Here is a 56534-nt window from a genome sequence, read left to right as displayed (position 1 = left end):
AGCCATCAGGATCGGGAAGTTCCACGGAATGATCTGCCCGACCACTCCGAGCGGTTCGTGGAAGTGATAGGCGACGGTATCGGCGTCGATCTGCGACAGCGATCCCTCTTGGGCGCGAAGCACTCCCGCGAAATAGCGGAAGTGATCGATGGCCAGGGGGAGGTCGGCGGCGAGGGTCTCGCGAACCGGTTTGCCGTTGTCCCAGGTTTCGGCCACCGCCAGCGGTTCGAGACTGTTCTCGATCCGGTCGGCGATCTTGAGCAGGATGTCGGAGCGCTCGGTGACCGAGATCGCGGCCCAGCGCTCGGTGGCGCGGTGCGCGGCCTCGAGCGCCATGTCGATATCGGCGGCGGTGGAGCGGGCCACCGCGCAGAAGGTCTCACCGTCGACCGGTGAGGTGTTGTCGAAATAGCGCCCTTCGACAGGGGGAGACCAATCACCTCCGATGAAGTTGTCGTATCGGGCGGCATAGCTGACTATGCCGGTGTCCGATCCGGGTTTGCCGTAGATCATGCGCCTCGCTCCTCGCGACCTCTGCGTGGTGCCCCACACTATGGTCGGCGAAGGTTGGTACGAGGTTGGTGACGGTATTCGCGCAGGTCAGCCTTGGCGTGCGGTGAAAAGTCGGGCCGTAACCACGGCGCGGCGGACGTCGTCTCGCGGCAGTAGCCGCAGGGCATGCTCGTGCACGGCGACATCGCCGGGGCACCGCTGCCCGAACGCGACCGCGTGCTCGGGACGGTCGCTGCCCAGCACGGCATTGCGGATACCGACGTCGAGGTGAGCGCGCCACTGTTCGACGCCGGGCAGATCCGAACCGGGCAGCAGCGGCCCGCGATACAGCCACAGCGCCGAGGTGAGGTCGCCGCCCTCGATGGCCGCCAGCAGATCCACCGCGTCGCAGGACACCGCGCCGGTGAGCATGTAGCGCCGGTTCGCGATCTCGCCGCGGGTGGCGCGGCGCAGGTGCGACACATCGGCTTTGAGCGTGTTCAGCGACACCGCCCGCTCACCGTAGACCGCGGCGTGGAGCTGTTCGGGGGTGTAGCCGTCGGGTTCGAGCGCCAGCAGAGCCAGGATCTCGAGTTGGCGTGGCGGCAGCGGTACCGGGCGGCCGTCGCGCAAAAGCCTTGCCGCGCCCAGGCATTCGAGCCGCACACCCGGCGCGGGCGTCGGTGCTTCCGCACGTAGCATCGTCTCCACGGCGGTGACGAGCGCGCGGACCGAGGTCATCACCATCGGATGCGAGCGTTCCCAGGTCGAGGACAGATCGAGCACACCCACCGTTCGACCGTCGGGGCCGTGGATCGGCGCGGAGTAGCAGACCCAGCCGTGCAACGCTGCGACGAGATGCTCCGCGGAGAACACGGTGACAGCCCGGTCGTCGTGCAGGGCAAGCGATAACCCGTTGGTGCCCATATGGCTTTCGTCCCAGACCCCGCCCGGCGCGAAGTTCACCGCTTCCCCTTGGCGGCGCAGCGTACGGTCGCCCGCGGTCCACAAGATGGTGCCCGATTCGTCACTGACGACGGCGAGATAGCCCGATTCCTCGGCCATTCCGCGCAGCTGGCCCGCGAGTTCGGTGACGGGCCTGCGCAGCGGGGATTCCGACCAGCGGTCGCTGATGTCGTTGAATCCGGGCGCGACTTCGGTGGCGGGGTCTACGGTGTGCAGTGAGCGCTGCCAGGATTTGGCGACATCGTTGCGCACGGCGCCGGTGTCGCGGGGCAGGGTCAGTGGGCGTGAGGGTGCCGCCAGACGGCTCCACTGTTTCTCGAGCTCGACGCGGTAGTCCGAGAGCCGTTCGGGCCGGTGTGGGCCGGCGATCGGATTGTCGCGGGCGTCTGGTCGGGCTCGTCCCAGGTCTTCGCCCACGTTCACTCCCTGCTCGTCGGTGACGCACCGTTCCAGCGACGAGAACGGGTGTGGCGCTTACTGTCTATCAGCTGTGCCGCCGCCGTGGGAACGTTTGTGCCGAGGACGGCCAGGTCACCTGCCACTGACCTGTCGTGTCGGCTTGACGGGCGACTACTTGTTCAGAAAGATCCCGGCGATGTCGGCGTTCTTGATCGGAGTGTCGACATTGCGCTGGGTCGCGCACAGCAGGTCGACCTGCACGATCATCGAATCGACCACGGTGCCCGCTGGCTCGTTGTCGTTGCCGGTCTGCTGCTTGATCGCCTTGGTGATGGTGATCCGCTTGGTGTTCGCGTCCTGGTTGACGTAGTCGCGGCAGCTGGTTTCGCCACCCTGGTTGAGCGCCCGCTCGACCTCGGTGCAGCCGGTGGCCAGGGCCGCCAGCACCGCGACGCCCACCGCGACGGCGCCGGTTCGGGTGTTGGCAGCCATGTTTCCTCCTGGAATGGTTCACAGCGCGCGCCTGCGCGTCGGGGACAGCTTAGGTGGTGGTACTCAGGCGCGGTGGATCCGCAGGGGAACCCGCAGTTCGGCGGCGGTGAGTGAGCCGTGGTGGCCGACCATGATCGATTGCAGCGGTTCGGCGCCGGACCGCACGACACCGCCGTCGCCGCAGGCGACCACGACGAGATCGCCGATGCGTGCGGCGGCGTCGCGGGTGAGGATCGGGCCGAACCAGCCCGCGTCGATCGCTTCCTCGCGGGTGCGGACCAGGAACCCGGCGCCGAGCACGCCTCGCCAGGTGTCGGCGACCGCGGCGCGGTCGTCGGTGTAGACGTGGCGGGCGCGCGGTTCACCGCCCAGTGCCAGCACGTTGTTCGACAGATGCGGGTGGGTGTCGAAGTCGATGCGTTCGACGAGTTCGACCATGCCGTGATCGGCGGTGACGACGAGCGCCGAGCGCGCGGGCAGACGGGAGGCGATCTCGGCGGCGATCCGGTCGACATTGGCGAGCTCGAACCGCCACGCGCGGCTGGCGGGTCCGCGGGCGTGACCGGTGGTGTCGAGTTCCGAGTGATAGGTGTAGACAAGGGTTTTCGGTGCGGAGATGAGGGCCGTCAGAACGCCGTCGACGAGATCGCCGACCGAGAAGGCCGTGCGGAATCCGCCGCCGCGCCACCCGGCCAGGGTCAGGCCGGAGCCGTCCTGATAGCTCGGCGCTACCTGTACGGCGGCGATGCCCGCGTCGGTGGCCCGCTCGAAGATGGTGCGGTGCGGTTGAATTCGGTCAGGTGGGAAGGCGGTGAGCGCCTCCACCTTGGCGCCGGCGCCGATGAGTTGCCAGCGCAACGAATTGAACAGGCGCTCCTCGCCGGGCAGCCGCATGCTGTAGCCGACGATGCCGTGCTCGCCCGACGGCAGTCCGGTGCCGAGGGTGGTCAAGCTCGTTGCCGTGGTGCTGGGGAAACCGGCGTCGAGGGTGACCTCGGGCAGGCCCGTCAGGAACGGCGCGGCAGCGGATTCGGCGGCCAGGGCTTGCGCGCCGAGTCCGTCGACGAGCAGGACGCAGACCCGGTCGACATCGAGCTCGAGGCCGAGCCGGTCGGTGTCGCCGGGCGCGCCGAGGCAGGTCAGTACCGAAGGGAGTAGATCGGAGAGTGCGGCTGTGCCGTAACGCGGTGTCAGCAGGAGATCGTCGCTCACGCCTGTCCTGTTTCGAATCGGCTGATCAGCCCGTCGCGCAGGACGAACTGCCAGGTGGTTCGCATCGAACCCCCCCGGCTGTTGGTGTAGTCGGCGGTGAGTGCGAGGCCGTCTTCGGAGTCGACTGTGTCCACGACGAGATGTCCGTTGCTGCTGAAGATCTCGGCCTCGGTCCACTGCGCGAGATTGCGTTCGACGCCGTCATCGGACATCGTGGCGTCCTCGGTGAGCACGCCGTAGAACTGGTCGGTGTCCTGCGCGTTGAGCGCGTCGACGAACGCCTCGATCACGGGATCGAGTTTCGCGGTGCCAGACATCGGGCCTCCTGCTCGAATCGGCTACGCATCGACAAACACGGTCGTAACCACTCTAGGGCAGCGCGCGCGCCGGTTCGGCGGAATATCGTCGGTGCGTCAGGCGCGTGGCGGGCCCGGGGTGATCAGCGCGGTGAATGTGTGCATGATCGTGTCGACGAGCTCGGGCGCGTGGGTGCCCATTTGTTCGCTGCGCTTTTCGAGATGACCGTCGAGCCACAGCGACGCCAATCCGTGGGCCAGCCCCCACCAGGCGACGGCGAGGGTTTCGGCGCGGTCGGCGGGGACGGCGCCGACCGCGACGCATTCGGCGACGGTGTCGACCAGGACGTTGAAGGCGGCGTCACCGGCCACGTGGGCGTCGGGGTGCTTTTCCGGTTGGGACAGTTCGGGGCGGAACATCAGCCGGAACTGGGCGGGGTGATCGCGGGAGAACCGCACGTAGGCCGCACCGAGTTCGGTGATGGCCGCCAGCGGGTCGGGCGTCGTCGCCCTGGCGGTTCTCATGTAGGAGGCCAACTGCTGGAAGCCGTCGATCGACAGCGCCGAGAGCAGCGCGGCGCGGTCGGCGAAATGGTGATAGGGCGCGCCGCTGCTGACCCCGGCCTCCCTGGCGACGCGGCGCAGGCTCACCGCGGCCAAGCCCTCGCTCTCGATCAGGCTCAGGGAGGCGTCCATCAGCGTGGCGCGCAGGTCGCCGTGGTGGTAACTGGTGCGCTTCACCCTCACGAGGGTAGGCGAGACTCGGGCCGGAATTGGCACTGGACAGGAAATCTATGCAGTGTTTAGATTAATTGAGCATCGCTTAGATGCACTCTCCACCGAATCGACGGAATGGATGACCACCATGACCACTCGGGTACTCGTCACCGGCGCGACAGGTTTCGTCGCCGGCCACTGCATCGCCGAACTCCTCGACCACGGCTACGCCGTCCGCGCCACCGTGCGCGATCTCGCCGCGCACGCCACCCGCGCCCACCTCACCGAGCTCGCGCGCCGCACCGGTGGTGACCTGGAATTCGTCGCGGCCTCCCTCGGCGACGACGCGGGCTGGGCCGCGGCGGTCGCGGGTTGCGACACCGTGCTCCACGTCGCGTCACCGTTCCCCGCCACCCCGCCCGACAACGAGCAGGACCTGATCGAACCCGCGGTACAGGGCACCCTGCGCGTGCTGCGCGCCGCGGCGGCCGCCGGTGTTCGACGCGTCGTGCTCACGTCCTCGGTCGCCGCCGTCGCCTACGGCCACGACGTGGACAAGGTACGCACCGAGGACGACTGGTCGGTGGTCGACCGCATCCCCGCCTACCAGAAGAGCAAGACCCTCGCCGAGCGGGCGGCCTGGGAGTTCGTCGAATCCCTGCCCGCCGCAACCGGTCTAGAACTGGTGGTGGTCAACCCCGGCATGATCCTCGGCCCGCTGCTCGAAGCCAGGACCAGCACCTCCCACGAGCCGGTCCGCCGCCTGCTGGCTCGCGATGTGCCGGGTTCGGTGAAAACCGGCTGGACCCCCGTCGATGTCCGCGATCTCGCCGTCGCACACCGGCTGGCGATGGAAGTGCCCGAGGCCGCGGGCAATCGATACATCTGTGCGACCGATCCCCTGTGGATGGGGGAGTTGGCTCGCCTGCTGGCCCGCGACTACGCCGCCGAGGGCTTCCGTGTTCCGACGCGCGTGCTGCCGAACTGGGTGATCCGCCTCGTCGCCGTGTTCGACAAGGGTGTCCGCTTGACGGTGCCGGTCCTCGGTCGCACCGAACACGTCAGCGCGGACAAGGCCCGCCGCGAACTCGGCTGGACCATGCGCCCGATCGAGGACACCGTCCGCGATACCGCCGACAGCCTGATCGCCTTCGGCATCGTCACCGCTCCCGGCCGGCCCGCGAAGTCATCGCGTGCCGCAGTCGGAACTCGTTGAGCGGGAAGGGAACGCGATGTTGATCGCCGCACTGCTGCTCACTCTCGTCGGCGTCGTTCGCCGGAAACTGCGCGGTGGTACGGGCACGGAGGCCACGGGAGGTTCGGCACTCGGGGTCCGGCTCGAGCGGGTCGGCGACGCGGTACGGCGCGGCGCGACCCGGCTGGTTCGCGAACCGGCCCCGGCCCTCTCGGTGGCCGTCGCGGTCCTCGGACTCGCCGTAGTGGGCACGCACCTGGCCTGTTCGGGTCAGGTCTGAGGTCGACGCCATTCTTGGCGTTGCAGATCCGGGATCACCGGGCGAAAAAGTTCGCCGCCATGGCCGCCGCGCGCGTCGTGACCGGCCGACTCAGCGCGGCCGTTGCCACCGCAGGGTGTAGCGCCACATCAGGCGGCGGTGGATCTCGGCGCCGGGAAGGTGTTCGGCGGCGGCGGACCGGATTTCGGCGAGGGTTTCCCGTGGAGCGGCCAAGGTGACATCGGGCCCGCCGTGCGAACGGTGTCGCCAACGATCGAGGCCCCAGATGGCAGGTAAGAGGGGCATGTAGTGGAAGTCGCTGACCGGGTGCATCTTCCACAGACCCACCACCGCGAGGGTGCCGCCCGGAGCGACCAGGTGACGCAGCGCGGTGATGCCGTCGCGCACGGGGACGTGGTGCAGCGTGGCGACGGCGGTGACCACGTCGAAGGTCTGGTCGAGGTCGCGGAAGTCGGCGTGTTCGAGGTGGACGTTGGGTGCGGCGGGGGCGTTGGCGATCACCTGGTCGTCGATGTCGACCCCGAGCACCGCATCGCAGCGGGTCGCGAGTTTGCGGGCGAGTAACCCGTCACCGCAGCCGATATCCAATGCCGTGCGGGCGTTTTCGGGCACCTGCTCTAGGACCCAGGGGTGGTATTGCGTGTTGTGGTTCCAGTAGGGGTCGGTCGGCATGACCGGTCAACGCGCCGGGTCTCGGATGGGTTCCGGAACACTACTGGTCGAGCGCCGAGTGGGCGGACAACCACCCGGCGAACTGGGTGAGGTCGTCGAGCACCACATCGGCGCCCGCGGCCCACAAGCCCTCGGCGTCGTAGGGTCCGGTCGTGACGCCGACGGCCACCACACCGGCGGCCTCGGCGCCGCGCATGTCACCCGCGTGATCGCCGACGAAAACATGGGCGGCCTCTGCCCGCAAGACTTCGGCCTTCCCGGTCGACCACAGATCACCGGCGAGGCGATCGACCTGCCAGCCGAGGTGATCGACGTGCAGTCGCGCGTGTGGCTCGAACTTGCCGGTGACGACCAAGGTTCGCCCACCGGCGGTGCGCACGGCGGCCAGGGCGTCGTCGGCCCCGGGCAGCGCGGCGATGTGGCCGATGACGTCCGGGTACAGCTCGCGGTAGCGGGTGACCAGATGGGGGATCAGATCGTCGGGCGCGCCTGCCTCACCCAGCAGCGTGGCCAGCGGCGGACCGAGGTGCTCCGCGAAGTGCGAGCCGTCCATCGGCAGATCGAACTCGCGCGCGAGGGTGTCGATCGCCAGGGCGACGCCCGGACGTGAGTCGATGAGAGTCATGTCCAGGTCGAAGCCGACGGTGAGAGTCACGGTGCCGAGCCTATCGCCGACCGTCCCCAACCCTGCCGATCGATGTCCGCACCTGCTCCGAACTGCACTGATTCACGTGGAACCCCGGCTGCACTCGATGCCGAAAACAGTTGGGGGAGTGCGGTGCAGCGAAGCATGATGTGCGCCACGGCATTTCGGACCTACCAGTTGGTAACCGGAAAATCGGCAGGTCACGCCCGCATCGAGAGGCGCCGAAAGGGGTTGAGCCAGCCCGTCGCTCAGTCGATGGCAGATAACGCAACGGTGCAGCGACTGCCGATCGGCACGGTGAACTACCTGCGCGGCGCGACCTGATCCGGGCCGCGCCCCGAGGCATCAGCTACTGGCGGCCGCGGTGAACGGGGCGATCGTGGGCACCGACACCGGCCGCGACGGATGCGTCCACACACCCTTGCGCTCCAGAATCGGCAGCACACCCTCGCCGAACCAGTACGCCTCCTCCAGGTGCGGATACCCGGACAGGATGAACTGGTCGATCCCGATCGCGGCGTATTCGAGCAGGCGATCGGCCACCTCGGTGTGCGATCCGACCAGCGCGGTACCCGCGCCGCCGCGCACCAGGCCGACGCCCGCCCAGAGATTCGGGGCGATCTCGAGTCCGTCGGTGCGACCGTTGTGCAGCTGCGCCATGCGTCGCTGCCCCTCGGAATCGCTCTTGGCCAGGTTCGCCTGCACCCGTTCGATCTCGCCGGGGGAGATGCCGTCGAGCAGGCGGTCGGCCTCGGCCCACGCCTCGGCGGCGGTATCGCGGCTGATCACGTGGATGCGCAGGCCGAAGTCGACCGTGCGGCCTTCGATCGCGGCCAGGCCGCGAATCCAGTCCAGCTTCTCGGCGACGGCGGCGACCGGCTCGCCCCAGGTGAGGTAGGTGTCGGAGTAGCGAGCGGCGATCGGTCCGGCCGGACCCGACGAGCCGCCGAAGAACACCGGCGGAATCGGGTCGGGACGAGTGCTCAGGATCGCGTCCTTCACCTGCAGGTGCTCGCCGGTGAAGCTGAACGGCTCGGTCCGCGACCACAGCTCTCGCACGATGTGCAGGAACTCGCCGGTGCGCGCGTAGCGCTGGGTCTTGTCCAGGAAGTCGCCGTAGGCCTCCTGTTCGCGCTGCTCACCGCCGGTGACGACATTGAGTAGCAGGCGCCCGGCCGAATGACGCTGGAACGTCGCCGCCATCTGCGCGGCCAGGGTGGGGCTGGTCAGTCCGGGGCGCAGCGCCACCAGGAACTTCAGCGTCTCGCTGGTCTGCACCAGCATGGCGGTGGTCAGCCACGCGTCCTCGCACCACGCGCCGGTGGGCGTGAGCACGCCCTCGAAGCCGTTGTCCTCGGCGGCGGCGGTGAGCTGGTTGAGATAGCGCAGCGTCGCGGGACGATCACCGGACATGAAGCTGCCGTGTCCGCCCGCCATCAGGCCGCGCGAGTCGCCGTAGGTGGGAAGGAACCAGTGGAACGACAGTCCGCGTTCGGTCATGTCCGCCTTTTTCGTTGCAGTGATGGGGCCCATCGATGCTGACCGGTGCGCGAGCCCCCGTCACGGATTCCGATCACCGTGCGCGCAACCCACGACACGCCGCGCCGCCACCACGCCGAACTAGACGTAACTATGCGAAACACGTAACCTCGACACAGGCTCGGGCGACTTTGCACGGGTCGGCGACCCTACGAAACGAGTTTCCTCAATGACGCGGCATGTCGACGTACTGATCATCGGCGCTGGCCTGTCCGGAATCGGCACGGCCTGTCACCTCACTCGCGAGCAGACCGGACGCACCTACGCGATCCTCGAGCGCCGCGAGAACATCGGCGGCACCTGGGACCTGTTCAAGTACCCCGGCATCCGCTCGGACTCGGACATGCTCACCTTCGGTTTCGGATTCCGTCCCTGGATCGGCACCAAGGTGCTCGCCGACGGCGCCAGCATCCGTGACTACGTCGAGGACACCGCCAAGGAATACGGCGTCACCGACCACATCAGCTTCGGCCGCAAGGTCGTCACCGCCGACTTCGACCGCGGCACCGCCCTGTGGACCGTGCAGGCTGTGATCGAGGCCACCGGCGAGACCGAGACCTGGACCGCCAACTTCGTCGTCGGCGCCAGCGGCTACTACAACTACGACAAGGGCTACCAGCCCGACTTCCCCGGTCAGGACGACTTCAAGGGTCAGATCGTGCACCCGCAGCACTGGCCGGAGGACCTGGACTACGCGGGCAAGAAGGTCGTCGTCATCGGTTCCGGTGCGACCGCGATCACGCTGATCCCGTCGATGGCCGACACCGCCGCCCACGTCACCATGCTGCAGCGTTCGCCCACCTGGATCCAGGCTCTGCCTTCCGACGACCCGGTCGCCATCGGTTTCAAGAAGTCGCGCGTGCCCGACGCCGTCGCCTACAAGATCGGCCGCGCCCGCAACATCGCCCTGCAGCGCGCCAGCTTCCAGCTCTCGCGCACCAACCCCGAGCTGGCCAAGAAGCTGATGCTGGCCCAGGTGCGCCTGCAGCTCGGCAAGAAGGTGGACCTGCGCCACTTCACCCCCAGCTACAACCCGTGGGATCAGCGCCTGTGCGTGGTCCCCAACGGCGACCTGTTCAAGGTGCTCAAGAGCGGCAAGGCCGACATCGTCACCGACCGCATCGCGAAGTTCACCGAGAAGGGCATCCTGACCGAGTCGGGTCAGGAGCTCGAGGCCGACATCATCGTCACCGCCACCGGCCTGAACGTGCAGATGCTCGGCGGCATCACCCTGACCATCGACGGCACCCCGGTGAAGTTCAACGAGACGGTCGCCTACAAGAGCGTCCTGTACTCCGATATCCCGAACTTCCTGATGATCATCGGCTACACCAACGCCTCCTGGACGTTGAAGGCCGACCTCGCCGCCGCCTACCTGTGCCGCGTGCTCAACATCATGCGCGACCGCGGCTACACCACCTTCGAGGTGCACGCGAACCCGGAGGACATCGCCGACGAGTCGCTCATGGGCGGCGCCCTCACCTCGGGCTACATCCAGCGTGGCAACGACGCCATGCCCCGCCAGGGTGCCCGCGGCGCCTGGAAACTGATCAACAACTACTACCGGGACCGCACGCTGATGCACAAGGCGCCGATCGAAGACGGCGTGCTGCAGTTCACCAAGACCGGCACCACCGTCAAGCCCGGTGAGAAGGTCGCCGGAGCGTAGACACCGAACCCGAAAGGCCCGCCACAACGAACCGTGGCGGGCCTTTTCTTTGCCCGCGATCGGCCGGTTTCCTTCACCCGGGCGAACTTTCAGCCGCTCCCGTACTATCGCGATCGAAGACACCGCCCGGGGAGATGAAGGAGGACGGTGTGGGATCTCGCCTACCGGCGACCATCCGTGACGCGGGGACGTGGCTGCGGCGATTCGCCGCGACGACACCAGGTGTGATCGGGGTGGTCCTCGTCGTGACCACGGTGGCCTGTCTGGTCGCCGGATCGACTGTGGGCCAACAGCTCGACGCGAAGATCGTACGTACCGAACAGGTGCTGGATCGGACCGAGCCATTGGCCTTCGCCGCGCAGAGTCTGTATGTGTCGCTCTCGGCCGCCGACGCGGGCGCGGCGACGGCCTTCCTGTCCGGTGGCATCGAATCACCGCAGGTACGAGACACTTACGAGCAGGCACTCGCCGACGCCGCCGCCGCACTGGCGGAAGCGACAGCCGGCGCCGCCGACGCGCAGACCAGGGCGATCGTGGCCCGCATCGCCGCCGACCTGCCGACCTACACCGGCCTGGTCGAGACCGCGCGCGCCAATAATCGTCAGGGCTTTCCGGTGGGGTCGGCGTATCTGCGCCAGGCCTCGGATCTGATGCAGACCTCGCTGCTGCCCAATGCCGAACAACTCAGCAAGGCCCGCTTCGCCGCCGTGCGGGAGGACCAACAGCGCATCGGTGCGCTGCCGTGGACGAGCATCGTGCTCCTGGTGCTCGTACTCGCGGTATGTGCGATCGGGTCGATCGTGTTGCTGCGCAGGACCAACCGTCTGGTGAACACCGGTATGGCCATGGCGGGGCTGGCCGCCCTGGTGGCGTTGCTGTGGACCGCGGGCGCCACCCTGACAGCCGCGCAACTGCTCGACAACGGTAATTCCGGCGCCGGTGCGCGCGTGGAGAACCTGGCGGGCGCCCGCATCCTGGCCCAACAGGCCCGCACCGACGAAACCCTGGCCCTGATCACCCGCGGCGACATCACCGCCACGGAGAAGGCCTTCCAGACCCACAGCGGAGACCTGCGCGGGCGTCTGACCGCGGCCGGTGGCGGCGACTCCGATGCCGAACGCGCGCTGACGAATTGGAGCGCGGGACACAACGCCCAGCGCACCGCCTACGAGAAGGCCGACTATCCCGGTGCGGTCACCCAGGCGATCGGCACCGGCCCCGACAGCTCGGCCACCAGCTTCGCCCGCCTCGACAAGGAACTGCGCGACGACCTCGCCCAGGCGCGCGACGACCTACGCGACGGCGTCGCGGCCGCGGCAACGTCGTTGACCCTGAGCCCCTTCGGCACCCTGTTCCTGCTCCTGGCCGGGGCAGGCGCGGTGATCTCCGGACTCTGGCCACGACTGAAGGAATTCCTGTGAGCCGCCCCCTGCTGGTCGTGCTCGCCGCGGCCCTCGCGCTGGTCGCGGGCTGCGCCGACGCACCCGAACCGACGACCATCGCCGCCACCGCCGTCGCCCCACCGCTACCCGGCGCCGAAGCCATCACCTCGGCCCCGGCCGCCGAAGGCACCGGAACCTGCGATACCGAAGCGACGCTGGCGCCGACGACCCAGCCGCGACCGGGTGCGATGCCGATGGGATCGGCGATGGCCGCGATCGTGGCCAACGGCAGGCTGCGCGTGGGTGTCGATCAGAACACCTACATGTTCGGGTTCCGCAATCCGTCGACCGGCAGGCTCGAAGGTTTCGATATCGACCTCGCCAGGGAGATCGCGCGCGATCTGTTCGGTGACCCGGACAAGATCGAACTGCGCTCCGTCACCGCGGCCGACCGGATCCCGCTGCTGCAGGAGAAGAAGGTCGACATGATCGTGCGCACTTTCTCTGCGACCTGTGAACGCCGCCGCGAGGTCGACTTCTCCAGCGTGTATTACCGTGCGGCGCAACGCATCGCGGCCCCGCACGGCGCGGGCATCACCAACGGCGCCGGGCTCGCGGGCAAGCGGGTGTGCGTGGCGAAGGGCACGACCGCGGCCGCACCGCTGTTCACCTTGCCGACGCCCCCGAACGTGCTCGGCGTGACCAACTGGACCGACTGTCTGGTCGCCCTGCAGCAGGGCACCGTCGATGCGATCAGCGGTGACGAGCCCATCCTGGCGGGTCTGGTGGCCCAGGACCGCAATCTCGAGGTCGTCGGCGACCCGATCGGTGCGGGCGCGTACGCGGTCGGCGTGCCGCGCGGCAGTGACGAACTGGTGCGCTTCGTCAACGGCGTGCTCGACCGCACCCGCAACGACGGCACCTGGCAGCGGATCTATGCCCAGCACCTGTCGACCCTCGGCGCCTCGCAGGGCCCGCCGGTGCCCCGGTACGTCGGATGACCTGGCCGATGCTCGGCGTGCTCGAGATCGAACGTGAACTCACCGGGCGCACAGCGGAACTGGCGAAGGTGACCACGACCTTGCTCGAGCTGGACCGCCATCCCGGCCTGGCACTGGTGCGCCGCTATCCGCCGACGGGGGAGACCGCCCGCCGTTGGGTGCCGGTGGAGAAGGCGCTGGGCGAACTCTGGGAGGACCTGGGGCGGGTGCGGGCCATCCTCACCGAAGCCGAGGCGGTGCGTGCCGGGCGCGGCAAGGTCGACGAGCGCGCACGCGGGCGGCTCACGGAGCTGCTGCGTGGCCGCCCACACGAAGTGGCGAGGATCCCGATTCCCCTGGCGCAGCGCGGTCTCACCGGCCCCAGCGAGACCATCGTGACGGTCGGTATCGCCGATTGCCTCGACCGGATGCGCGCCGCGTTCGCCTTCGTTGCCCCCTTCGCCGACGAGATCGCAGCGGTCGACGAGAAAGTGCTAGGCGCGCTCGCCCCCCTGCAACAACGCGTTGAACAGGCGCGCGGCGCACTGGACGCGGCCGGCGAACCACTGGCCACCCTCCTGCGCCGCGCGGGCACCGACCCACTCGGCTTCGGGCCTGGCGAGATCGACACCGCCCTGGCCTCACTCACCGCCCTGATCGACACCGAATCCGCCCGTCACAGTGACTATCTCGCTGTGGCCGCCGACCTGCCAGGCGCGGTCGCCGCCCTGCGTGCGCGACTGGCCGATCTCGGCGAACTCCAACATCGCGCCGACGACACCGCGACCCAGGCCGAGCACAAGGTCGCGACCGGCGAGCTGCCCGACAGCGGCGAACCGGCCACCAGGCTGGGCGCCGAACTCGACGCTCTCGGCGATGCGCCCGACCGTCCGACGGTCCAACACCTCCTCGCGCTGCGCGTGCGGGCTGCCGCCGCTGCCGAAAAGGCCACGCAGCGAGACGAATTGGCGCGCGGACTGCTCGACCGGCGCGCCGAACTACGCGGCAGACTCACGGCCTACCGCGCCAAGGCCGCTCGGCTCGGCGTGAGCGAGGACCGTGATGTGCTCGCGGCCGACCGGATCGCGGCCGGTCTACTCACCCGAACGCCGTGCGATCTGGCCGCGGTCACCCGGGCAGTCGCGGACTATCGTTCGATCATCGGGGAGAAAGCGGGGCGGACAGCATGACGTGTAGTGAACCGGGGTGCGGCGGCGCGATCGAGGACGGCTACTGCGCACTGTGCGGTACCGCGCCCGTCGCGAGCCCGCCACCGGTGCATCAGCCCAGATCCGTCGCCAACGGACGGTCGGGGCGCACCACGGCGCAACCACGCGGCGGGAACCGTCAGGCGCCACCTCCGCCCGTGCCGGTCCCGGGTGCCTGTGGCGAAACCGATTGTGACGGAACAATCGTCGACGGCTACTGCGGCACCTGCGGTACCGCTCCGGCCACGGTGACAGGCCCGCTGCACAGCCCGTCCGCGTCGACGGTCAGCGCGAGCGGGCGCACCTCGAGTCGCTCGGTGCGAACCCGGTCGGGCTCGGCCCGTTCGGCCGCGCGTGGCAGGCTCGGCGCCGGACTCGTCGAAGTACCGCCGGTCCCGCGCGTCGACCCGGCCACGGCCGTGCTCGCCGACCCTCAGGTGCCCGAATCCGACCGCTTCTGCGGCAAATGCGACAAGCCCGTCGGCCGCGGTCAGGCGGGCGTTCCCGGCCGGACCTCCGGGTTCTGCCCGCACTGTGGCACCCGCTACTCGTTCGTGCCCCGGTTGCGGGCAGGCGATCTCGTCGGCGGCCAGTACGAGGTGGCGGGCGCGCTGGCCCACGGCGGTCTCGGCTGGATCTATCTGGCCACCGACCGCGCCGTCAACAAGCGCTGGGTGGTCCTCAAGGGCCTCATCGACACCGGCGACCCCGACGCGCTGGCCGCCGCGCTGGCCGAGCGCCGCTTCCTCGCCGAGGTCGACCACCCCAACATCGTCAAGATCCACAACTTCACCGAACACGCCGACGCCGACGGCGAGCCCGTCGGCTACATCGTCATGGCCTATGTCGGCGGTACGTCGCTCAAACAGATCCTGCGCGCCTATCGCGCCGAGACCCAGCGCTATCTGCCGCCCGCCCAGGCGATCGCCTATGTGCTGGAGATGTTGCCCGCCCTCGGCTATCTGCACGCTCGCGGCTGGGCCTACTGCGATTTCAAGCCCGACAATGTGATGCAGACCGAGGAACGTCTCGAGCTGATCGACCTCGGCGCGGTCATCGCGATGGACGACCGGACCAGCCCCATCTACGGCACCCTCGGCTACCAGGCGCCCGAGATCGCCGAAACCGGGCCGACGGTGGCCACCGAGATCTACACCGCGGGCCGCACGCTGGCCGTGCTGATGATGCGGGTGCCCTCCGTCGACGGCAAACTCGGCCCGATACCCGGTCCCGACACCGAACCGCTCCTGGCCGAACATGATTCGCTGTACCGCTTCTTGCAGCGGTCCACCGACCCCGACCCGCTCGCGCGCTTCGCCTCGATGAGCGAGATGGCCGACCAGCTCACCGGTGTCCTGCGGGAAGTGCTGTCGACCGGCGACGGCATCCCACGTCCGGGCATGTCGAGCCAGTTCGGTCCCGCCCGTGCCGTCTTCGGCATCGACAGCGTCACACCCGAACCGGCCGCCCTCATCACCGGTCTGCCCGCTCCGCTGGTCGACCCCGGCGACAGCGGCGCCGCCCTGCTGGCGACCACCGATGCCGCGACCCCGGCCGAACTCGAGCAGGCGCTCACCGCCGGACTGCGCGCGGTGGTCACCGGAGCTGGCGAGTCGGTCGAGATCCCGCTGCGACTGGTTCGCGCCGAGCTCGAAGCAGGCGACGCGGCGGAGGCACTGAACCGTCTCGCCGCCTTGGACGCCGAGCTCGAATTCGACTGGCGCCCGGTCTGGTATCGAGCCCAGGCAGCCCTGCTCACCGGCGACTACTCCGCCGCCGCAGCGGATTTCGAGTCCGTCTACGCCGCGCTGCCCGGTGAACCCGCCCCGAAACTCGCCTTGGCGGCCGCACTGGAACTCGGCGCCGAGGCCGACGGCAGCGAGAACGCCTTCGCGCTCAGCCGTGCGTCGGCGCTCTACGACGTGGTCTGGCGGACCGACCACACCTTCCTGTCCGCCGCCTTCGGCGCCGCGCGACTGCGTCGTATCAGCGGCGACCGCGCGGGCGCGGTAGCGGTCCTGGACCAAGTGGACCGCACCTCCTCGATGTTCACCGAGGCCCGGGTCTCCGCCGTCGAAACCCTACTGACGCACCGTGATCCGGCCGACCTCGACGAAGCGCTGCTCCGCCGCACCGGCGAGCGCGTCGACCAACTGCGCCTCGACTCGCGCAAACGCACCGCGCAGGTGCGCATGTTCGTCCTCGAGGCGGCACTGAACTGGATCCGGTCGGGACAGCGGCCGAGTACACCAGGCAAGCTGTTGGACGTGGAATTCACCGAGCAGGGCGTGCGGACGGGATTGGAACGATGCTTGCGGACACTGGCGCGCGAGGCCGACGACATGTGGACCCGATTCGTCCTGGTGGACCAGGCGAACTCGGTGCGCCCGAGGACCACCCTGTGACGGCGCCGGGTTGTGCCGATTGCGTGGGCTCGGCACGGGCGGGTCACCGCTTCTGCGAAGGCTGCGGTCGCGAACTCGGCGTGCGCAAAGTCGCACTGCCCGTGCATGATCCGGTCGAGGTGCCGCAGTGCTCCACCTGCGGGGAACGCCGCTACGAGGGCGGCTACTGCGTCAAGTGCGGCAGCCCCAAGCCCATGCCCGATCGCTTCGAGGAAGACCTCGGCGCGGTGTATGTCCTCACCGACCGCGGAATCAGCCACTCGCGCAACGAAGACGCGGTCGCGGCCGCGGTACGCGAGGGTGACGGCATCCGGGTGATCGTGGTCAGCGACGGCGTCTCCACCTCCCAGGATCCGCAAGCCGCCTCGGGCAATGCCGCCCGCACCGGCGTCGACGCCGCCTTGGCGGCCTTGGCCGAGGGCAGGCCCGACTCCGACGCCGCGATGGCGGGCCTGGTGGCGGCGACCGCGGCGGTGCGCGGCATGTCACGCACCCCCGAGTACGCGCCGTCGTGCACCTACGTCTCGGCGATCGTGCGCGAGACGAACCTGGGGACCGACATCACCGTCGCCAATGTCGGTGACAGCAGGGCCTTCTGGCTCGCCGCGGGCGATCCCACCGCCTCGCGCCGACTCAGCATCGACGACTCGTGGGCCCAGGCCCTCGTCGACGCGGGCGCCCTCGACGAGACCGCCGCGATGAACGACCCGCGCGCGCACACCCTGCTGCGCTGGCTCGGCGCCGACGGCGGCGAAGCGCCGTGGTCGGCGAACTGCCTGCAACGCATGCTCGCCACCGAACCGGGCACGCTGCTGCTGTGCAGCGACGGCCTGTGGAACTACTTGCCCGAGGCGGTCGCGCTCGCCGGCTTCACGGTGGAGACCTCGCCGCAGGCCGCCGCCCGCGCGCTCGCCGACTTCGCCTTGAACAGCGGGGGCAGCGACAACATCACGGTCGCACTGGCTCCGGTGCCCGTCGCCCTATCGCACCAACCAGGAGTGTCATGAGTTCCCCTGAGACAGCAGGTATCTCGATCGCCGTCGACCAGAACGAATTCCTCGCCGAAGGCGCGAGCGCGGTGGACGCGGTGCTGACGGTGACCACCGGCCCCGAACTCGCCGTGGTCGCGACGCCGCCGCCGCGCCTGGAGATCCTGATCATCGACTGTTCGGGCTCGATGGGTAACAAGCGCAAATTCGAGAACGCGCGCAACGCCACTCGCACCGCCCTGGACGAGATCCCCGACGGCACCGCGTTCGCCATCATCGAGGGCACCGAAGCGGCCCGGCTGATCTACCCGACCGACAACACCATGTCCGCGCCCGCCGACCGCGCCCACCGCGGCTCGGCCCGTCGGGCCCTGGATCGGTTGCGGCCGGACGGCGGCACCGCGATGGGATCGTGGCTGGCGCTGGCCCGCCAGGTCGCCGCCGCGCACCCCGGCGCGCAGGCGCATGCGATTCTGCTCACCGACGGCAAGAACGAACACGAGACCCCGCAGGAACTCGCGACCGAACTCGACCGGGCCGAAGGCCTTTTCGTCTGCGACTGTCGCGGTGTCGGTGACGACTGGGTCGCCGAGGAAGTGCGCAAGATCGCCCAGAAATTGTCCGGTGACGCCAATATCGTCGCCGACCCGAAGGACCTGGCCGCGGACTTCGCCGCGATGATGCGCTCGTCGGCCGCCCGGGTGATCCCGGAACTGACCCTGAAGGTCTGGACCCCCGCGGGCGCTCGGGTGCGCATGGTCAAACAGGTCTCGCCGGTGCTCGAGGATCTGACCGGACGTCGCACCGATGCCGGTGCGCAGGTGGGGGAGTACCCGCTGTCGTCGTGGGCCGCCGAGGAACGCGAATACCACGTGCAGATCGAGCTGGAACCGGCCGCGCCGGGCCGGGAGAAACTGGCCGCGCGATTGAGCGTGCTGGCCGGCGCCGAGGTCCTCGGCCAGGGGCTGGTGCGTGCCGTCTGGACCACCGATTCGACCCTGTCGACCCGCATCAGCACCCGCGTCGCCCACTACACCGGGCAGGTCGAACTGGCCCAGGTCGTCCAGGAGGGTTTGGCTGCCCGCCGCAACGGCGATGTCACGACCGCCACCGCGAAACTGCGGCGCGCGGTGGAGCTGGCCGCCGCCTCCGGCCACGAATCCACCGCCAAGCTGCTGCGCGGTGTGGTGGAAGTCGAGCACGACGGCACCGTGAAGCTGCGCGGTCAGGTCGCCGCGGCCGACGAACTCGCCCTCGACATCCGCTCGACCAAAACCGCGCGGGTGCGGCCGGAGGGCGGCTGACATGCCGATGTGCGCGGACGGACACCAGTCGCGGTCGACCGACTACTGCGATGTGTGCGGATCGGCACTCGGCGCACCGCCCGCGCCCGACCCGGCGGCGCTGCGCCTGTGTCCCCACTGCCACGCGCCGACCAGCGGGCGCTTCTGCGAAGGATGCGGCCACGATTCCGCCCTTCCGGCACCGACTGCGACGTCGCGGCCGGGTGATCGACCGGAATCGGCTGTCCCGTCCAGCGGGTTCGACCCGACCATGATCGCTACCGGCGCGCCGCCCGATATCGGTCGGTCCAGGATGTGGGTCGCGCGGATCTTCGCCGACCGCGAGTTCTACGCGCGTGTCCGAGCCCGCAAGGGACCCGATGCCGAACGTGTCGAATTCCCTGACTTCTATCCCGAACGCCGAATCGCTTTGCGCGGCACCCAGTTCCTGATCGGAAAACGATCGGCTTCGCAAGGAATCGTGCCCGAGATCGATCTCGGCATCGCCCCCGCGGATATCGGAGTCTCGCGCGCGCATGCGATGATCCAGGTCGATCAGGGTGGCGCGCTCACCATCACCGACCTCGGTTCCACCAACGGGACCAGTCTGGACGGCGCCGAATCTCCGATCACCCCACAGCAGGCGATCGCCCTACGCGAAGGCAGCCGGATCCATGTCGGCGGCTGGACCACCATCGCGATCACCTCGGAACCGTAGACGCATCTGTTCACCAAACCGTAGGGTCGGGATCATGACGAAGTTCGACGGGAAGACCTGCCTGATCACCGGTGCCGCCAGCGGCCTCGGCCGCGCCACGGCATTCGCGGCCGCCGCCAAAGGGGCGTCTCTTGTCCTCACCGACATCACCGCCGACGCACTCGCCACCACCGCCGAGGAACTGCGCGCGACCGGCGCGACGGTGCATCTCGCGCACGCGGCCGACGTCAGCGACCATTCCGCAGTTGTCGGACTGGCCGCCCATACCTTCGAGGCCGTCAGCCATGTCGACATCGTCATGAACGTGGCGGGCATCGCCACCTGGGGAACCGTCGACAAGCTCACTCCCCAGCAGTGGCGCCGCACCGTCGACATCAACCTGATGGGCCCGATCCACGTGATCGAGGAGTTCGTGCGTCCGATGATCACCGCGGGTCGCGGCGGTCACCTGGTGAACGTGTCCTCGGCGGCGGGCATCTTCGGCCTACCGTGGCACGCTCCCTACAGCGCCACCAAGTTCGGGCTGCGCGGCATCTCCGAGGTGCTGCGTTTCGATCTGCGTCGCCACAAGATCGGCGTCAGCCTGGTCTGCCCCGGCGCGATGGCCACCCCGATGGCCGACACCATCGACATCGCCGGCGTCGACCGCGACAACGCGGCCCTGCAGAAGGCGATCGGCCTGTTCATGCGCCACGCCGTCACCCCCGACCAGGCCGCCACGGCCGTCGTCAAGGGTGTCGAACGCAACCGCTACTGGGTCTACACCTCCCGCGACATCCAGTTCGCCCACTGGGGCCAGCGCTACTTCCCCTACGGCTACACCCTGGCCATGCGCGGCCTGAACACCGCGATGACCAACTACGCCGAGAAAAACTCCCTGGTCCGCTAGACGAGGTCGCTGGGGTCGGTATTGGCCCCACACAGGATCACGCACACCCGTTCGCCGGGTTCGGGGCGATAGGCCGGGCCCGACCCGGTGTCGAGCAGTGCCGCCATCGCGGTGGCCGCGCCGTTCTCGACGACGATGCGGTGTGCGTCCCACAACTGCTTCCTGGCCGCGCGGATCGCCTCGTCGGGCACCAGCAGCGAGCGCACACTCGGGTGCTGGGCCGCGGCCAGGGCCATCGCGGACACGCTCGGCGCGCCGAGGGAGTCCGCGGCGATCGAGTCGACGGTGACGTCCACCGGGCGACCGGCTTCGAGCGCGGCGTTCAGCGATCGACAACCCAGAGGTTCGACGGCCACCGTACGGATCCCGAAATGCTGTGCGGCGATCGCTGTTCCGGTGAACAATCCACCGCCACCGACGGCGACGAGCACCGTATCCAGATCGGGTATCCGCGCCTGGATCTCGCGCATCAACGTGCCCGCACCCGCCGCGACGAGTGGATGGTCGTAGGCGTGCGCGGCCAGCGCCCCACTGGTCCGGGCGAACTCCCGGCATGCCGCCAGCGCCTGCTTGTATTCCGGACCGATCAGTCGAACCTCGGCGCCGTAGTCACGAAGTCGACCAATTTTGACAGGGGGAGCGGTCTCGGGCAGAAACACCGTCGCGGGCACCCCCGCCTCGCGCGCCGCCCACGCACACGCCATCCCGGCATTGCCGCCTGAGGCGATCGTCACACCCGCGTCCGGCAACGTCCCCGCAGCGGCGTGCGCGCGCACGAAGTTCTGCGCACCGCGCGCTTTGAAAGTGCCGGTGAACTGCAGGAATTCCAGTGCGAACCAGAGCGGGTCCGGCCCTGGTCCAGCGGGTGCGACGGTGAGTGGGCGAACCAGTCCGTCGATGCGCGCCGCGGCGGCTTCGATGTCAGCGAAAGTCGGGGTCACGCTCCCGACTATGCCACCGGATCGGCCGCGCTGAACGGGCTGTTGACCGGGCGAATTGTTACGACGGGTTTACGCCGGGACCAGTCTGGGTACATAACAGATCGGTAACAAGCTCGAAGGCGGGATGGCGTGTCGGTCTGGGGACGCGAAATCCCCAGTGCACCGGCACACGCCCGGCGTGTCAGCAAAGGATGTGCACAGTGAGCGCGAACCTGATGATCGTGGACGACGACGTCCAGATGCGCGGCGACCTGCGTCGCGCGATGGAGGACGAAGGGTATGCCGTAGCCGAGGCAGGCGTGCCCTCCGACGCCCTCGATCGGCTGCGAAACGACGGGCCACCCGATCTGATGATCGTCGACCTGATGCGCGGCGAAGCCGACGGCTTCGACTGCATCAGGGAGATCCGTCGCGACCATGACGTACCGATCATCGTGATCAGTACCCGTTACGACACCCACGACGTGGTCGCGGCCCTGGAGGCGGGGGCCGACGACTTCGTGAGCAAGCCGTTCGAAATCAAGGAGATCACTGCCAGGATGCGCGCGCTCCGCCGTCGCGCCCGCATCACCGCCGATCGCGACACGACCCCCGAAGCCGTGCTCGACGCCGATCCGCACGCGCCGCTGGTGCTGGCGGCCGACGCGGGCGCGGTGCGCCGCGGTACCGACGAGATCCACCTCACAGTCACCGAATTCCGGTTGCTGTGTGAACTGGCGGAGACCCCCGGCCGGGTGCTGAGTCGATCCGTGCTGCTCGAAAGAGTATGGGATCAGGGCTTTTTCGGTGACGAGCGGATCGTCGACGTCCACGTGCGACGCCTGCGCACCAAGATCGAACGCGACCCTTCCGACCCGCGCATCGTGGTTACCGTGCGCGGTCTCGGGTATCGCCTCGATGTGCAGTCGTAGTAAACGATTCGTCATACAACCGCAAAGAGCTCGACACAAAGACCGCAAAGTCAGCTGGGCACTTTAGATATATGACAACGTCCACCAAGTCCATCGAGCCGGCCGCTAGTGTGGCGGCCCCTGGTTCGGAACCGAGATTGCGTCATCCACGACTGGGCGACGGCGCTCAGCTGTGGCGGATCGCCCGTGATTCGCAGGTACTCGACGTCAATTCCAGCTATGCGTACCTGTTGTGGTGTCGCGATTTCAGTGCGACCTCCTTGGTCGCCGAGAGTGACGGTCAGCCCGTCGGTTTCGTCATCGGATATGTGCGTCCGGAAGCGCCGGACACGCTGTTCGTCTGGCAGATCGCCGTCGACGCGCAATGCCGAGGCCGCGGCTTGGCCGCAGCCATCCTGCACGCACTGCTCGATTCGGTAGCAGCGGCAGGAATCACCACCCTGGAAACCACGATCTCACCCGGAAACACCGCATCACATGCGTTGTTCTCCGCGGTGGCGCGGGAACGAGGTGCCGATTTGCGCACCGAGGACCTGTTCGAAGAAAACGATTTCCCCGATTCACACGAGGCAGAGCTGCTGTATGTGATTTCACCGGCTCAGCGCCAGGAGGAACGACGATGATCACGACCACCGACACCAGCATTTTCGAGGCTATGGAATCGAACGTGCGCGGATACTGCCGTGACTGGCCGGCCATCTTCAGCACCGCCGAAGGCGCCTGGTTGCGCGACGAGCAAGGCCGCGAATACCTCGACTTCTTCGCAGGCGCCGGCGCGTTGAATTACGGACACAACAACCCGATTCTGAAGAAGGCGCTGCTGGAATACATCGGCAGCAATGGCATCACCCACGGTCTCGATATGTCGACCGTGGCCAAACGCGAACTGCTCGAGACCATCCGCGACAATCTGCTGTCGCCGCGTGGCCTCGACTACAAGGTGCAGTTCCCTGGGCCGACCGGTGCGAACGCCGTCGAAGCCGCGCTCAAACTGGCCCGCAAGGTCACCGGGCGCAAGACCATCCTGAGCTTCACCAACGCCTTCCACGGCATGACCCTCGGCGCGCTGTCGGTCACCGGCAACGCCGCCAAGCGGGCCGGCGCCGGTGTGCCGCTCGAGCACTCCACCCCGATGCCCTACGACGGCTACTTCGACAACACCATCGAGGACTTCGGCTGGATGCAGCGCGTCCTCGACGACAGTTCCTCGGGTTTCGATCGCCCCGCCGCGGTGATCGTGGAGACCGTGCAGGGTGAGGGCGGTGTCAACCTGGCCCGTGCCGAGTGGCTGCGCCACCTGGCCGGTCTGTGCGCCGCGCGCGACATCCTGCTCATCGTCGACGACGTGCAGATGGGTTGCGGACGCACCGGCCCGTTCTTCTCGTTCGAGATCGCGGGCATCACCCCCGACATCGTGACGCTGTCCAAATCGATCGGCGGCTACGGCCTGCCGATGGCGCTGGTGCTGCTCAAGCCCGAGCACGACCAGTGGGCCCCCGGTGAGCACAACGGCACCTTCCGCGGCAACAACCCCGCCTTCGTCACCGCGACCGCCGCCCTGCGCGAGTACTGGTCCGACGACAAGCTGGCCCAGCGCACCGCCGAGAACGGCGAATACGTGGCCCGCACGCTGAACGCGGTCGCGCAGCGGCACGAGGGGGTGTCCACCCGTGGTCGCGGCATGGTGCACGGCATCGTCTTCGACGACCCGTCGCAGGCGGGCAAGGTGTGCCGCACCGCGTTCGAACAGGGTCTGCTGGTGGAGACCTCGGGTTCGATGGACGAGGTCGTGAAACTGCTGCCGCCGTTGACACTCGGCAGCGACGAACTCGATCAGGGCCTGTCGGTGCTGGTCTCCTCGATCGACACCGTCTGTGGTGGTGCCGCATGATCGTGCGCACCACAGCGGAGATCACCGGTACCGAACGTGATGTGGCAGGGCCCGGTTGGCGCAGCAAGCGCATCGTGCTCGGCGGCGACAAGGTCGGTTTCTCCTTCCACGAGACCACGATCGAGGCAGGCACAGTTCACAAGTTCCACTACCAGAACCACGTGGAAGCGGTGTGGTTGGTCGAGGGCGAGGGCAGTTTGCACGATTTCGACAACGAGACCGACTACGAGCTGGGCCCGGGCTCGATGTACCTGCTCAACGGTCACGAACGTCACCAGGTGACCGCCCGCACCCAGTTGCGGATGCTCTGTGTTTTCAATCCGCCGGTTACCGGCCGCGAGGTACACGATGAGAACGGGGTGTATCCGCTGATTATCGAGGAGGATGGCGCCAGTGTCTGATCAGCTCGACCGCTACCCGACCCGGTTGTCCGAGCCGGCCCCGCACATCGAGCGCACCGATCCGATGGTGTGGGGCCGGGTCACCTCGCCGGAGCTGGCCGGATTCGAGGCGAACGGTTTCGCGACGATCCCCGATCTGCTCACCCCCGACGAGGTCGCCGCGTTCGGCGCCGAGGTCGGCCACCTCGCGTCCGACCCGGTGCTCTACGGCGACGCACGGGTGATCGTGGAACCCGTTGCGGGACAGGTACGTTCGGTGTTCCAGGTACACCAGCTCAGCAAACCGATCGCCGAGCTGGTCGCCGAATCGCGGATCGCCGGGCTCGCCGAGCAGATCCTCGGTTCACCGGTGTACCTGCATCAGACCCGGGTGAACTACATGCCCGGTTTCGGCGGTAGCGGTTTCGGCTGGCATTCCGATTTCGAGACCTGGCACGCCGAGGACGGCATGCCGACCCCCCGTGCGGTGAGTCTGTCGATCGCGTTGACCGACAACTACCCGTTCAACGGCAGCCTGATGCTGATGCCCGGTTCACACCGCACCTTCGTGCCGTGCCTGGGCGAAACGCCGAGCGGTCACTATCGGGAGTCGTTGCGCGAGCAGCGAATCGGGGTCCCGACGACGGACGACGTCACGTTCCTGGCCGCCCGCTACGGCATCACCCAGTTCACCGGGCGGGCCGGTTCGGCACTGTTGTTCGACTCCAACATGATGCACGGATCGTCGAACAACATCACCCCGTTCCCGCGCTCGAACATCTTCATGGTGTTCAACAGCGTGGAAAACGCCCTGGAGGAGCCCTTCGCGGCCCCCCAGCGCCGTCCGCAATACATCGCGGCCCGCGACTTCACGCCGATGCGTGAGGTCGCGCCGGAACCTGTCGGCGCACTGGCGAACCAGGTACCCTAGGCAGGCCCGGACACACGACCGCCGCTCGCGAATCATCGCGGGCGGCGGCGTTGTCGTGCCGCGACACTTGTCGGCCGATATCTTCCGATCGCCGGAATCGCGGCGGGCTTCGGCGGCGGGCTGATGCTGCTCCGATAGTCGCTCAGCCCGCGCGACAGGTCATGTCGTGTTCGGGCATGGCGCCGTCCACCAGGTAGCCGGTGACGACGTCGAACGCGCAGGGGTTGACGCCGAGAACGTAGACCCCGTGCCCACTCCCGTCGACAGTGACCAACCGGGACCGCTGACCGAACTTCTCGTCGAGCAGCTCGCCGCCGCGTAGCGGGGTGACCGGGTCGCGCTGGTTCTGCACGATCAGCACATCGGCCGGGCCGGTGTTGTCGATCCGCACCGGCGGCTCGGACGGCCCGAGCTTCCAGTAGGCGCAGGGCATGACGTTGGCGGCGGCCGCGCCATAGAGCGGGTACCGTTCCCGGTCCTCGGCGACGGCACGGTGGTAGGTCCGGATGTCCTTCGGCCATTCGACATCGTTGCAGGTCACAGCCAGAAAAACCGACCAAGCATTGTCGTTCGGCGAAGGCGCGCCCGTACCCGGCGGGCGGCCGCCCGCGGGCCCCGGACGTCCGGTGTCGAGCAGCGATTTCCAGCTCTCGGCGGCTGACGCGTACAACGCCGGGCGATAGAGCGTGAAGAAGGTGCCGAACCGGAAGAGGTTGCCGTCCATCCCGTCCACCGGGTTCGCGTCGAGTCGCTCGGCGAGGGTGAAGTACGTCCGTCGCACCTCTTCCGGTGTGTGGCCCAGACCGTAGGTGTCGTGGCGGGCGGCGGCCCATCCAGCGAAGTCTGGAAACGTCTCTTCCATTCCGAGGCCGTACAGGCGCATCCCGTTGTGGTCGAGGTAGGTGTCGCCGATATTGCTGTCGAGCACGATGCGGTCGGCCTGCTGCGGGAACATCGAGGCGTAGGCGGCGCCCAACGCGGTACCGTAGGAGTAACCGAGGTAGCTGGCCTTGTCCTCACCCAGCGCCGCCCGGATCCGGTCCAGGTCACGGGCCATATTCGCCGTCGACACGTACCGCAATCGGCCCTCGTGGTCGTTGGCCGCGCACTGCTCGGCGACCCCCTGGGCGACCGTGGCCCGCTCGGTGACCGCCGCATCGTTGCCCGCATAGGGCGGGATATTGCCGAAGTACGCCTGATCATCGGTGAACCCGCAGCTCACCGGTGCCGAATGCCCTACCCCGCGCGTATCCATACCGATCACGTCATAGCTGTCCAGTACATCGGCGGGCAGCCCATGAGCAGCCAGGAACTTGGGCTGGTCCAACCCCGCACCACCCGGACCGCCGGGGTTGAGCAACAACACTCCGCGACGCTTGTCCGGGTTCTTACTCGCCAGCCGGGAGATCATGATCTCGATCTGCGCGCCCCCGGGCTCGCTGTAATTCAAGGGCGCCCCCACTGTGGCGCATTGCAACTGGGCCGGCCCGGCCGCGGGATCTTCGACCCCCTCCGGACATGCGCCCCACCGCACCTGCGCTGCGGGGTCTTCGGCCGGCTCCGCGTCCACGATGGGCGCCCCTACCAGCGCTCCGGCGAGACCGAGCACGGCCAGCAGGCTCAGGCTCCGTTGTCGATTCATACGCTGCTACTTCCCTACGGCATCGCGCCTACCACGAGCAAACCGTTGCAAGGGCTCGTGTCCGACTGGTACATGAACGAGTCTGTCGAGCCCGCCCTGTCGGCACATCGCTCCGGGGGCGGCAATCGTGTTCGACGAAAGTCGAAGCGGCGATTCGCCCCGGGTCGAGCACCCCTCAGCCGCTGGGCTGCTGCTTCCGGCCGGTCGGTGTCGCGATAATGGCCGGGTGGACACCGACAGCGCCGCACGACTCGGGGCATGCCACCAGATCTGGCGGCTGACGGCGGCCGCGGTACTTGGCATGGCCTTCTGGTTCTCCGTCGCCACGGCGCTGCCGGCGGGCTGCGCGGCCGATACGTGTTCCTGGTTCGTCACCGGTGATCCGCTGATCGCGCTCGGCTGTCTGACGGTGCTGCTGTGGCGGCGGCGGTTCCCGTTCACCGTCGCCCTGACGGTCGTGATCGCCTCGGCCGCGTCGGCGCTCGCCACTGGTGCCGCGCTGCTGGCACTGTGTTCGCTGTCCACTCGCCGCCGTCCGGTCGAGATCGGAGTGGTCGTTGCGGCGTATGTGACCGCGGCGCAGTTCACCGAAGACCTCTACCCGATCGGTACGCTGCCCGCCCCGATCTGGCTGCAACTCGCGCTGCCGCTATCGAGCGCGGGGATCGCGGTGGCGACCGGTGTGGCCATCGACGCCCGTCGCGTCGAAGTGCGATCGCTGCGAGAGCGCGCCGACAGCGCCGAACGCGAACAGGCCGCCCGGGCGGCGCACGCACAGGCCACCGAACGCAACCGGATCGCCCGCGAAATGCACGATGTGCTCGCGCACCGGATCTCGCTGGTCGCCATGCAAGCAGGCGTCCTGGATCATCGTGACGACCTCTCGGCCGAGGAGAAGCGCACGCTGATCCGCGGGATCACCGACGGTTCCCGCCAAGCGCTGGAAGAACTCCGCGACGTCCTCGGCGTCCTTCGCGCCGACCCCGACCGCCCCGAACGACCGCAACCCACCCTGGACCGGATCTCGGAGCTGGTGGCCGACGCTCGGTCGTCGGGCCTGGAGGTCACGCTCGCCACCACGGTGACCGCTACCCCACCCGAGACCGTAGGACGGACCGGCTATCGGGTAATTCAGGAAGGGCTGACCAACGCCGCGAAACATGCCCCGGCCGCGAAGGTCCACGTCACCGTAGACGGGGAGTCCGGCGGCGAACTGCACGTCAGCGTCCGCAATTCGGCGGCCCCCACAGCCACCGCCCGGCCACCGGCCTCGGGCTTCGGTCTGCTCGGCCTCGCCGAACGAATCACCCTCGCCGGCGGAACACTCGACCACCATCGCACCTCCGACAACGGATACGTTCTCACCGCGCAACTTCCCTGGCCGGAGCACGACCACGAGAAAAGAGCATGAGTGCACAGTGATCAGGAGACGGTGCGCGTTGTCATCGTCGACGACGACCAGCTGGTGCGGATGGCGCTACGACTCGTCATCGACGGCGAGCCGGATCTGACCGTCGTCGCGGAGGCCGCCGACGGGGACACCGCGATCAAGGTGGTGGACGAACAGCGTCCGGACGTCGTGCTGATGGATGTGCGGATGCCCGGCCGCGACGGCGTCGACACCACCCGGTTCCTCCGCGCCGCACCGGCCGCGCCGGCGATACTCATGCTGACCACCTTCGACTCCGACGAGCTGGTACTCGGTGCTCTACGCGCCGGGGCACTCGGCTTCGTTCTCAAGGACACCCCGCCCGCCCGGATAGCCGACGCGGTGCGCACCGTCGCCGCCGGCAATCCCGTGCTGTCTCCCACGGTCACCGCTCGGGTGATCGCCGCGGCCACCGGGCCGGGTTCCACCGAAGCCCGCAGCGCCTCCCGCGATCTCGCGCGGAAACGACTGGCTGCCCTGTCCGAACGTGAACTCGATACCGCGCGAGCGATCGCGGACGGGCTGGGCAATCCGGAGATCGCCGCGCGATTGCACGTCACCGTCGCCACCGTCAAGGCGCACACCGGCAATCTGTTCACCAAGCTGGGCGTCGCCAATCGGGTACAGATCGCACTGTTGGTCCGCGACGCAGAACAATGACCCAGGCAGCAGGGCGCTCGACATCTTTCGTGCCGGTCCACCCGCTACTTCGATACAGGTGCTAGGGCAGTTCGGACAAAGCGTTGAGGGAGGCTGCCGCGCGTGGGTCTTCGTGGGCTGCGGTTTTCCACCATCGTTCGGCGGCGGCGCGTTCGCCCTGTTGCAAGAGGAGTGCGCCGAGATCGTAGGCGGCGCCGCTGTGGCCTGCCTGGGCGGCCTGGGTCCACAGGGCGCGGGCCGAATCGTGTTCGCCGCGTTCGTGCATGGCGGTTCCGAGGTCGTACAGGGCGGCGCCGACACCTTGGTCGGCCGATCGTGGGGGAGTCACGGGGTAGGCGGGTGCGATGGCGACGTCTGTCGGGGGGTCGAGGTTCGCGGTGTGGAGTGTCGGCTCCGTGGATTCGGACGGCGGAATCGGTGCGGCGGGTGAGGTCGGCTCGGTCGCGTCGACAAGTGTTCGATCGGGTTCTGTCGGTCCCGTGGTGAGTTCGACGACCAGTTCGTTGAAATCGGGTGTGCCGGGTCCGGTGCTGCACCACAGCGTCGACGCTCCGTCGGGGAGCAGGTCGACCACCACGCCGTAATTGCCGGTCCAGGACTGGTGTGTGCCCGACCCCGCCACCCAGACGGGCGTGAGAGTGAACAGTGCGTCGGGTGCGTCGGCGGTCACCGAGATGTCGATGCCGTCGGCGAGTGCTTCGTACCAGATGTCGACGCCCGCCAGCGATCTCCCGTCGAGGTTCACGTGTCCGTCGTGCACGGAGAGCCCCAGGCCGAGGCCCGTCACGTCCTCGGGTGCCATCACCGACAGTGCGCGCAGATGCAGCGCCGTCGTCCCGGCGGGTAGCGCCTCGGCATACATCGGATAGACCGCCGCACCGCACCATTCGATCGGATCGGCGCCTTGATAGCGCTGATCGAGCGGTACCGGTTCGCCAGGGCGTTGCGCGCCGGGGTCATTCATCGGTGGCACCCACCCTTTCCGCTGTCACACCCCCTCGCGGCGCCAGATGGTCCGCGGTTGCGCGCTACACCGTACTCGCGTCTACGGGTGGCCGTGGCCGATTCACGTCAACATCGCCGGGGAATACGAAAGCGCCCCGGCGAGCGCGTCGACCGTGTCAGGAGCTATGTGTCCGGATGTCGGGCAACGGGATTCGCCGGGGCGTGACCCGACTGATCGGGCGTGGCGTCACCTCGTCAGACGGCGACCGATTCGCCGATCTCCTCCTCGACCGCGGCAGGCGCGATCGGTGTCGGCGCGTGCCGTGCCTCGTGGCGACCCGCCACCACGACCAGCACCAGGCCGACCATCAACCAGGCGAACAACCCGAGCAGGCGGGAACCGAACCCGGCGCCACCGTCGAAGTAGAGCAGGTCGCGCAGACCTTCGACGAAGTCGGCGCCGTTCCAGAACGAGTGCAGCGCACCGAAGAAGCCGTTCTGGAGTTCGGGTCCGTAGACGCCACCGGAGGTGGTGAAGTTCAGCATCACGAACAGGGTGATCAGGGCCAGGGTGGTCCACCGCTTCAGGAACGTGTGCAAGCCGATACCGATCAGGATGATGCCCGAGGCGTAGAGCCAGGCGATACCGAACACGCTCGCGAAGTCGCTGTCGATCACGCCGAATACCGGACCTGCCACCAGAACACCGATGAGGCTGACCACCAGCGCCGTCACCACACCGACCGCCGCGCGCACCCGCATGCGCAACATCGCCCCGGCGGCGCCGATCACGGCGACGCTGCCGTACGCGCCGACGCTCAACGCGACCAGCAGGAAGAAGATGCCCTGGCCCGTCGGATCACCGTCTGCCTCGGTCGTCACATCGGTGACCACCAGCGGCACGCCCTGGTGATCGGACACCGACCGGAAGGCCAGCTCCGCGGCCATCGCGCTGGTGTCGGAGCTCGCGGTGGCGACGAGCAGTTCCGGCCTGTCGGCGTCGGGCACGTAGGCGCCGATGAGCTCGCGGTTCTGTAGCGCGCTGACCGCGGCCTCGCGGTCGTGCACGGTGACCATGTCGAGGCCGGCGCCGCCCTTGTCCTTCATCGTCTGCGCCAGCACCATCGTCTGCGGGGAGTCGCCGACGACCGCGAGCGCCATATCGTTCGGCTCGGGCTGGTGGAACGCGCCGAGGTAGGCGAAGGCCATGCCGAGGCACATCAGCAGCGGGGTCAGCAGATGTCCGGCGAGGTGCCGGAACTGTGCGCGAGTCATCGAGGAGAATCTCCAAACAGTTGGTAAATGCAACTATGTATGGTTGTATGATACAACTATGAATGCGCGGAGCACAAGAACCCAGGCTGTCGACACCATCCAGCGGGAACTCACCGCCTTCGCCCGGCGCGCCCGTGGCCGCGCCGCCGAACTGCATCCCGAGCTGAGCCTGGTCGCCTACAGCATTCTCGACCTGATCCTCGAACGCGACGGTTGTCTGGCTACCGATCTCGCCGAACAGTTCCTGCTCGACAAGTCGACCGTCAGCAGGCAGGTCGGCGCGCTGGAGAAGCTCGGTTACCTCCAACGGGCGGTCGACCCCGGCAATCGGCGCAATCACGTCCTGCATGCCACCCCTGAGGGCCGAATCGTCGCCCGAGAGGCCGAACGCCGACGACGGGAGGCCTTTCAGGCGCGTTTCGCCGACTGGACGGACGAAGACGTCGCGGCCATGGCCGGTTACCTGACCCGCTACAACCGCGGCGACTGACCAGCCCGGTATTCAGCGCGTTCGGTCCGTCGGCGGGCATCCGGCTGGCTATTGCGCGTGTCACTCCGGCCGATGGGCGGTGCCCCGGCAGCGCACGTGAGTCGGTATAGTCGCCGCGGATGAGTAGTGACACCACCCACCCCGTGCAAGAGCGTTCACCACGCCCGATCAATCGAGCATGGTGGCTGGTGCCGGTGCTGCTCACCATTGTCTCGGTCGTCTGCGTCAGGACGCCGATCTGGCCCTTCGAACGCTATTCCGACGGGTTCATCGATCTTCAGGTCTACCGCCTCGGCATCGAGGCGATGCGCGACGGCGCCGACATGTACGGCCAGCTGCCCAAGACCACGATCGGCATCGGTCTGCCCTTCATCTACCCGCCGTTCGCGGCCATCGCGCTGGCGCCGTTCGCGCTGCTGCCGTGGGGCACGGCGAAGATCCTCTACGTCGTGGTGTCGATCGCCGCCGTCGCCTGGACCCTGTACCTGGTCGCCCGGCGCTACCACCCCGACCGCAAGCAGGCCGCCCTGCTCGTCACCGCCTGCGCGCTGCCGCTGGCGATGCTGCTGGAACCGGTCCGCTCGACCATCGACTTCGGTCAGGTCAACCTGTTGCTGATGGTGCTGGTCGCCACCGACTGCCTGCTCCCGAAGACCCGCTACCCCCGCGGCATGCTGATCGGCCTCGCCGCCGCCATCAAGCTCACGCCCGCCGCCTTCGTGCTCTACTTCCTGGTCCGCAAGGACTACAAGGCCGCGGCGACCGCCGCGGCGACCGGTGCGATCGCCACCATCGCCTCGTTCGCGTTCCTGCCCACCGAATCCACCCGCTACTGGTTCGGTGGCCTCGGCAATGTCTCGGGTCTGAGTGGCTCGGCCTTCCATACCAATCAGTCGATCCAGGCCGTCATGGCGCGCCTGCACATCACCGGCCTCCCTTTCGACGTCCTGTGGCTGGTGCTGGGTGCGCTGCTGCTCGTCCTCGTCGTAGCCGCGATGCGCAAGGCCGCCGACGCCCCGGCGATCGCCCTGTCCCTCAACGCGGTCTTCACGCTGCTGCTGTCGCCGATCTCGTGGTCGCACCACTGGGTCTGGATCGCGCCCGCGTTGCTCGCGATGGTCTGCCACGCCCGCACCCTGCCCGTCGCCGGCGCCCGAGGCTGGTACGCCACGACTGTCGCCGTCGCCGCGGTCTTCGTGATCGCGCCGCACAGCTTCCTGCCCGACGGCGAACACCGTGAGACCTCGTGGACCTGGGATCAACACATCATCGGCGACACGTACGTGTGGTTGGCCGTCGCGCTCGTCGTCTTGTTCCTCGTCACCGGACGTCGGCCCGCGCAGCCTGTGGCCGAGCCCGCGGCGGTCGAGGAACACGTACGCGTCGCCTGACTATCAGGGGAAACCGGCGGCCCTGTCCCGTGTCGGGTGGTAACCGAGGGCTACCGGGAACGGATGGGCGGCGATATCGGGGTGTGCGATGTCGGCCAGCCGACGCAGGCTCGAGTCCAGTCCGGACTGGATGGCGTGACGAAGCACGACCACATCGGCGTCCCGCAATACCTGGCCGTGCAGGCTGGTTCGAAGCGTCGCGCGGGTAACGTCTCGCAGCTGCTCGACTTCCACGGTGAAGGCGACAGCGACCCCGGTTACCCCGCCGCATGTCATCGTCCAACCGAGGGTCGGGCGGTATTCGGTGACGACCAAGCGCACGTCGTGGATCATGTGGAACATCTGAACCTGTGCGGCGAGTTCGCGACCGGCGCCGACTCGATCCGTTGCCGGGCCGGTCCAGGCGTGGAGTTCGGACATCCACGAGGCGATGTGCTCCGGCTGGGACAACGAGTCCCACAGCTTTTCCGGTGAAACAGCCAGGGAGACAGTGCCGCTGACGCGCACCTGGTCCAAGCCGTGTGAGGGTGTGGTGTCGGACGTGATCAGTACCTCGCCCTGACGCCTGCGATTACTCCGCTGGGCCATGATCCCCCACTTCATCAAGACCTCGCGTGCGATGCTCGCACGTCGACGCCGAGGAGAAAATGCCGAACCGATCGGCGTGCATGAGACGCTAGCCGATCGAGTCGGAATGTCCACCCGGACAGAGGATCTCGCGTGCAACACCATAACGGCACCGCTTCCTTCGTGGTGAGTCACCATTCCTCCGTGATTCACGCGGGGCGAAGCTGTGCCGCTCAGATGCCGACCGGTCGCCTCAGATGGTGACGGAGGCTTCGCGCTGGAGTTCCAAGGCGATGTCGATGAGCTGGTCTTCCTGGCCGCCGACGAGTTTGCGTTTGCCCGCGCGGACGAGCATTTCGGCGGCGGAGACGCCGTAGCGTTCGGCTTGGCGTTCGGCGTGCTTGAGGAAGCTGGAGTACACGCCCGCGTAGCCCATCATCAGTGATTGGCGGTCGAGTAGGCATTCCTGGGGCATGGCGGGGCGGACGACATCTTCGGCGGCATCGGCGATGGCGAAGAAATCGACACCGGTGGTGATGGCGAGTTTGTCGGCGACACCGACGAACGCCTCGACGGGGGTGTTGCCGGCGCCGGCGCCGAAGCGGCGGGTGGAGCCGTCGATCTGGGTGGCTCCCGCACGCACGGCGTAGACGGAGTTGGCGACGGCGAGGCCGAGGTTTTCGTGGCCGTGGAATCCGACTTGGGCGTCGGTGCCGAGTTCGGCAACGACGGCGGAGAGGCGGTCGGAGACTTGTTCGAGGACCAGCGCGCCGGCGGAGTCGACGATGTAGACGCACTGGCAGCCTGCGTCGGCCATGATCCGAGCCTGTTCGGCGAGGGCTTCGGGGGGTTGGGTGTGCGACATCATGAGGAAGCCGACGGTTTCCAGACCGAGGTCGCGGGCGTAGCCGAAGTGTTGGACGGAGACGTCGGCTTCGGTGCAGTGGGTGGCGATGCGGCAGATGGAGGCGCCGTTGTCTTGGGAGATCTTGATGTCTTCTTTGACGCCGACGCCGGGCAGCATGAGGAACGCGATTTTGGCGTTTTTGGCTGTGTGGGCGGCGATGGTGATGAGTTCTTGTTCGGGGGTTTTGGAGAATCCGTAGTTGAAGGAGGAGCCGCCGAGGCCGTCGCCGTGGGTGACTTCGATGACGGGTACGCCGGCGTTGTCGAGGGCGGCGACGATGTCGCGGACTTCGGTGGTGGTGAATTGGTGGCGTTTGTGGTGGGAGCCGTCACGCAGGGAGGTGTCGGTGATCCTGATGTCGAGATCAGCAGAGAATGGCACGGTCGAGTCTCCTTACGCCCGGCTCGACTGCGACGAGCGCAGGGCCTCGGGGGTGATGGTGTCGAGGGCTGACGAATCGGTCATGATCACACCCGAGTCGACAGGATCTGTTCGGCCATGACCTCGCCGACGCGAGTGGCGGCGGCGGTCATGATGTCGAGGTTGCCCGCGTAGGGCGGCAGGAAATCGCCCGCGCCTTCGACTTCGACGAACACCGATACCTTCGCCAGCCCACCGGAGACGACGGAAGGTTCGTCGAACTGGGGTTCGTTGAGCAACCGGTAGCCGGGCACGTACTGCTGGATATCGGCGACCATTCGATGGATCGACGCAGCGATCGCATCGTGGTCGGCATCGTCGGGAATGGCGCAGAAGATGGTGTCGCGCATGATCATCGGCGGTTCGGCGGGGTTCAAGATGATGATCGCTTTGCCGCGCTGCGCACCACCGATGGTCTCGACGCCACGGCTGGTGGTCTTGGTGAACTCATCGATATTCGCCCTGGTGCCGGGGCCTGCGGAATTGGACGAAACCGAGGCGACGATCTCGGCGTAGGGCACCGGCACGACCCGGGAGACGGCGGCGACGATCGGGATGGTGGCCTGGCCACCGCAGGTGATCATGTTGACGTTCGGCGCGTCCAGTAGCGAGGCCAGGTTCACCGGCGGCACCACGGCCGGGCCGACCGCGGCGGGGGTGAGGTCGACGGCGCGGATGCCGAGTTCGGCGTACCGGGGCGCGGCGGCGCGGTGGACGTAGGCCGACGTCGCCTCGAACACCATGTCGGGCTTCTCGTCCTGGGCGAGCAGCCAGTCCACACCTTCGGCGGAGGTTTCCAGGCCCAGCCCGCGAGCGCGTTCGAGCCCTTCGCTCTCGGGGTCGATGCCGATCATCCAGCGCGGCTCGATGGACTCCGAGCGCAGCAGCTTGTAGAGCAGATCGGTGCTGATGTTGCCGGATCCTACGATCGCGGCGGTGACGGAACCGTGGGACACGGTCGGCCTCCTCGTGGAATAGCGGCCGGGCAGGCCGGCGGAGTGGGGTCGGCTCAGGTGAACGACAAGCGGACAGAGCCGAGTCCGGCGAAGTCGGCGAGGAAGTCGTCGCCGGGTCTGGCGTCGATCGCGCGGGTACAGGAGCCGGGCAACACGATGTCACCGGCGGTGAGCCGCACCCCGAAGGTCGCGACCTTGCGCGCCAGCCAGGCGACCGCGATCGTCGGATCGCCGAGGACCGCGTCGCTGCGGCCTTCGGCGACGACCTCACCGTTGCGGGTGAGCACGGCGTCGATCGCGGTGATGTCGATATCGCCCGGGGCGACTCGCTCCTTGCCGAGAACGAACCCGGCCGAGGACGCGTTGTCGGAAATCGTGTCGGCCAGCCCGATCTTCCAATCGGTGATCCGCGAGTCGATCAGCTCGATCGACGGGGCGTAGGCGACGGTCGCGGCGAGGACATCGGCTTCGGTGCAGTCCTCGCCGGGCAGGTCCGCGCCGAGGATGAACCCGACCTCGACCTCCACCCGGGGAAGCAGGAACTTCGAGGTGTCGACGGGGACGTCCTCGAAGACCTCCATATCGGCGAGCAGGTGACCGTAATCGGGCTCGTCGACGCCCATCATCTGCTGCATCGCCTTCGACGACAGCCCCACCTTGTGCCCGACGACCTTCGCACCGCCGTCGAGCCTGCGCCGGATATTGAGCAGCTGGACCTCGTAGGCGTCCACCACATCGATGCCCGGATACCGGTCGACGATGGGGGACACGGCCACCCGGTCCAGCTCCGCCCGCGCCAGTTCGGCGGCGAGCTCGGCGCGCATGCCGGTTGTCAGCATCCTGGCTCCCTCTTCTCTTCTGGTGATTCCACCCCATGCTCGTGGCCGAGACCGCGCACCGGGGCGGGCTCTCCCGCTGGATGGACAGGAAATTGCGAGGCCCGGCCCGGGATCGCCGCACACGCGGCCACCAGTACGACGGTCATCGCCGCGATGGTCGAGAACACGAGATGTGTTGCGGCCGAGAGTGATTGCGGCGACGGCTCACCCACGTCACCGAGGCGCGCGTTGACGATCGCGCCGAACGCGGGCACCCCCACCGCACTGCCGAGTGACCGCGCGAACAAAGTGGCCGAGGTGACGACGCCACGTTCGGTCCACTGCGCGCTCGTCTGCGCCGCGATGAGCGTGGGTGTGGCCACCAACCCCATGCCCGCGCCGACCACGAAACACGAGGCGGCGACCTGCCACAGCGCCGAGTTCTCGTCGAGGAGCAGCGTCGTCGCCGCGCCGATCGCCGCCACGGTACTACCGAGCACGGCGCAGGTGCGAAAGCCGAAGCGCAGGTACACCTTTCCCGCACGGGCCGCCGCCAAGGGCCAGCCGAGGGTGAGCGCGCCGGTGACGAGCCCCGCGACCAGAGCACTCGTACCGAGCACACCCTGATTGAACATCGGCACATAGGTGGTGAACCCGAACAGCAGCGCCCCACCGAGCATGGCCGCGACACAGCTCGCGACCACCACCCGCCGGGTGAACACCCACAACGGCAGAATCGGCTGCGCGGCCCGCGCTTCCACGACCACGAACAGCGCGAGCGACAGTGCGGCGCAACCGAACACCGCGAAGCCGACCGGCGACCCCCACGCCCAGGCGTGCCCACCTTCGAGCAGTCCGAGCACCAGCGCCCCCGCCCCGAGCGTCAACAGCACCGCTCCCGCGTAGTCGATGCGCCGACGACGCCGGGGTACGGACTCGTGGAAGTTGCGGACCAGCATCCACGCGGCGAGCGCGGCCAGCGGCAGGTTGACCAGGAAGATCCACCGCCAGCCGAGGTAGTCGGCGCAGATGCCGCCGAGCAGCGGCCCCGTCACCGACGCCACCGCCCACACCCCGGCCAGATAGCCCTGGACCGTGGCACGTTCGGCCAGCGTGTACAGGTCACCGGCGATGACCATGGTCGTCGGCTGGATGGCGCCGGCGCCGATGCCCTGGACGGCGCGGAACACGATCAGGGCGAGCATGCTGCTCGCCGACCCACACAGCAGGGAGCCGAGCGCGAACACCGCGATGCCGAACAGCATCACCGGTTTGCGACCGAACGTGTCGGCGAGCGCGCCGTAGATCGGCACGGTGACCGCCTGGGCGAGCAGATAGATCGTGAACAGCCACGGGAACAGCGTGAAATCGCCGAGACTGTCGGTGATCGACAGCACCGCGGTCGCCAGGATCGTCGAGTCGAGCGCGACGAGTCCGGTGGCGAGCATCAGCGAGGCCAGCACCGGCCCACGGTCCGAGCCGAATCCGACATCGGATCGCGCGGTATCGGTTGCCACAGCACACCTTTCGCCTCAGAAGCGGATACGGACCTGGTCGGTGCGCGGACGGGCCTGGCAGGCCAGGGCGTAGCCGGCGTCGATGTCCTCCTGATCGAGGATCGCCGCGTTGGTCATGGTCACCTCGCCGTCGACGACGGTGCACGCGCACGAACCGCATTCGCCCTCGCGGCAGGAATAGGGGACATCGAGTCCGTCGGCGAGCATCACGTCGACGAGAGTGCGCGAGCGCGGCCAGCTCAGCGCGTGCACCGTCCCGTCGAGCTCCACCTCCACGCGCGCGGCATCCTCGGCGTCGACGGGGTCGAGGGGCGTGGGCTCGGCGAAGGGATCACCGGACAGCGAGACGAATACCTCGGTGGTGATGCGCTCGCGCGGCCATCCGGCGCCGGACAGCGCCTCGGTCACCGCCGACATGAACGGGCCCGGCCCGCACACGAATGACTCGAAGGACGGATACGGCGCGGCGAACTCGGCCAGCTGCGCCGCGGTCGGCAGGCCCTGGAGGGATTCGAGCCAGTGCGCCACGGTGATTCGGCCCGGATACCGCGCGACGAGATCACGCAGGGCATCAGCGAAGATGACCGATTCCTGGTCGCGATTGGCGTAGAACAGCACCACCCGGCCCGCGCCTTGCGCCAGGGCCGAGCGCAGGATCGACATCACCGGTGTGATGCCGCTGCCCGCCGCCCATAACAGCAAATCGGTGTCGAGGGAGGACGGCGTGAAGGTTCCTTGCGGTGGCAGCACATCGAGGGTGTCGCCGACAGAGATGTTGTCGCACAACCAGTTCGAGCCGTAACCGCCGGGCGTGCGTTTGACCGTGACCTGCGGCGGATCGCCCGTGAACGGCGAACTCGCCAGCGAGTAGCAGCGCGCCACCGCCTCCGTCCGCGCGCTCGGGATACGCAGCGTGAGGAACTGGCCAGGCCGATAGGCGAAGCGGTCGGCGACCGCATCGGGCACATCGAACACCAGCGAGCGGGCATCCTCGGTCTCCTCGATCACCGCCGACACCCGCAGCGTCACCACCCGCGAGCCACGCGGAACGTCGACAGTCGCCCTCGTCACTGGTGTCCTCCTCGATCACAGAACCGGCGTTGCGGAGCAACCGTCGCAGGCCCGGCGACATTGCGGAGCCCATGGCTCCCGGTAGCCGGGAGATCGCCGCGCACAGCCCGCTGACCGGGAAGACCAGGGCGGACACGGTGGCCGACGACCCTAGCGTCGGGCTCGTGGACACCAGATATTCCGGGGGCGCCCGATGAACCGCATGCAGAACGCCGTCGCGCTGGTCACCGGCGCGGCCGGGGGAATGGGGCGCGCCCATTGCCGTCGGCTGGCCGAGGAAGGCGCCGACATCATCGCCCTCGATATCGAGGCCGCCGCGGACGAATTGGCCCAGACAGCAAGGGAAGTCGAGTCGGTGGGCCGCCTGTGCGTCACCGGCGTCGCCGACGTGCGCGATCAGGCGCAGCTCGATGTGGCCGTCGCCGACGGCGTCGCCGCACTGGGCCGCCTCGACGTGATCGTGGCCAACGCCGGCATCTACACCGACCTCGGCCTGTCCTGGGAACTGACGGACCAGGCCTGGCAGCGCACCATCGACATCAACCTCACCGGCATGTGGCACACCGTGCGGGCGGCCGTTCCGGCTCTGACCGACGGCGGCTCGGTCGTGATCGTGAGCTCCACCAACGGCATCGTCGGCGCGGCCGCGGCCGCGCACTACTCGGCGAGCAAGCACGCCGTGGTCGGCCTCGCCCGCACACTGGCCAATGAACTCGGCCCGCGCGGGATCCGGGTGAACACGGTGCATCCAGGCTCGGTCGCGACGCCGATGATCCTCAATGCCGCCGTGTACGCCAAACTGCGCCCCGACCTGCCGAATCCGACCCGCGAGGACGCGGCGGAGGCGCTCGCCCGCCGCACGATTCTCCCCGTTCCGTGGGTGGATCCGGTCGACATCAGCAATGCCGTGCTCTTCCTCGCATCCGACGAGTCCCGTTACGTGACGGGAATCCAACTCGTGGTCGATGCCGGACTTACTCAGAAGGTGTGACATGGGACGGGTTTCGGGCAAGATCGCGCTGATCACCGGCGCCGCGCGCGGCATCGGCCGCGCACAGGCGATCCGGCTGGCCGAGGAAGGCGCCGACATCGTCGCCGTCGATATCTGCGGGCCGGTCGAGACCGTGGTGTCGCCGGGAGCGACCCACGACGACCTCGCCGAGACCGTGCGCGCGGTCGAGTCGACAGGCGCGCGGATCGTCGCCGCGACCGTCGACGTCCGCGACGGCGCGGCGCTGCGGGCCGCGGTCGACGCCGCGACCGAGCAGCTGGGTGGCCTCGACATCGTCTGCGCCACCGCCGGAATCAGTTCCAGCGGCGGCGCACTGGAACTGACCGAACAGCAGTGGCAGACGATGATCGACGTCAACCTGACCAGCGTGTGGCAGACGTGCAAGGCCGCCACCCCGCACCTGATCGCGCGCGGCGGCGGCGCGATGGTCCTGACAAGCTCTATCGCCGGGCTTCGCGGCTTGGTCGGCGTCGCGCATTACACCGCCGCCAAACACGGCGTGGTGGGACTGATGCGGTCGCTGGCGAAAGAGCTCGCCCCGCACCATGTCCGGGTGAATTCGGTGCATCCGACCAATGTCGACACCCCGATGATCCAGAACGACATGGTGCGCAAGGTGTTCCGGCCCGACCGGGACAACCCCACCCGCGAGGAATTCGCCGAGGCGGCCGTGACGATGAACATGCTGCCCATCCCGTGGGTCGACCCGGTCGACATCGCCAACGCCGCCCTGTTCCTGGCCTCGGACGAGGGCCGCTACATCACCGCGGTGACGTTGCCCATCGACGCGGGCAGCACCCAGCGCTAGTGCACTAGCAACGTTCGTACTGACGCGCGAAGGGCTCCGACTCCGGGGCGACCTCGCGCTCGGATGCCGGGCAGCCGCCGACGAGGACGGCGAGCCTGGGGCCATCGCGCGTCACGATCGTGTAGTCGACCACTGCGCCGGGTCGGGCCAGGTAACGAAGGTGCCGGTCGGCGAGTTGCGTCGCCTGCGCGGTGCTGAGTTTCTCTCCGCCGGGCGGGCCGGCGTCTCCGGTGGCGGTGACGCCGTGGGTGGCCCAGTGAATCTCCGCACCGGTATCGGCCGCTGACACTCGGGTCCAGGTGTATGCCGCGTTCGCTTCCACGTCTATGCCCCGCCCGAGCCGCCAGTCCCCGGAAAAGGAGTCTGTCATCCGGTGGATCTTGAACATGGTCGAGTCGCCTCGGTAGTGCGGCGGCAGTTGCTGAGCACCCATGGCGCGCACGACAGACGCGGTCTCGGCTGGTGTGGCGCCGTCCTCGAGCCGCACGTCGAGTCGGGATGTGTAGTAGGAGTTGGGGCCGTACGGGTGGTACTGGAACGTATGTGACGCGTCGGCCACTCCCGGAAGGGCCTCGATGGCCGTCTCGATCACCCGGGACCAGCGGTCACGCTCGGCCTGATCAGGCCCTTGCGGAAAGAGCGAACATCCAGTGAGCAGGACTGCCGCCATCGTCGACACGATGGTGGGCACGGTGAAGCGCATGGCAATTGATCCTGCCGGCAGTCGGTATGAGGTCAGCCGCGAAAACTGAAATGCGCGGGCTGCCCCAGGGCGGCCCGCGCATTGTGCTGGTTCAGAGTGCGGCTTCCTCGCGAGTGAGGAAAGCCATGACCGCCGACTCGAATTCGTTCTTGCGTTCGATCATCGCCCAGTGCCCACAGTTGGGGAACACGTGCAGTTCGGCGCGCGGGATCGTGCGCATCGGGATCAGCGCCATATCGAGGGGGCTCACCCGGTCGTCGCGGCCCCAGGTGATCAGCGTGGGCGCCTGCACCTTGTGCAGCATCGCCCACGGTGGTGGGGCGTCGGAGGCTTCCATCGCGCGGACCATCATCGCGAACGCGGCCTTGCTGTACATCCGGCGGGCGCTGTCGAGGGTCGCGGGATCGGTGGCCTGGGTCCAGCGCTGCTCGATCAATTCCTCGGTGACCATCGCCGGGTCGTAGACCATCGAGTGCAGCCACTGGATCAACCGCTCGCGGGTGGGTTCCTCGGTGAACTCCTGCAGCAGCTTGATGCCCTCGCCGGGGCCGGGGCTGAAGAGGTTGCGGCCGATGCCGCCGATCGTCACCAGCTTGCCGACCCGCTCCGGATGGGCGATGGCGTAGTTGAGCGCCACGCCGCCGCCCATCGAGTTGCCGATGATGTCGACGCTGTCCACGCCGAGCGCGTCGACGAAACGGACCACCGCGTCGAGCGCGGTGACCATCGGATGGCCGCCGAAGTCGTCGCTCACCCCGAAGCCGGGGAATTCCAGGACGAGACAACGGAATCGGTCCGCGAAGGTGGCGAGATTGGCGCCGAAGTTGCGCCACCCGGTGACGCCGGGCCCCGATCCGTGCAGGAGCAGCAGCGGTGGGCCCTCGCCCGCCTCGTGGTAGCGCAGGACACCCGCGTCGGTGGTGATCTCGCGCAGTGTGCCCTCGTAGCTCAGGTCGGTCATGCGTGGGTCCCGCCGTCGATGCGGATCTCAGTGCCGGTGATGAAGGCGCCGTCCTCGGAGACGAGCATCGCGATCACGCCCGCCACCGCCGTCGGGTCACCCATGCCCGCGCCGCCGGATTCGCGGTCGGTCGGCAGGACGGGAGACAGCTTGGAGAACAGTGCCCAGTCGGAGTCGGCGGGCACGTATCCCGGAGTGGCATCGGTGATTCCGGACTTGATGCTGCCGGGCGCGACGCAGACCGCACGCAGGCCCTTGCCGCCGTACTCGAGGGCGATGGCGTGGGTGAAGGACTGGATGCCGCCCTTGCTCGCCGCGTAGGCCGCCATGTACGGGTGCGCGAACGCGGCCGAGGTGGAGCTGAAGTTCACCACCGTCGCGCGCGGGTTGGCCAGCAGCGCGGGCAGTGCCTCGCGGACCACCAGGAAGGTGCCGGTGAGGTTCACCCGGATGATCAGGTTCCACAGGTCGAGGGAGGTCTGTTCGGTGTGCGAGGCGCGCAGGATGCCCGCCGCGTTCACCAGCGAATCCAGTCCGCCGAGGTTTTCCACCGAGGCGCGCACGCCCTCGACCACCGACTGCTCGTCGCCGATATCGATCACCAGGGTGGTGAGCCGGTCCGCGGTGCCGCGCTCGGCGGCCTGTGCGCTGGTCTCGGCGAGGCCGTCAGCCGACACGTCGGCGGCGACCACCCTGGCGCCCTCGTCGAGCAGCCGCAGCGCGGTGGCCTGGCCGATGCCCGATGCGGCGCCGGTGACCAGCGTCCGGTGGTTGTCGAGTCTGTTCATGGGGTTCTCTCCTGGTCTGGGTGTCAGCCGAGTCGGCCGGGAACCGGTTCGTGGCGGAGCTGATCGGTCGCCAACGCGCCTGCGCGAACGGCGTCCTCGATGGAATCGCGCAGGGCGGGGCAGGTGGGGATCCAACTGCTGTGCTCACCGAGCGCCGCGCGCCGAGCGAACTCGGGGCACGCGGACTCGGCGTCGTCGAGCCACTGGATGCTGGTGTGGCTCGGACTGAACTTCTCGGCGAGCACCTTGTTGCCGCAGGAAGCGCATTCGACGGGTTGCATTCTCACCCGCCTCATCGCTCGCCGGCGGCATGGCGCGCGCCGATGTAGCCGAACACCATGGCCGGACCGATCGTCGCGCCCGCACCGGCGTAGTCGTTGCCCATCACCGCGGCGGAGGTGTTGCCCGCGGCGTAGAGGCCAGGAATGGGCGAGCCGTCGGCGCGCAGCACCTGGGCGTCGGCGTTGTAGACCAGTCCGCCCTTGGTGCCGAGGTCGCCGATCCGCACCCGCAGCGCGTAGTACGGACCCTTGTCCAGCACATCGAGCGCGGGCGTGGCCAGGGTCGGATCGCCGTAATAGTTGTCGTAGGCGCTCACCCCGCGACCGAAGTCCGCGTCGTGCCCGTCGCGGGCGAAACCGTTGAAACGCCCGACGGTGTCGCGCAGACTCTCGACGGGAACGCCGATCGCCGCGGCCAGGCCCTCGATGTCGGGCGCGGTCTGCATCAGGCCGCTCGTCAGCCAGGAGGACGGGAACTTCTGGCCGGGCACGATACCGCCGATGGGGTAGCGGCTCTTGGCTTTCGCGTCGAAGATCAGCCAGGCCGGATCGTGGCCGCCCTTCAGCTGGGCATGCACGAACGTCACATACGGCGACGCCTCGTTGGTGAACCGCTTGCCCGTGTTGTCGACGATGATCGAGCGCGGGATGGAACGCTCCGACACCAGCACCTGGTTGATGCCCTCGGGGCGCTGGAACGACGGCATCCACCACGCGTCGTCCATGAGATCGACTGCCGCGCCGACTTTTTCGCCCGCGATGATGCCGTCGCCGGTGTTTTCCGTCGAGGCCGCGCTGAAATTGTCGCGCCCGCCCTCGGGCAGGTGGTCCTTGCGCATGGTCTGGTTGTACTCGAAACCGCCGGTGGCCAGCAGCACACCGTCGCGCGCCCTGATCCGGATTTCGCGGCCGTCGCGCTCGGCGAGCACGCCGAGCACCGCGCCCGTGTTGTCGGTGATCAGCGAACGCAACGGGGTGTCGAGCCACAGCGGCACGCCCGCATCGCGCACCGCCAGTCGGAGCCGGGCGATCAGTGCCCGGCCGAGCGTATCCATGTGCCTGCGCAACACGATCGCCTTGATCGCCCGCAGACCGGTCAGCAGTGCCGTCCAGCGTGCCCGCCAGGTGCGGGTCACCATATTGAGCTGGACGAAGTCCTTGGAGGTGATGAACAGTCCGGGCGGCGTCGCGAGTGCGGCGGGACGCAGAAGGTCCTCGTCCGCGCCGAGCTGTTTGAGATCGACCGGCAGCGGCTCGATGGATCGGCCCGCCGGCCGTCCACCGGGTGCTTCGGGGTGATAGTCGGAATAGCCGGCGCACCACTGGAATCGCAGATGCGGGCTGGTCTCGAGGAAGGCCAGCATGCGCGGGCCCTCGTCGATGAACGCGTCGAGATTCTCCGTCGGCACCCGGTCGCCCACGACGGCGTCGAGATAGGCGCGCACGTCGGCGCGGGAATCGCCGAGGCCCTCGCGTAACAGCGTCGGGTTGTTGGGCACCCAGATGCCGCCGCCCGAGAGCGCGGTGCTGCCGCCATATACCGAGGCCTTCTCGATGACCAGGGTGTCCAGGTCGCGATCGGCGGCGGCGAGCGCGGCGGTGAGCCCGCCCGCGCCGCTGCCGACGACGAGGAAACCGACCTCGTGATCCCAGTGTTGTTCGGTCGCAGTCATGTCCGCCTCGCTCAGCCGACGACCATGTCGTCCTGGGACCAGAACGCGCGCATGCTCACGATGCGGGCGTCCTCGTCGAAGGTCATGACATCGATCGGATCGAGGGTGAAGGTCTGCTCGCCGAACTTGGTGACCACCCGGAAGCTGAACGCGGCGCTGTCGCCCGCGACGCGAATGGTGAACAGTTCGGTCGAACGCTCGAGCGGCTCGATGTTCTCGTAGAACTTCGAGATCGCCGCGTGCCCGATATGCGGCTCGGTGCCGACCGGGTCCTCCACCGTCGCGTCCTCGCGGTAGAGGGCGACGACGTCGGCGGCCGTACCGCTGCCGACGGCCTCCACATACTTGCGCACCGTCGCGCGAATGTCGTCCGCTGAAGCCATCGTGTCGCTCCTGAAATGTCGAAAGGGATGAGTCTGTGAACCGAACCACATGCGGTGGCCCGGATGCCCCGGTCTCTCCCGACCAGCGGGAGAGACCGGGAACGGGTCATTCGCCGAGGATGTGCCGAACGGCGAGGTGGCTGAACAGCATGGACGCGCCGATCGGATTGCCGCCGCCGGGGTAGACCTCGCCGCTCACCGCGGCCATGGTGTTGCCCGCGGCGTAGAGGCCGGGGATCGGTTCGCCGTCGCGGCCGAGTACCCGCGCCGCGCTGTCGGTGCGCAGACCGCCCTTGGTGCCCAGATCGGAGATGCCGAACGCCGCCGCGTGGTACGGGCCCTTCTCGATGGTCACCAGCGGCGGTTCGCCGTTGGAGAAGGCCCGGTCGTAGGCCTCGTCGCCCCGCCCGAAATCGGGATCGACGCCGGTGGGGACCATCGCGTTGAACCGCTCGACGGTGGCCTCCAGGTTCGCCGCGGGCACGCTGATCTTCACGGCGAGCTCGGCGAGGGTGTCGGCGGTGTGCCACAGCCCCGCCTCGACGTACTTCTCGGTCTCGACCATGGAGACGTTGGTGGCCTTGATCGGGGGGACCTGGCCTTCTTTGTCGTCGTAGATCATCCAGAACGGCAGGGTCAGCCCGCGCTCGCGCATCTGCCGGATGACATCGCGCCCGAGCCGGTCATACGGAGCGGACTCGTTGACGAAGCGATTGCCGTCCTGGTCGACGAAGATGCCGCCGGTGAACCACAGCGCGAACGCCGAACGCCCGTCGGGATGGGTCAGCCCTGGCGACCACCACGCCTGATCCATCAGATCGGTATCGGCGCCCGCCGCGATGCCCGCCTGGTGCGCCCTGCCCTGATTTCCCCAGGGCCCCATCGTGTCCCGTGCCCGGCCCGGCACGCCGTAGTGCTCGCGCAGTGCCTCGTTCTGCTCGAATCCACCCGCCGCGAGAATCACTCCCCGCCGGGCACGGATCGCGATCCTGGCGCCGTCGCGTTCGACGATCGCGCCGGTCACCACCCCTTCCTCGACCACCAGTTCCACCAGCGGCGAATCCAGGTGCAGCCGCGCGTGCGGGTAGCTCGAGATCGCGCGCAGCATCCGCCCGATCAGCGCCTGACCGCCGATCAGCAGGTCCTGCGGGGGAGCGCCGAGCCGGTCGGCGTCGAGCGTTCCGCGCAACGATTCGCGCAGCGGACCCATCTCCGCAGCAGGCAGCGGCGTCGGCATGATGTGGCGCTGACCGTCGAGCCGGGCCTTGGGAGCCTTCCCGAAGTAGTCCGGCCACGGCAGCACCATGAACGCGAAATGGTCGTCGGCTTCGAGGTATTCGATGAGATCGCGACCCCGCCGGACGTAGGTCTGCTGCAACTCGTCCGGGGTGCGGTCGCCGACCACGGCGCGGTAATACGTCAGCGCGTCGTCGATGGTGTCGTCGGTGCCCGCTCGCTCCAGCACCGGGTTGCAGGGAAACCACACTCCGCCGCCGCCCGAATACGCCGTCGTGCCGCCGAACTTGTCGGTCGCCTCGACCACGGCGACGCTGAGTCCCTCGCGGGCCGCGGTGTAGGCGCCGGCCAGGCCACCGCCCGACCCCGCGACCAGCACATCGACCTCGTCGTTCCAGTCCACCACTGTTTCCTCCTGGTACCACCTCGAATTGCGCTCGACGGTAGGCCCGCCGCCGGGTGCCGTGGGGCGGATCTCCCGATCACCGGGAGGGCATCGATCCGCGAATGTGCCGGTCAGCGGGAAGGGGACCTGCTCGAACGGTGCGCGCGTCCTTAGCGTCGCCGCAGAGAAACCGGTCTCCATCGAAAGGTAGGCACTGTGAACCCCGAGACCCCATCGGCACCAGCGAAAGGCCCGACCGACGTCGACGTGGTCGTCGTCGGCGCGGGCATCGCCGGCCTCTACGCGCTGCACCGCTTCCGCGGCAGCGGCCTCACCGTGCGGGTGTTCGAAGCCGGTGACGGCGTGGGCGGCGTCTGGTACTGGAACCGCTATCCGGGCGCGCGCTGCGATGTCGAGAGCGTCGACTACTCGTATTCCTTCGACGACGCCCTGCAAGAGGAATGGAACTGGAGCGAGAAATACGCCACCCAGCCCGAGATCCTTTCCTACCTCGAGCACGTCGCCGATCGCTACGACCTGCGTCGCGATATCGAATTCGGTACCCGTGTCACCGATATCGTGCTCGACGAGCAGACGCTGCGCTGGCAGGTCGACACCGACACCGGCCGCGCGGTCTCGGCCCGGTTCGTCGTGCTGGCCACCGGCCCGTTGTCGAACGCGAACACCCCGGCCATCGACGGACTCGACACCTTCGCCGGGCAGATCCTGCACACCTCGCACTGGCCGCACGAGGGGGTCGACCTCACCGGCCGCCGGGTCGGCGTGATCGGTACGGGATCCTCCGGCATCCAGACGATTCCCTGTGTGGCCGAACAGGCGCAGCGGCTGCACGTGTTCCAGCGCACCGCCAATTACAGTGTGCCCGCGGGCAATACGCCGCTGACCGAGCAGGATCGGGCGGCGCAGAAGGCGAACTATCCCGAGCGCAGGCGGCTGTCGATGGCCAGCGGCGGCGGTTCGCCGCATCAGGCGCATCCGGATTCCGCGGTCGCGGTGACCGATCGGGAACGGCGCGAGGCCTACGAGAAGCGCTGGGCGCTGGGCGGTGTGCTGTTCAGCAAGACCTTCCCCGACCAGCTGACCACCCTCGCCGCCAACGACACCGCGCGGGAATTCTGGGAGGAGAAGGTGCGGGCCGTGATCGAGGACCCGCGCGTCGCCGATCTGCTCGTTCCGCGCGACCACCCCATCGGCACCAAGCGGATCTGCACCGACACGAACTACTACCAGACCTTCAACCGCGACAATGTCGAGCTGGTCGACCTGAAGGCCACGCCGATCACCCGGATCGACTCCGCGGGCGTGCACACCACCGACGCGCACTATCCGCTTGACACCCTGGTGCTCGCGACCGGATTCGACGCGATGACCGGCTCGGTCTCGCGGATGAACATCGTCGGCCGGGGTGGCGAGACACTCAACCAGGCGTGGCGGGAAGGGCCGAAAACCTATCTGGGACTGGGGATGGCGGGCTTTCCGAACCTGTTCAACCTCACCGGGCCCGGCAGCCCGTCGGTGCTGGCCAATATGGTGCTGCACTCGGAACTGCACGTCGACTGGGTGGCCGAGGCCATCGGCTTCCTCGACGGCAGGGGAGCGGTGGCGCTCGAGGCACGCCAGGACGCGGTGTCGGAGTGGGTGCTCGAATGCGTCGACCGGGCCGCGGGAACGCTGATGACACAGGCGAATTCGTGGTATCTGGGCGCGAATATCGAGGGCAGGCCGCGGGTGTTCATGCCCTTCGTCGGCGGCTTCGGCGTCTACGGGAAGATCATCGCCGAGGTCGCGGCCGCCGGGTACAAGGGTTTCGACGTCATCGAGGCGTGACACACGACAACGGGGTGGTCCGGCATGGACCACCCCGTCGTCGTCGGATCAGGACGCGAAGCCGCCGAACCCGCCCTTGTAGAACAGCAGCGGCTCGGCGCCCTCGGTGGCCCGCAGGTCACCGATGCGGGCGAGCACCACGGTGTGGTCGCCCGCATCGTGCTCGAGCTCGACGGTCACCTCGATCTGGGCCAGCGCCCCGGCCAGCGCGGGCGCGCCGTTGCCGGCCCTGTCCCACTCGACACCGGCGAACTTGTCGGCGCCGCTCACCGCGAACTGACGACACAGCGCGCTCTGGTCCTGCGCCAGGATGTTGATGCACAGGGCGCCCGCCTCGCGTAGCAGCGGCCAGCTGGTCGAACTCTTGGCCGGGCAGAACGACACGTACGGCGGGTCCAGCGACACCGACACCACCGACTGACAGGTGAAGCCGAGCGGTCGCGTGCCGTCGTGGGCGGCGATCACCGCGACGCCGGTCGCGAAGTGACCGAGCACTCTGCGTAGGTCCGCGGGTGCCGGGATACCGGCGTCGACGACGACGTTGTCCGCATTCATAGGGGTCCTTCCGAACGGAATTCGATGTTTCCCAGAATCCGGGAAGATCGGGGCGCGGCTCAAGACGGCCTCCCGGTCAGCGGTTGTTGACGGGTGAATTCCGACAATGCCGGTTGCTAGCATTCAGCAATGGCTACCCCTGACCCCGATACCGGCGTGCCGAATCTGCCGCCGACCAGCTGGGCGGTGCTCGCCATGCTCTCGTACGAGGAGGAGATCTCCGGCTACGACCTGAAGAAATGGGCCGATTGGAGCCTGCGCTACATCTATTGGACCCCGTCCTACAGTCAGATCTACGCCGAGCTGAAGAAGCTAGAGCAGCACGGCTTCGCGAGTTCGCGCCTCGACCCCGACAACACCATGCGCGCCAGGCGGCTCTACCAGATCACCGCGGAGGGTCGGGCCGCGGTGACCACGTGGTGGAACAAGGCGCCCGTCGATCCGTCGGTACTCAAACACCACGTGCTGCTGCGCGTCATGTTCGGCCATCTCGGGTCCCCGGATCGGCTCAAGCAGATCCTGCACGACCATATCGCCGATGTCGACAAACTCGCGCAACGCGCCGCGATCGATGCCGAAGCCGCGAAATCCGAACCGGGCTGGGCTTATTCGCAGCTGGTACTGCAATGGGCGCAGCGCCATTACGCGACCGAACGCGACCTCGCCCAGCAGTTGATCGATGACATCGACAACGCGGCCACCACATTGGCCGACGCCGAACACGACGACCGCGCCGAATACCCCCATCCGACGCCGGGACGTTGGCGCGAGATCGAGCAGCGTGTGCGCGCGGAAGAACTCGAGCAGCACGACCCGGCAGACTAGGCCGTGTTTCCAGTCCTGGCTCAGATCTTGAAGCGTCCCGCGAAGGCTCGCAAGGGAAGGTCCGCGCTGGTGATGATTCCGGCGGGCGCCGCGACCACCGAGGTGATGGCGTTGAGTGCGGGCAGCCCGGTCACGGTCATGCCGATCGAGGCGAAGTTGCTCGGATCCGACAGGTCGAACCCTTTGCGAGGAAAGATCATGTGCTTGCTGTAGATGTTGGGATCGCCGGTCACCTCAGTGATGTAGCAGCCCTTGATATTCCACGCCGGATCGGTGTGCGGGGTCATTTGCCATTCGAGATGTGATTCCACCCGCGCGACTCCGTCGACCATGCCCTGGTACTTGATGTAGTTGGCGCCCAATGACCCTTTCGGCAGGAAGTACCAGCCGAGATCGACGTCCTCGGTGCAGGCGCCGAGTTCGTACCCGAACCGCACTTCGTCGAGTTCGAGGCCGAAGGCATCGGCCATCAGGTAGACGGCGTCGGCGAAGACCGCGGTGTATTTGTGCAGCGATTCCCCGATCGTGGGATCGTCGATCGGGCGCCCGTACCCGACGGCCTTCCAGGTGTCGACCGAGTGGTGACACGAGACGTCGACCGATTCGGTGACGGTGATGTTCTCGATCTCGGAAACATCGGCGGTATGCACGATTCCGAGGATCTGACTCAGTCCCGGGTTCATGCCGGTGCCGTAGAAGGTGGCATTGCCGCGCTCGCACGCGGCCGCGATCACCTCGCTGACCTTCCTGCCGGAAGGGTGCGGATGGTTGGTGTCGCGGTGGAAACCGGTGATCCAGTCCGCGGTGGTCACCACATCGATGCCTGCCTCGAGGACTTTCTCGTAGAGGTCCTCGTCGGGAAATACTCCGTGAAAGGTGAGCACATCGGGTCGTGCGGCGATGATCTGCTCCACCGAGCCGGTAGCGGTTACTCCGATCGGACCGATACCGACGATCTCCCCGGCGTCGCGTCCGATCTTGTCGGGCGAATAGCAATGCAGTCCGACCAGTTCGAGATCGGGATGCTGCTGGATGCGGCCGATCATCTCGGTGCCGAGATTGCCGGTCGCCACCTGGAATACACGGACTCTGCCGGAGGTGCTCATGATGTGAATCCTTGTGTCGCGGGTCGCTGGTCGGGAGCTGTGGCTGCGCCGTTGTCGGGATAGAACTGGGCGGCCCACGCGCGCAACGCGGTGAACCCGTCGAATTCCTTGCGCGACAACGCTGGTGGGTCGGAATAGCGCTGATGCGCCCAAATGTGGATGTCGGCGGCGAACTGCTCGATCACGTAGGCGGCCATCGTCTTGCCGTAGGTGCTGATCTCGGGGCTGTCGTCGCCGGGTTCGCGTCCGATCCAGACGGTGAAGCGGACGTCGCAGGTGGCATCGTCGACCGGTGTCACCGCGGGCATGGTGCGGTTGTCGACCATGCCCCAACTCTTGGTGACCGTGCAGCCCAGGCCCGCGTTGATCGATTCGACTCCGCTGTTGACGTCGTTCTCGGCGATGCCGGCGTCGAAGGCGATGGTGAAGTCCACGAACGACACCGGCCCGGAGAAGTCGTGGCGAGTGAAATCCGGGACGAACGGTGTTTTGTGCACGAACTTGAAGTGGGCGAAGTCGACACCGTTCTCCAGCACGTACTGCGGATGGAGTTCCAGCTGCTGCCGATAGAGCGTCGCGACGGGTACCGGCTGGTAGTAGTCCTGGGCGGTCTTGTCGTCGCCGAAGTCCGCGAAGATATCGGGCACCTCGAAATAGGGGGCCCGGCCCTGGGTGTCGTACCAGATCCACACCGCCTCGTTGCGTTCCACCACCGGATAGCTGCGGATGCGGCGACCCTTGTTCGGATGGCTCTCGTACGGGATGCAGACATTGCGCCCTTCGCGGTTCCATTCCCAGCCGTGGAACGGGCACACCAGATTCTCGCCCTCGACATGCCCGCCGTAGCCGAGGTGGGCGCCCAGATGCTCGCAATAGGCGTCGAATACCGCGATCCGGCCGGAAGTCGAACGCCAGGCGACCATTTCGCGCCCGAAATACTTCATCCGGTGGACGGCGCCTGCGGTGATCTCGGCGCACCACGCCACTTGGAACCAACCTGTCGGCTCCATGGGCAGGGGTGTTTTGGCCATCGGAATCCTCCAGAGGCACCCGGTGCGTGCCGACGCGGTCATGGGCTGTTCGGTGTGATGCCGACCACAGAACGAAATTAGAATAGAACCCTCTATCAAAAAATACAAGAGGGTTCGGTGAAACTGGAACGGGCAGCTCGGAGCGGCTAGAGTCGAGCCTCGTGACAGGACCGGCGATCGGTGGGCGACGCGCGAACAGGCGTGGTATCGAATCGCGAGACAGCATGATCAAGGCGGCTATCGCCTCGTTGGCCACCGGCGATCCCGCAGCGGTATCGGGCAACCGCATCGCTCGCGATATCGGTGCCACCTGGGGTGTGGTCAAGTACCAGTTCGGTGATATCGACGGCCTGTGGGCCGCGGTGCTGCGCTACACCGCCGACAAACGCGGCGACCTACCCGCGAATCTGCGGCCGGACGGGACATTGCGCGAACGGGTCGCTGCCCTTGTCGACGCCATGGCCGTCGGCCTGCGCACGCCGGAATCACTGGCCATCGAGACGTTGCGCGCCGCGCTACCGCGCGAGCAGGCCGAACTCGAACGCGAGTTCCCGCTCACCGCCGCGGAATTGTCGTCGTGGAAACCGAACTGGGACGATGCCTGTCACCGTGCGTTCGCGGATCTGGGGGTCGACCCGGTCAGGGTGCGGCAGGTGGCCGCGCTGATCCCCGCGGCGATGCGCGGCATCACCTCCGAACGCACGCTCGGCACCTACGGCAACCTCGAGGATGCCCTCGCCGGGCTCACCGGCAGCATCGTGGCCTATCTACAGACCTGAGCCAGGCGCGCCCGATCGCGGGTAGCGTCGCACCGAAAAGGAGAGAAATCATGATCGCAGTCATCGCCGAGGTCACCGTCAAAGCCGGTGCGGGTGCGGAGTTCGAAGCCGTCGTCGCCGATCTCATCGAACAGATCAAGGCCAACGAGCCGGGCAATCTGACCTACCAATTGGTGCGTTCGCGCACCGATGCCGAGCACTACCGGTTCTTCGAACTGTATGCCGACGACGCTGCTGTCGAAGCCCACGGCCGGTCGGACCATTTCCGCGCGGCGGGCAAGTTGATGGCTCCCTTGCTGGCGGGTGCGCCGAAGATCGAGTACTTCACCGCGGTCTGAACCCGAACCGGCCGCGCCGGTGGTGAACTGGCCTCGATCTTTCTCGAGCCGACCGCGCCGACGACAAGACTGTCAATCCGTCGTGCTGGCGTGTGCCGCGATAATCCGCCAGCCATGCGTATCGTCGTGCACCCAGGAACGCGTGTAACGCATCCTGGCTCCGAAAGGCTCGCCGTTGACGGTCCCCTCGACGGTCCCGAGAAACCAGGTCACCCCGGCACGCCCGTCGGTGAGTACGCTCAGCTCTTCCTCGACCAAGGCCGTCATCACCTGCGTCCGGGTGCGGTGAAGCTCTAGGTCATCGGCCTTGGTGTAGGTGTCCGCGCCGAAGGTGAAGATCAACCGGTCATCCAGCAGATGATCCAGCGCCTGCACATCACCAGCAAGTTGCGCTGCCTGCAACCGGCGCTCAGCGTCGCGTAAGTTCTCCATGCGCCTCACCCTGCCAGCCGATGTCGTACTCGCGCCACGATGTTCGCGCTCGGCTGAGGCCGTGGCGACCGGCGCGAAGTGGCCTCGAATCGAGGGGATCGAGGTTCCAGGCGGGTCGCCATGAATTTCGGCGATCGGCCGAGGCTAGTGGTTTCGCTCGCCCCGGCCATCGGCGGATCCCGGGAGGTCGAGCATCTCGCGCACCATGGCCCAGATCTCTTTGCGTGCGGACACGGTGGCGGCCAGCGACGGGATGCTGAGGAATCCGTGGAACAGCCCGTTGTAGCGGCGATGCCGGACCGCGACACCGTCGGTTGCCAAGCGCTGGGCGTAGGCGTCGCCTGAGGCGCAGGGTGGGTCGAGTTCAGCGGTGATCACGACGGCGGGCGGTAGACCGGCGAGTGAGTCGGCCCTGGTCGGCACGAGGCGAACGTCGTCGGTGCCGTTCGGGGCGTAGTTCTGCCAGTACCAACGCATCGCGCTGGTCGTGTTGTAGTGGCCGGTGCCGAAACGCCGGTAGGACTCGGTCTCGAGATCGTCGTCGATCACCGGATAGATCAGGATCTGCCCCGCGAGTCGCGGACCGCCGCCGTCTCTGGTGGCGATGGCCACGGTGGCCGCGAGATTGCCTCCCGCGCTGTCACCGGCCAGTGCGATCCGGGCCGGATCACCGCCGTAGGAACCGGCGTTCTCCGCGGCCCACCGCAGCGCCGCGAACATGTCGTCGTGCGCCGCGGGGCCGGGATGCTCCGGTGCGAGCCGGTAGTCGACCGAGATCACCAGCGCGCCGACACCGGCCGCCATCGAGCGGCAGAACTCGTCGTGGCTGTCGAGATCGCAGAATACGAAGCCGCCGCCGTGGGCGAACACGATAACCGGCAGTGCCCCACCGTCGTGATGGGGACGGAACACGCGCAGTGGCAGTGGGCCGCCGGGTCCGTCGATCGTGAGGTCGCGCGCTCGGCGCATCTCGGGAAGTCGTTGCAGTGGAGCGCGTCTGGCGCGGAGCGCGGCGCGGACATCGGCCGCGGACATCGTGGCGACATCGGGGAATCCGGCGTCGAGCGTGGCGAGCATGGCCGCGACCTCCGGATCGGGAACCGCACCCGGCCCGGTGGTCGGGAAAGTTCGCACAGTCACTGGTCCTCCTGGTCTTCGGCGGCGCGATCGGCGGTCGAGCCCGTCGTCGGCCTCACCGTAGAACCGGTGCGGCGCGATCCGAACCGCGTTCTCCCACTGGGCGGAAACACCAGGTCGATGCCCGTCGACTCGGTCGACCGATAGTGGTCGCGGATGCGTCACCCGTTGTTCTGATTTGCGGTGCGCAGTGCGCGGTGTCCGGTAGTGGCGATGTGGTGGGCGGCGAGGTAGGCGAAGACGATCGCGGGTCCGATGGTGGCGCCGGGTCCGGCATAGGTGTAGCCCATGACCGGTGTCGCGGTGGTGCCCGCGGCGTAGAGGCCTTCGATGACGGTGTGGTCGGCGCGCAGGACTCGGCTGTGTGTGTCGGTGACCAGGCCGCCTTTCGTGCCGAGGTCGCCGGGCACCAGGCGGGCGGCGTAATAGGGGCCGGTGGCCAAGGCGCCGAGGTTGGGATTGGGGTGTTGACGGGGGTCGCCGTAGTAACGGTCGTAGGCGCTGTCGCCTCGACCGAAGTCCTCGTCGACACCGGTGCGGGCGAAGGTGTTGAACCGGTTCACCGTGCCGGTGAGTCGCTCGGCGGGCACGCCGATCTTGTCGGCGAGTTCGCCGATGGTGGCGGCGCGGGCGAGCACACCGGCATCGAACCAACGCCGGGGCAGGGATTGTCGCGGGGGAA

At 67.9% G+C, this 56534-nt stretch carries 58 protein-coding genes (2 of these 58 running past the window's edge); 26 read left to right on the top strand and 32 right to left on the bottom strand.

Features of this window, described 5'->3' with window-relative positions; genetic code table 11:
- The 6 genes from exaC to NS1_RS29530 all read right to left on the bottom strand — a co-directional run.
- Window positions 1–513: the 5' end (the start) of an acetaldehyde dehydrogenase ExaC gene (gene exaC, locus NS1_RS29555; protein ID WP_062989707.1), read on the bottom strand. The gene continues 1005 nt to the left of window position 1, outside the view; only the first 513 of its 1518 coding nucleotides appear in the window; its start codon is at window positions 511–513; its stop codon lies beyond the left edge, outside the window.
- An 87-nt stretch (window positions 514–600) separates the two neighbouring features.
- On the bottom strand, window positions 601–1875 hold the full coding sequence (locus NS1_RS29550; protein ID WP_255284743.1) for a transcriptional regulator: 1275 nt from the start codon (window positions 1873–1875) through the stop codon (window positions 601–603).
- Window positions 1876–2028: 153 nt separating this feature from the next.
- The gene (locus tag NS1_RS29545) at window positions 2029–2349 is read right to left on the bottom strand and encodes a hypothetical protein (RefSeq protein ID WP_056809722.1); all 321 of its coding nucleotides are present in this window, start codon (window positions 2347–2349) and stop codon (window positions 2029–2031) included.
- A 63-nt stretch (window positions 2350–2412) separates the two neighbouring features.
- Window positions 2413–3561, bottom strand: coding sequence for an alkaline phosphatase family protein (locus NS1_RS29540; RefSeq protein WP_084504616.1), 1149 nt, complete (start codon window positions 3559–3561; stop codon window positions 2413–2415).
- Window positions 3558–3878 carry a nuclear transport factor 2-like protein gene (locus NS1_RS29535; RefSeq protein WP_062989705.1) on the bottom strand — a complete coding sequence of 107 codons (321 nt, stop codon included), beginning with the start codon at window positions 3876–3878 and terminating at the stop codon, window positions 3558–3560. The genes NS1_RS29540 and NS1_RS29535 overlap by 4 nt, the downstream gene beginning before the upstream one ends.
- 96 nt (window positions 3879–3974) lie before the next feature.
- Window positions 3975–4598 carry a TetR/AcrR family transcriptional regulator gene (locus NS1_RS29530; protein WP_062989702.1) on the bottom strand — a complete coding sequence of 208 codons (624 nt, stop codon included), beginning with the start codon at window positions 4596–4598 and terminating at the stop codon, window positions 3975–3977.
- A 124-nt stretch (window positions 4599–4722) separates the two neighbouring features.
- On the opposite strand from NS1_RS29530, the gene NS1_RS29525 reads away from it, so the two are divergent.
- Both NS1_RS29525 and NS1_RS29520 read left to right on the top strand, forming a co-directional pair.
- Entirely contained in the window at window positions 4723–5790 is a 1068-nt protein-coding gene (locus NS1_RS29525; protein WP_062989747.1) for an NAD-dependent epimerase/dehydratase family protein, read from the top strand.
- A 16-nt stretch (window positions 5791–5806) separates the two neighbouring features.
- Window positions 5807–6049: a hypothetical protein gene (locus NS1_RS29520; RefSeq protein WP_062989700.1), complete on the top strand. Its 243-nt coding sequence runs from the start codon at window positions 5807–5809 to the stop codon at window positions 6047–6049.
- Between the two features lie 90 nt (window positions 6050–6139).
- Here NS1_RS29520 and NS1_RS29515 read toward each other — a convergent pair whose 3' ends face one another.
- The 3 genes from NS1_RS29515 to NS1_RS29505 all read right to left on the bottom strand — a co-directional run bounded on the left by NS1_RS29515 (window position 6140) and on the right by NS1_RS29505 (window position 8867).
- Window positions 6140–6721, bottom strand: a complete 582-nt coding sequence (locus tag NS1_RS29515) for a class I SAM-dependent methyltransferase (protein WP_062989698.1) — start codon at window positions 6719–6721, stop codon at window positions 6140–6142.
- A gap of 40 nt (window positions 6722–6761) precedes the next feature.
- On the bottom strand, window positions 6762–7376 hold the full coding sequence (locus tag NS1_RS29510; RefSeq protein WP_062989745.1) for an HAD family hydrolase: 615 nt from the start codon (window positions 7374–7376) through the stop codon (window positions 6762–6764).
- 336 nt (window positions 7377–7712) lie between these two features.
- Complete coding sequence (locus tag NS1_RS29505; RefSeq protein ID WP_062989696.1) at window positions 7713–8867, bottom strand: LLM class flavin-dependent oxidoreductase; 1155 nt, start codon at window positions 8865–8867, stop codon at window positions 7713–7715.
- 208 nt (window positions 8868–9075) lie between these two features.
- Between NS1_RS29505 and NS1_RS29500 the strand changes: the two genes are divergently transcribed.
- The 9 genes from NS1_RS29500 to NS1_RS29460 all read left to right on the top strand — a co-directional run bounded on the left by NS1_RS29500 (window position 9076) and on the right by NS1_RS29460 (window position 20429).
- Window positions 9076–10575, top strand: a complete 1500-nt coding sequence (locus NS1_RS29500) for a flavin-containing monooxygenase (protein WP_062989693.1) — start codon at window positions 9076–9078, stop codon at window positions 10573–10575.
- Between the two features lie 149 nt (window positions 10576–10724).
- A complete protein-coding gene (locus NS1_RS29495; RefSeq protein ID WP_255284742.1) occupies window positions 10725–11996 on the top strand; it encodes a GlnX family signal transduction membrane protein in 1272 nt (423 codons plus the stop codon).
- The gene (locus NS1_RS29490; RefSeq protein ID WP_157125449.1) at window positions 11987–12958 is read left to right on the top strand and encodes a glutamate ABC transporter substrate-binding protein; all 972 of its coding nucleotides are present in this window, start codon (window positions 11987–11989) and stop codon (window positions 12956–12958) included. The genes NS1_RS29495 and NS1_RS29490 overlap by 10 nt, the downstream gene beginning before the upstream one ends.
- Complete coding sequence (locus NS1_RS29485; RefSeq protein ID WP_062989689.1) at window positions 12955–14127, top strand: hypothetical protein; 1173 nt, start codon at window positions 12955–12957, stop codon at window positions 14125–14127. Before NS1_RS29490 ends, NS1_RS29485 begins: the two co-directional genes overlap by 4 nt.
- Window positions 14124–16550: a serine/threonine-protein kinase gene (locus NS1_RS29480; RefSeq protein WP_063816301.1), complete on the top strand. Its 2427-nt coding sequence runs from the start codon at window positions 14124–14126 to the stop codon at window positions 16548–16550. Before NS1_RS29485 ends, NS1_RS29480 begins: the two co-directional genes overlap by 4 nt.
- Complete coding sequence (locus NS1_RS29475) at window positions 16547–17557, top strand: protein phosphatase 2C domain-containing protein (protein WP_063816300.1); 1011 nt, start codon at window positions 16547–16549, stop codon at window positions 17555–17557. The genes NS1_RS29480 and NS1_RS29475 overlap by 4 nt, the downstream gene beginning before the upstream one ends.
- Window positions 17554–18843 (top strand): VWA domain-containing protein, encoded by a 1290-nt coding sequence (locus NS1_RS29470; RefSeq protein ID WP_062989685.1) that lies wholly within the window; start codon window positions 17554–17556, stop codon window positions 18841–18843. The genes NS1_RS29475 and NS1_RS29470 overlap by 4 nt, the downstream gene beginning before the upstream one ends.
- A gap of 1 nt (window position 18844) precedes the next feature.
- Window positions 18845–19540 carry a double zinc ribbon and FHA domain-containing protein gene (locus NS1_RS29465; RefSeq protein ID WP_062989684.1) on the top strand — a complete coding sequence of 232 codons (696 nt, stop codon included), beginning with the start codon at window positions 18845–18847 and terminating at the stop codon, window positions 19538–19540.
- Window positions 19541–19574: 34 nt separating this feature from the next.
- Complete coding sequence (locus NS1_RS29460; RefSeq protein ID WP_062989682.1) at window positions 19575–20429, top strand: SDR family oxidoreductase; 855 nt, start codon at window positions 19575–19577, stop codon at window positions 20427–20429.
- Here the strand turns inward: NS1_RS29460 and NS1_RS29455 are convergent.
- Window positions 20426–21370 carry a threonine/serine dehydratase gene (locus NS1_RS29455; protein ID WP_062989680.1) on the bottom strand — a complete coding sequence of 315 codons (945 nt, stop codon included), beginning with the start codon at window positions 21368–21370 and terminating at the stop codon, window positions 20426–20428. The genes NS1_RS29460 and NS1_RS29455 overlap by 4 nt on opposite strands.
- Before the next feature lie 200 nt (window positions 21371–21570).
- Between NS1_RS29455 and NS1_RS29450 the strand changes: the two genes are divergently transcribed.
- From NS1_RS29450 to thpD, 5 genes are all read left to right on the top strand, one after another.
- On the top strand, window positions 21571–22281 hold the full coding sequence (locus NS1_RS29450; protein ID WP_062989678.1) for a response regulator transcription factor: 711 nt from the start codon (window positions 21571–21573) through the stop codon (window positions 22279–22281).
- Between the two features lie 71 nt (window positions 22282–22352).
- Entirely contained in the window at window positions 22353–22904 is a 552-nt protein-coding gene (gene ectA, locus NS1_RS29445; protein WP_084504612.1) for a diaminobutyrate acetyltransferase, read from the top strand.
- Window positions 22904–24172 (top strand): diaminobutyrate--2-oxoglutarate transaminase, encoded by a 1269-nt coding sequence (ectB, locus tag NS1_RS29440; protein ID WP_056815209.1) that lies wholly within the window; start codon window positions 22904–22906, stop codon window positions 24170–24172. The genes ectA and ectB overlap by 1 nt, the downstream gene beginning before the upstream one ends.
- Window positions 24169–24573 carry an ectoine synthase gene (locus tag NS1_RS29435; RefSeq protein WP_056809684.1) on the top strand — a complete coding sequence of 135 codons (405 nt, stop codon included), beginning with the start codon at window positions 24169–24171 and terminating at the stop codon, window positions 24571–24573. The genes ectB and NS1_RS29435 overlap by 4 nt, the downstream gene beginning before the upstream one ends.
- Window positions 24557–25483, top strand: a complete 927-nt coding sequence (thpD, locus tag NS1_RS29430) for an ectoine hydroxylase (protein WP_062989676.1) — start codon at window positions 24557–24559, stop codon at window positions 25481–25483. The genes NS1_RS29435 and thpD overlap by 17 nt, the downstream gene beginning before the upstream one ends.
- Window positions 25484–25625: 142 nt before the next feature.
- On the opposite strand, the gene NS1_RS29425 is transcribed toward thpD, so the two are convergent.
- Window positions 25626–27125 (bottom strand): alpha/beta hydrolase, encoded by a 1500-nt coding sequence (locus tag NS1_RS29425; RefSeq protein ID WP_062989674.1) that lies wholly within the window; start codon window positions 27123–27125, stop codon window positions 25626–25628.
- Window positions 27126–27351: 226 nt separating this feature from the next.
- Here NS1_RS29425 and NS1_RS29420 point away from each other — a divergent pair, with 226 nt between their 5' ends.
- Window positions 27352–28536: a sensor histidine kinase gene (locus NS1_RS29420; protein ID WP_062989672.1), complete on the top strand. Its 1185-nt coding sequence runs from the start codon at window positions 27352–27354 to the stop codon at window positions 28534–28536.
- On the top strand, window positions 28537–29214 hold the full coding sequence (locus NS1_RS29415; protein WP_062989670.1) for a response regulator: 678 nt from the start codon (window positions 28537–28539) through the stop codon (window positions 29212–29214). It abuts the gene before it with no gap.
- Window positions 29215–29275: 61 nt separating this feature from the next.
- Here the strand turns inward: NS1_RS29415 and NS1_RS29410 are convergent, their stop codons facing one another.
- Window positions 29276–30178 carry an SEL1-like repeat protein gene (locus NS1_RS29410; RefSeq protein WP_062989668.1) on the bottom strand — a complete coding sequence of 301 codons (903 nt, stop codon included), beginning with the start codon at window positions 30176–30178 and terminating at the stop codon, window positions 29276–29278.
- A 236-nt stretch (window positions 30179–30414) separates the two neighbouring features.
- Entirely contained in the window at window positions 30415–31434 is a 1020-nt protein-coding gene (locus NS1_RS29405) for an ABC-2 transporter permease (protein ID WP_062989666.1), read from the bottom strand.
- 58 nt (window positions 31435–31492) lie between these two features.
- Between NS1_RS29405 and NS1_RS29400 the strand changes: the two genes are divergently transcribed.
- Together NS1_RS29400 and NS1_RS29395 are read left to right on the top strand one after the other, a co-directional pair.
- The gene (locus NS1_RS29400; protein WP_062989664.1) at window positions 31493–31924 is read left to right on the top strand and encodes a MarR family winged helix-turn-helix transcriptional regulator; all 432 of its coding nucleotides are present in this window, start codon (window positions 31493–31495) and stop codon (window positions 31922–31924) included.
- Window positions 31925–32043: 119 nt separating this feature from the next.
- Complete coding sequence (locus tag NS1_RS29395; RefSeq protein WP_062989662.1) at window positions 32044–33315, top strand: glycosyltransferase 87 family protein; 1272 nt, start codon at window positions 32044–32046, stop codon at window positions 33313–33315.
- Window positions 33316–33318: 3 nt separating this feature from the next.
- Here the strand turns inward: NS1_RS29395 and NS1_RS29390 are convergent, their stop codons facing one another.
- The 6 genes from NS1_RS29390 to NS1_RS29365 form a co-directional block, all read right to left on the bottom strand.
- Window positions 33319–33903, bottom strand: coding sequence for an SRPBCC family protein (locus NS1_RS29390; protein WP_169812855.1), 585 nt, complete (start codon window positions 33901–33903; stop codon window positions 33319–33321).
- 232 nt (window positions 33904–34135) lie between these two features.
- Window positions 34136–35170: a 4-hydroxy-2-oxovalerate aldolase gene (gene dmpG, locus NS1_RS29385; protein WP_062989658.1), complete on the bottom strand. Its 1035-nt coding sequence runs from the start codon at window positions 35168–35170 to the stop codon at window positions 34136–34138.
- Between the two features lie 86 nt (window positions 35171–35256).
- Entirely contained in the window at window positions 35257–36165 is a 909-nt protein-coding gene (locus NS1_RS29380) for an acetaldehyde dehydrogenase (acetylating) (protein WP_062989656.1), read from the bottom strand.
- 53 nt (window positions 36166–36218) lie between these two features.
- The gene (locus NS1_RS29375; RefSeq protein ID WP_062989654.1) at window positions 36219–37004 is read right to left on the bottom strand and encodes a 2-keto-4-pentenoate hydratase; all 786 of its coding nucleotides are present in this window, start codon (window positions 37002–37004) and stop codon (window positions 36219–36221) included.
- Window positions 36998–38500, bottom strand: a complete 1503-nt coding sequence (locus NS1_RS29370) for an MDR family MFS transporter (protein ID WP_062989652.1) — start codon at window positions 38498–38500, stop codon at window positions 36998–37000. The genes NS1_RS29375 and NS1_RS29370 overlap by 7 nt, the downstream gene beginning before the upstream one ends.
- A 15-nt stretch (window positions 38501–38515) precedes the next feature.
- Window positions 38516–39571: a ferredoxin--NADP reductase gene (locus NS1_RS29365; RefSeq protein ID WP_062989649.1), complete on the bottom strand. Its 1056-nt coding sequence runs from the start codon at window positions 39569–39571 to the stop codon at window positions 38516–38518.
- Window positions 39572–39764: 193 nt separating this feature from the next.
- Between NS1_RS29365 and NS1_RS29355 the strand changes: the two genes are divergently transcribed.
- Window positions 39765–40562: a mycofactocin-coupled SDR family oxidoreductase gene (locus NS1_RS29355; RefSeq protein WP_062989645.1), complete on the top strand. Its 798-nt coding sequence runs from the start codon at window positions 39765–39767 to the stop codon at window positions 40560–40562.
- Window position 40563: 1 nt separating this feature from the next.
- Entirely contained in the window at window positions 40564–41391 is an 828-nt protein-coding gene (locus NS1_RS29350; protein ID WP_062989641.1) for a mycofactocin-coupled SDR family oxidoreductase, read from the top strand.
- Window positions 41392–41395: 4 nt separating this feature from the next.
- Here the strand turns inward: NS1_RS29350 and NS1_RS29345 are convergent, their stop codons facing one another.
- From NS1_RS29345 to NS1_RS29315, 7 genes are all read right to left on the bottom strand, one after another.
- Window positions 41396–42094: a hypothetical protein gene (locus tag NS1_RS29345; RefSeq protein WP_062989639.1), complete on the bottom strand. Its 699-nt coding sequence runs from the start codon at window positions 42092–42094 to the stop codon at window positions 41396–41398.
- A gap of 91 nt (window positions 42095–42185) precedes the next feature.
- Window positions 42186–43055, bottom strand: coding sequence for an alpha/beta fold hydrolase (locus tag NS1_RS29340; RefSeq protein WP_062989637.1), 870 nt, complete (start codon window positions 43053–43055; stop codon window positions 42186–42188).
- Window positions 43052–43843: an SDR family NAD(P)-dependent oxidoreductase gene (locus NS1_RS29335; RefSeq protein WP_062989635.1), complete on the bottom strand. Its 792-nt coding sequence runs from the start codon at window positions 43841–43843 to the stop codon at window positions 43052–43054. Before NS1_RS29335 ends, NS1_RS29340 begins: the two co-directional genes overlap by 4 nt.
- Window positions 43844–43866: 23 nt before the next feature.
- On the bottom strand, window positions 43867–44124 hold the full coding sequence (locus tag NS1_RS29330; protein ID WP_062989633.1) for a hypothetical protein: 258 nt from the start codon (window positions 44122–44124) through the stop codon (window positions 43867–43869).
- 11 nt (window positions 44125–44135) lie between these two features.
- Window positions 44136–45797 carry an FAD-binding protein gene (locus NS1_RS29325; RefSeq protein WP_062989631.1) on the bottom strand — a complete coding sequence of 554 codons (1662 nt, stop codon included), beginning with the start codon at window positions 45795–45797 and terminating at the stop codon, window positions 44136–44138.
- Window positions 45798–45808: 11 nt separating this feature from the next.
- Window positions 45809–46180: a nuclear transport factor 2 family protein gene (locus tag NS1_RS29320; protein WP_062989629.1), complete on the bottom strand. Its 372-nt coding sequence runs from the start codon at window positions 46178–46180 to the stop codon at window positions 45809–45811.
- A gap of 106 nt (window positions 46181–46286) precedes the next feature.
- Window positions 46287–47822 (bottom strand): FAD-binding protein, encoded by a 1536-nt coding sequence (locus NS1_RS29315; RefSeq protein WP_062989737.1) that lies wholly within the window; start codon window positions 47820–47822, stop codon window positions 46287–46289.
- Between the two features lie 195 nt (window positions 47823–48017).
- Here NS1_RS29315 and NS1_RS29310 point away from each other — a divergent pair, with 195 nt between their 5' ends.
- A complete protein-coding gene (locus NS1_RS29310; RefSeq protein ID WP_062989626.1) occupies window positions 48018–49649 on the top strand; it encodes a flavin-containing monooxygenase in 1632 nt (543 codons plus the stop codon).
- A 48-nt stretch (window positions 49650–49697) separates the two neighbouring features.
- On the opposite strand, the gene NS1_RS29305 is transcribed toward NS1_RS29310, so the two are convergent.
- Complete coding sequence (locus NS1_RS29305; protein ID WP_056809639.1) at window positions 49698–50204, bottom strand: flavin reductase family protein; 507 nt, start codon at window positions 50202–50204, stop codon at window positions 49698–49700.
- A gap of 129 nt (window positions 50205–50333) precedes the next feature.
- Between NS1_RS29305 and NS1_RS29300 the strand changes: the two genes are divergently transcribed.
- A complete protein-coding gene (locus NS1_RS29300; RefSeq protein WP_056809637.1) occupies window positions 50334–51029 on the top strand; it encodes a PadR family transcriptional regulator in 696 nt (231 codons plus the stop codon).
- A gap of 20 nt (window positions 51030–51049) precedes the next feature.
- Here the strand turns inward: NS1_RS29300 and NS1_RS29295 are convergent, their stop codons facing one another.
- Window positions 51050–52135, bottom strand: a complete 1086-nt coding sequence (locus NS1_RS29295; RefSeq protein ID WP_062989624.1) for an NAD(P)H-dependent amine dehydrogenase family protein — start codon at window positions 52133–52135, stop codon at window positions 51050–51052.
- Complete coding sequence (locus tag NS1_RS29290; RefSeq protein WP_062989735.1) at window positions 52132–53166, bottom strand: Rieske 2Fe-2S domain-containing protein; 1035 nt, start codon at window positions 53164–53166, stop codon at window positions 52132–52134. Before NS1_RS29290 ends, NS1_RS29295 begins: the two co-directional genes overlap by 4 nt.
- Before the next feature lie 224 nt (window positions 53167–53390).
- On the opposite strand from NS1_RS29290, the gene NS1_RS29285 reads away from it, so the two are divergent.
- Together NS1_RS29285 and NS1_RS29280 are read left to right on the top strand one after the other, a co-directional pair.
- A complete protein-coding gene (locus NS1_RS29285) occupies window positions 53391–53945 on the top strand; it encodes a TetR/AcrR family transcriptional regulator (protein ID WP_255284746.1) in 555 nt (184 codons plus the stop codon).
- Window positions 53946–53995: 50 nt separating this feature from the next.
- Entirely contained in the window at window positions 53996–54283 is a 288-nt protein-coding gene (locus NS1_RS29280; RefSeq protein WP_056809632.1) for a putative quinol monooxygenase, read from the top strand.
- A gap of 72 nt (window positions 54284–54355) precedes the next feature.
- Here the strand turns inward: NS1_RS29280 and NS1_RS29275 are convergent, their stop codons facing one another.
- The 3 genes from NS1_RS29275 to kstD form a co-directional block, all read right to left on the bottom strand.
- The gene (locus NS1_RS29275) at window positions 54356–54715 is read right to left on the bottom strand and encodes a nuclear transport factor 2 family protein (RefSeq protein ID WP_062989620.1); all 360 of its coding nucleotides are present in this window, start codon (window positions 54713–54715) and stop codon (window positions 54356–54358) included.
- Window positions 54716–54859: 144 nt separating this feature from the next.
- Window positions 54860–55855, bottom strand: coding sequence for an alpha/beta hydrolase (locus tag NS1_RS29270; RefSeq protein ID WP_084504607.1), 996 nt, complete (start codon window positions 55853–55855; stop codon window positions 54860–54862).
- A gap of 158 nt (window positions 55856–56013) precedes the next feature.
- A protein-coding gene (kstD, locus tag NS1_RS29265; protein WP_062989618.1) for a 3-oxosteroid 1-dehydrogenase crosses the window boundary here: on the bottom strand, window positions 56014–56534 show its end. It continues 1198 nt past the right edge of the window; 521 of the gene's 1719 nt are visible here — the last part of the coding sequence; the start codon falls outside the window, past its right edge; it ends in the stop codon at window positions 56014–56016.

It is taken from the genome of Nocardia salmonicida NBRC 13393 (assembly GCF_001613085.1).
Taxonomy (GTDB): Bacteria; Actinomycetota; Actinomycetes; order Mycobacteriales; family Mycobacteriaceae; genus Nocardia; species Nocardia salmonicida.
This window is presented reverse-complemented; position numbering and strand designations above follow the sequence as displayed.

Excerpts from the sequence above, each read along its gene's own strand:
- NS1_RS29305 (WP_056809639.1), bottom strand. The coding sequence starts at position 50,204 with ATGAATGCGGACAACGTCGTCGTCGACGCCGGTATCCCGGCACCCGCG.
- NS1_RS29290 (WP_062989735.1), bottom strand. The coding sequence starts at position 53,166 with ATGGCCAAAACACCCCTGCCCATGGAGCCGACAGGTTGGTTCCAAGTG.
- NS1_RS29520 (WP_062989700.1), top strand. The coding sequence starts at position 5,807 with ATGTTGATCGCCGCACTGCTGCTCACTCTCGTCGGCGTCGTTCGCCGG.
- NS1_RS29340 (WP_062989637.1), bottom strand. The coding sequence starts at position 43,055 with ATGACCGACCTGAGCTACGAGGGCACACTGCGCGAGATCACCACCGAC.
- NS1_RS29465 (WP_062989684.1), top strand. The coding sequence starts at position 18,845 with ATGCCGATGTGCGCGGACGGACACCAGTCGCGGTCGACCGACTACTGC.
- NS1_RS29375 (WP_062989654.1), bottom strand. The coding sequence starts at position 37,004 with ATGCTGACAACCGGCATGCGCGCCGAGCTCGCCGCCGAACTGGCGCGG.
- NS1_RS29300 (WP_056809637.1), top strand. The coding sequence starts at position 50,334 with ATGGCTACCCCTGACCCCGATACCGGCGTGCCGAATCTGCCGCCGACC.
- NS1_RS29535 (WP_062989705.1), bottom strand. The coding sequence starts at position 3,878 with ATGTCTGGCACCGCGAAACTCGATCCCGTGATCGAGGCGTTCGTCGAC.
- NS1_RS29280 (WP_056809632.1), top strand. The coding sequence starts at position 53,996 with ATGATCGCAGTCATCGCCGAGGTCACCGTCAAAGCCGGTGCGGGTGCG.
- NS1_RS29505 (WP_062989696.1), bottom strand. The coding sequence starts at position 8,867 with ATGACCGAACGCGGACTGTCGTTCCACTGGTTCCTTCCCACCTACGGC.
- NS1_RS29460 (WP_062989682.1), top strand. The coding sequence starts at position 19,575 with ATGACGAAGTTCGACGGGAAGACCTGCCTGATCACCGGTGCCGCCAGC.
- NS1_RS29390 (WP_169812855.1), bottom strand. The coding sequence starts at position 33,903 with ATGGCCCAGCGGAGTAATCGCAGGCGTCAGGGCGAGGTACTGATCACG.
- NS1_RS29330 (WP_062989633.1), bottom strand. The coding sequence starts at position 44,124 with ATGCAACCCGTCGAATGCGCTTCCTGCGGCAACAAGGTGCTCGCCGAG.
- NS1_RS29410 (WP_062989668.1), bottom strand. The coding sequence starts at position 30,178 with ATGAATGACCCCGGCGCGCAACGCCCTGGCGAACCGGTACCGCTCGAT.
- NS1_RS29515 (WP_062989698.1), bottom strand. The coding sequence starts at position 6,721 with ATGCCGACCGACCCCTACTGGAACCACAACACGCAATACCACCCCTGG.
- NS1_RS29355 (WP_062989645.1), top strand. The coding sequence starts at position 39,765 with ATGAACCGCATGCAGAACGCCGTCGCGCTGGTCACCGGCGCGGCCGGG.
- NS1_RS29480 (WP_063816301.1), top strand. The coding sequence starts at position 14,124 with ATGACGTGTAGTGAACCGGGGTGCGGCGGCGCGATCGAGGACGGCTAC.
- thpD (WP_062989676.1), top strand. The coding sequence starts at position 24,557 with ATGGCGCCAGTGTCTGATCAGCTCGACCGCTACCCGACCCGGTTGTCC.
- NS1_RS29325 (WP_062989631.1), bottom strand. The coding sequence starts at position 45,797 with ATGACTGCGACCGAACAACACTGGGATCACGAGGTCGGTTTCCTCGTC.
- NS1_RS29400 (WP_062989664.1), top strand. The coding sequence starts at position 31,493 with ATGAATGCGCGGAGCACAAGAACCCAGGCTGTCGACACCATCCAGCGG.
- NS1_RS29285 (WP_255284746.1), top strand. The coding sequence starts at position 53,391 with ATGATCAAGGCGGCTATCGCCTCGTTGGCCACCGGCGATCCCGCAGCG.
- ectA (WP_084504612.1), top strand. The coding sequence starts at position 22,353 with ATGACAACGTCCACCAAGTCCATCGAGCCGGCCGCTAGTGTGGCGGCC.
- NS1_RS29425 (WP_062989674.1), bottom strand. The coding sequence starts at position 27,125 with ATGAATCGACAACGGAGCCTGAGCCTGCTGGCCGTGCTCGGTCTCGCC.
- NS1_RS29525 (WP_062989747.1), top strand. The coding sequence starts at position 4,723 with ATGACCACTCGGGTACTCGTCACCGGCGCGACAGGTTTCGTCGCCGGC.
- NS1_RS29395 (WP_062989662.1), top strand. The coding sequence starts at position 32,044 with ATGAGTAGTGACACCACCCACCCCGTGCAAGAGCGTTCACCACGCCCG.
- NS1_RS29435 (WP_056809684.1), top strand. The coding sequence starts at position 24,169 with ATGATCGTGCGCACCACAGCGGAGATCACCGGTACCGAACGTGATGTG.
- NS1_RS29320 (WP_062989629.1), bottom strand. The coding sequence starts at position 46,180 with ATGGCTTCAGCGGACGACATTCGCGCGACGGTGCGCAAGTATGTGGAG.
- NS1_RS29345 (WP_062989639.1), bottom strand. The coding sequence starts at position 42,094 with ATGCGCTTCACCGTGCCCACCATCGTGTCGACGATGGCGGCAGTCCTG.
- NS1_RS29545 (WP_056809722.1), bottom strand. The coding sequence starts at position 2,349 with ATGGCTGCCAACACCCGAACCGGCGCCGTCGCGGTGGGCGTCGCGGTG.
- NS1_RS29405 (WP_062989666.1), bottom strand. The coding sequence starts at position 31,434 with ATGACTCGCGCACAGTTCCGGCACCTCGCCGGACATCTGCTGACCCCG.
- NS1_RS29470 (WP_062989685.1), top strand. The coding sequence starts at position 17,554 with ATGAGTTCCCCTGAGACAGCAGGTATCTCGATCGCCGTCGACCAGAAC.
- NS1_RS29335 (WP_062989635.1), bottom strand. The coding sequence starts at position 43,843 with ATGAACAGACTCGACAACCACCGGACGCTGGTCACCGGCGCCGCATCG.
- NS1_RS29295 (WP_062989624.1), bottom strand. The coding sequence starts at position 52,135 with ATGAGCACCTCCGGCAGAGTCCGTGTATTCCAGGTGGCGACCGGCAAT.
- NS1_RS29485 (WP_062989689.1), top strand. The coding sequence starts at position 12,955 with ATGACCTGGCCGATGCTCGGCGTGCTCGAGATCGAACGTGAACTCACC.
- NS1_RS29275 (WP_062989620.1), bottom strand. The coding sequence starts at position 54,715 with ATGGAGAACTTACGCGACGCTGAGCGCCGGTTGCAGGCAGCGCAACTT.
- NS1_RS29500 (WP_062989693.1), top strand. The coding sequence starts at position 9,076 with ATGACGCGGCATGTCGACGTACTGATCATCGGCGCTGGCCTGTCCGGA.
- NS1_RS29350 (WP_062989641.1), top strand. The coding sequence starts at position 40,564 with ATGGGACGGGTTTCGGGCAAGATCGCGCTGATCACCGGCGCCGCGCGC.